The sequence below is a fragment of the Bacillus coahuilensis m4-4 genome (assembly GCF_000171615.1).
Taxonomy (GTDB): domain Bacteria; phylum Bacillota; class Bacilli; order Bacillales; family Bacillaceae_K; genus Bacillus_T; species Bacillus_T coahuilensis.
In genome coordinates, this window is the sequence record NZ_ABFU01000037.3 from 1 (window position 1) to 57,671 (window position 57,671).

Annotated in this window: 57 protein-coding genes, 17 pseudogenes and 1 riboswitch (1 of these 75 running past the window's edge); of the genes and pseudogenes, 63 read left to right on the plus strand and 11 right to left on the minus strand. The window is 35.6% G+C overall.

Features of this window, described 5'->3' with window-relative positions; genetic code table 11:
• Positions 1 to 162: 162 nt before the first annotated feature.
• Together M44_RS28950 and M44_RS21920 are read right to left on the minus strand one after the other, a co-directional pair.
• Positions 163 to 294 (minus strand): hypothetical protein, encoded by a 132-nt coding sequence (locus M44_RS28950; protein WP_010172952.1) that lies wholly within the window; start codon positions 292 to 294, stop codon positions 163 to 165.
• A gap of 55 nt (positions 295 to 349) precedes the next feature.
• A pseudogene (locus M44_RS21920) lies at positions 350 to 1,238 on the minus strand (hydroxymethylglutaryl-CoA lyase).
• Between the two features lie 146 nt (positions 1,239 to 1,384).
• Between M44_RS21920 and M44_RS21925 the strand changes: the two are divergent.
• The 6 genes and pseudogenes from M44_RS21925 to M44_RS29420 all read left to right on the plus strand — a co-directional run bounded on the left by M44_RS21925 (position 1,385) and on the right by M44_RS29420 (position 5,831).
• Positions 1,385 to 2,567 (plus strand): annotated as a pseudogene (locus tag M44_RS21925) (acetyl-CoA C-acetyltransferase).
• Between the two features lie 13 nt (positions 2,568 to 2,580).
• Positions 2,581 to 3,281, plus strand: a pseudogene (locus M44_RS21930) (CoA transferase subunit A).
• Between the two features lie 13 nt (positions 3,282 to 3,294).
• Positions 3,295 to 3,943: pseudogene (locus M44_RS21935) on the plus strand (3-oxoacid CoA-transferase subunit B).
• 55 nt (positions 3,944 to 3,998) lie between these two features.
• The gene (locus M44_RS09335) at positions 3,999 to 4,220 is read left to right on the plus strand and encodes a YqkE family protein (RefSeq protein WP_010172961.1); all 222 of its coding nucleotides are present in this window, start codon (positions 3,999 to 4,001) and stop codon (positions 4,218 to 4,220) included.
• Positions 4,221 to 4,432: 212 nt separating this feature from the next.
• Positions 4,433 to 5,366 (plus strand): annotated as a pseudogene (locus M44_RS21940) (GNAT family N-acetyltransferase).
• 360 nt (positions 5,367 to 5,726) lie between these two features.
• Positions 5,727 to 5,831, plus strand: coding sequence for a hypothetical protein (locus M44_RS29420; RefSeq protein WP_337444079.1), 105 nt, complete (start codon positions 5,727 to 5,729; stop codon positions 5,829 to 5,831).
• A 44-nt stretch (positions 5,832 to 5,875) separates the two neighbouring features.
• Here the strand turns inward: M44_RS29420 and M44_RS09350 are convergent, their stop codons facing one another.
• Complete coding sequence (locus tag M44_RS09350; protein ID WP_010172966.1) at positions 5,876 to 6,799, minus strand: aldo/keto reductase; 924 nt, start codon at positions 6,797 to 6,799, stop codon at positions 5,876 to 5,878.
• Between the two features lie 163 nt (positions 6,800 to 6,962).
• On the opposite strand from M44_RS09350, the gene M44_RS09355 reads away from it, so the two are divergent.
• Positions 6,963 to 7,508 carry an NUDIX hydrolase gene (locus M44_RS09355; protein WP_010172968.1) on the plus strand — a complete coding sequence of 182 codons (546 nt, stop codon included), beginning with the start codon at positions 6,963 to 6,965 and terminating at the stop codon, positions 7,506 to 7,508.
• Positions 7,509 to 7,541: 33 nt separating this feature from the next.
• Here M44_RS09355 and M44_RS09360 read toward each other — a convergent pair whose 3' ends face one another.
• Complete coding sequence (locus M44_RS09360; protein ID WP_010172969.1) at positions 7,542 to 8,111, minus strand: GNAT family N-acetyltransferase; 570 nt, start codon at positions 8,109 to 8,111, stop codon at positions 7,542 to 7,544.
• Between the two features lie 183 nt (positions 8,112 to 8,294).
• Between M44_RS09360 and spoIIM the strand changes: the two genes are divergently transcribed.
• The 16 genes and pseudogenes from spoIIM to M44_RS09445 all read left to right on the plus strand — a co-directional run bounded on the left by spoIIM (position 8,295) and on the right by M44_RS09445 (position 21,398).
• Positions 8,295 to 8,897 carry a stage II sporulation protein M gene (spoIIM, locus tag M44_RS09365; protein ID WP_010172970.1) on the plus strand — a complete coding sequence of 201 codons (603 nt, stop codon included), beginning with the start codon at positions 8,295 to 8,297 and terminating at the stop codon, positions 8,895 to 8,897.
• A gap of 112 nt (positions 8,898 to 9,009) precedes the next feature.
• Complete coding sequence (gene fur / locus M44_RS09370; protein ID WP_010172971.1) at positions 9,010 to 9,465, plus strand: ferric iron uptake transcriptional regulator; 456 nt, start codon at positions 9,010 to 9,012, stop codon at positions 9,463 to 9,465.
• A 249-nt stretch (positions 9,466 to 9,714) separates the two neighbouring features.
• Positions 9,715 to 9,909 carry a YqzK family protein gene (locus M44_RS09375; RefSeq protein WP_010172972.1) on the plus strand — a complete coding sequence of 65 codons (195 nt, stop codon included), beginning with the start codon at positions 9,715 to 9,717 and terminating at the stop codon, positions 9,907 to 9,909.
• Positions 9,910 to 9,911: 2 nt separating this feature from the next.
• Entirely contained in the window at positions 9,912 to 10,805 is an 894-nt protein-coding gene (xerD, locus tag M44_RS09380) for a site-specific tyrosine recombinase XerD (RefSeq protein ID WP_010172974.1), read from the plus strand.
• Positions 10,806 to 11,014: 209 nt separating this feature from the next.
• Positions 11,015 to 12,199, plus strand: a complete 1,185-nt coding sequence (gene deoB, locus M44_RS09385; RefSeq protein ID WP_010172976.1) for a phosphopentomutase — start codon at positions 11,015 to 11,017, stop codon at positions 12,197 to 12,199.
• Between the two features lie 13 nt (positions 12,200 to 12,212).
• The gene (locus M44_RS09390) at positions 12,213 to 13,028 is read left to right on the plus strand and encodes a purine-nucleoside phosphorylase (protein ID WP_010172978.1); all 816 of its coding nucleotides are present in this window, start codon (positions 12,213 to 12,215) and stop codon (positions 13,026 to 13,028) included.
• A gap of 17 nt (positions 13,029 to 13,045) precedes the next feature.
• Positions 13,046 to 14,354, plus strand: a pseudogene (locus M44_RS21950) (pyrimidine-nucleoside phosphorylase).
• Between the two features lie 169 nt (positions 14,355 to 14,523).
• A pseudogene (locus M44_RS21955) lies at positions 14,524 to 15,691 on the plus strand (D-alanyl-D-alanine carboxypeptidase family protein).
• Between the two features lie 111 nt (positions 15,692 to 15,802).
• The gene (gene spoIIAA, locus M44_RS09405; protein WP_010172983.1) at positions 15,803 to 16,168 is read left to right on the plus strand and encodes an anti-sigma F factor antagonist; all 366 of its coding nucleotides are present in this window, start codon (positions 15,803 to 15,805) and stop codon (positions 16,166 to 16,168) included.
• Complete coding sequence (spoIIAB, locus tag M44_RS09410) at positions 16,165 to 16,605, plus strand: anti-sigma F factor (protein WP_010172984.1); 441 nt, start codon at positions 16,165 to 16,167, stop codon at positions 16,603 to 16,605. The genes spoIIAA and spoIIAB overlap by 4 nt, the downstream gene beginning before the upstream one ends.
• Positions 16,606 to 16,619: 14 nt before the next feature.
• A complete protein-coding gene (gene sigF / locus M44_RS21960) occupies positions 16,620 to 17,354 on the plus strand; it encodes an RNA polymerase sporulation sigma factor SigF (protein ID WP_010172985.1) in 735 nt (244 codons plus the stop codon).
• A gap of 239 nt (positions 17,355 to 17,593) precedes the next feature.
• Positions 17,594 to 18,220 (plus strand): stage V sporulation protein AA, encoded by a 627-nt coding sequence (locus tag M44_RS09420; RefSeq protein ID WP_010172986.1) that lies wholly within the window; start codon positions 17,594 to 17,596, stop codon positions 18,218 to 18,220.
• Positions 18,201 to 18,623: a stage V sporulation protein AB gene (locus tag M44_RS09425; RefSeq protein WP_010172987.1), complete on the plus strand. Its 423-nt coding sequence runs from the start codon at positions 18,201 to 18,203 to the stop codon at positions 18,621 to 18,623. Before M44_RS09420 ends, M44_RS09425 begins: the two co-directional genes overlap by 20 nt.
• Positions 18,624 to 18,636: 13 nt before the next feature.
• Positions 18,637 to 19,204: pseudogene (gene spoVAEA / locus M44_RS21965) on the plus strand (stage V sporulation protein SpoVABEA).
• Positions 19,201 to 20,678, plus strand: a pseudogene (locus M44_RS21970) (spore germination protein). The pseudogenes spoVAEA and M44_RS21970 overlap by 4 nt, the downstream one beginning before the upstream one ends.
• 357 nt (positions 20,679 to 21,035) lie before the next feature.
• Entirely contained in the window at positions 21,036 to 21,398 is a 363-nt protein-coding gene (locus M44_RS09445) for a GNAT family N-acetyltransferase (protein ID WP_010172994.1), read from the plus strand.
• A gap of 2 nt (positions 21,399 to 21,400) precedes the next feature.
• Here the strand turns inward: M44_RS09445 and M44_RS09450 are convergent, their stop codons facing one another.
• Positions 21,401 to 21,925: a DUF309 domain-containing protein gene (locus M44_RS09450; protein WP_010172996.1), complete on the minus strand. Its 525-nt coding sequence runs from the start codon at positions 21,923 to 21,925 to the stop codon at positions 21,401 to 21,403.
• Positions 21,926 to 22,049: 124 nt separating this feature from the next.
• Between M44_RS09450 and M44_RS21975 the strand changes: the two are divergent.
• The 17 genes and pseudogenes from M44_RS21975 (at position 22,050) to M44_RS09540 (ending at position 38,453) form a co-directional block, all read left to right on the plus strand.
• A pseudogene (locus M44_RS21975) lies at positions 22,050 to 22,788 on the plus strand (segregation/condensation protein A).
• An 11-nt stretch (positions 22,789 to 22,799) separates the two neighbouring features.
• Positions 22,800 to 23,409 (plus strand): annotated as a pseudogene (gene scpB, locus M44_RS09460) (SMC-Scp complex subunit ScpB).
• Between the two features lie 135 nt (positions 23,410 to 23,544).
• Positions 23,545 to 24,045, plus strand: coding sequence for a DUF3907 family protein (locus M44_RS09465; protein ID WP_010173000.1), 501 nt, complete (start codon positions 23,545 to 23,547; stop codon positions 24,043 to 24,045).
• Between the two features lie 63 nt (positions 24,046 to 24,108).
• The gene (locus tag M44_RS09470; RefSeq protein WP_010173002.1) at positions 24,109 to 24,978 is read left to right on the plus strand and encodes a superoxide dismutase; all 870 of its coding nucleotides are present in this window, start codon (positions 24,109 to 24,111) and stop codon (positions 24,976 to 24,978) included.
• 272 nt (positions 24,979 to 25,250) lie between these two features.
• Entirely contained in the window at positions 25,251 to 26,207 is a 957-nt protein-coding gene (locus M44_RS21980) for a D-alanyl-D-alanine carboxypeptidase family protein (RefSeq protein ID WP_010173003.1), read from the plus strand.
• A gap of 184 nt (positions 26,208 to 26,391) precedes the next feature.
• Positions 26,392 to 26,979 (plus strand): nucleoside recognition domain-containing protein, encoded by a 588-nt coding sequence (locus tag M44_RS09480; protein WP_029326822.1) that lies wholly within the window; start codon positions 26,392 to 26,394, stop codon positions 26,977 to 26,979.
• A complete protein-coding gene (locus tag M44_RS09485) occupies positions 26,980 to 27,510 on the plus strand; it encodes a spore maturation protein (RefSeq protein WP_010173010.1) in 531 nt (176 codons plus the stop codon).
• A 146-nt stretch (positions 27,511 to 27,656) separates the two neighbouring features.
• Positions 27,657 to 28,386, plus strand: a pseudogene (locus M44_RS21985) (pseudouridine synthase).
• Between the two features lie 155 nt (positions 28,387 to 28,541).
• Entirely contained in the window at positions 28,542 to 29,078 is a 537-nt protein-coding gene (gene resA, locus M44_RS09495) for a thiol-disulfide oxidoreductase ResA (protein WP_040365389.1), read from the plus strand.
• A 15-nt stretch (positions 29,079 to 29,093) separates the two neighbouring features.
• Positions 29,094 to 30,714: pseudogene (gene resB, locus M44_RS21990) on the plus strand (cytochrome c biogenesis protein ResB).
• A 12-nt stretch (positions 30,715 to 30,726) separates the two neighbouring features.
• Positions 30,727 to 31,910 (plus strand): annotated as a pseudogene (gene ccsB / locus M44_RS09510) (c-type cytochrome biogenesis protein CcsB).
• 160 nt (positions 31,911 to 32,070) lie between these two features.
• Positions 32,071 to 32,790: a response regulator transcription factor gene (locus tag M44_RS09515; protein WP_010173025.1), complete on the plus strand. Its 720-nt coding sequence runs from the start codon at positions 32,071 to 32,073 to the stop codon at positions 32,788 to 32,790.
• Positions 32,787 to 34,551 (plus strand): annotated as a pseudogene (locus M44_RS21995) (ATP-binding protein). The gene M44_RS09515 and the pseudogene M44_RS21995 overlap by 4 nt, the downstream one beginning before the upstream one ends.
• A 230-nt stretch (positions 34,552 to 34,781) precedes the next feature.
• Positions 34,782 to 35,324 (plus strand): RNA polymerase sigma factor SigX, encoded by a 543-nt coding sequence (gene sigX, locus M44_RS09525; RefSeq protein ID WP_010173027.1) that lies wholly within the window; start codon positions 34,782 to 34,784, stop codon positions 35,322 to 35,324.
• Positions 35,308 to 36,387, plus strand: coding sequence for a hypothetical protein (locus tag M44_RS09530; protein ID WP_010173029.1), 1,080 nt, complete (start codon positions 35,308 to 35,310; stop codon positions 36,385 to 36,387). Before sigX ends, M44_RS09530 begins: the two co-directional genes overlap by 17 nt.
• A gap of 266 nt (positions 36,388 to 36,653) precedes the next feature.
• On the plus strand, positions 36,654 to 37,460 hold the full coding sequence (locus M44_RS28955) for a peptidoglycan DD-metalloendopeptidase family protein (RefSeq protein ID WP_010173031.1): 807 nt from the start codon (positions 36,654 to 36,656) through the stop codon (positions 37,458 to 37,460).
• A 67-nt stretch (positions 37,461 to 37,527) separates the two neighbouring features.
• A riboswitch (FMN riboswitch) is annotated at positions 37,528 to 37,659 on the plus strand.
• A 215-nt stretch (positions 37,660 to 37,874) separates the two neighbouring features.
• Positions 37,875 to 38,453: an ECF transporter S component gene (locus tag M44_RS09540; RefSeq protein ID WP_010173033.1), complete on the plus strand. Its 579-nt coding sequence runs from the start codon at positions 37,875 to 37,877 to the stop codon at positions 38,451 to 38,453.
• A 64-nt stretch (positions 38,454 to 38,517) separates the two neighbouring features.
• Here the strand turns inward: M44_RS09540 and M44_RS09545 are convergent, their stop codons facing one another.
• Complete coding sequence (locus M44_RS09545) at positions 38,518 to 38,766, minus strand: ferredoxin (RefSeq protein ID WP_010173035.1); 249 nt, start codon at positions 38,764 to 38,766, stop codon at positions 38,518 to 38,520.
• A gap of 287 nt (positions 38,767 to 39,053) precedes the next feature.
• Here M44_RS09545 and M44_RS09550 point away from each other — a divergent pair, with 287 nt between their 5' ends.
• From M44_RS09550 to M44_RS22025, 9 genes are all read left to right on the plus strand, one after another.
• Complete coding sequence (locus M44_RS09550; protein WP_010173036.1) at positions 39,054 to 40,121, plus strand: YpbB family protein; 1,068 nt, start codon at positions 39,054 to 39,056, stop codon at positions 40,119 to 40,121.
• The gene (locus M44_RS09555; protein WP_010173038.1) at positions 40,121 to 41,581 is read left to right on the plus strand and encodes a RecQ family ATP-dependent DNA helicase; all 1,461 of its coding nucleotides are present in this window, start codon (positions 40,121 to 40,123) and stop codon (positions 41,579 to 41,581) included. The genes M44_RS09550 and M44_RS09555 overlap by 1 nt, the downstream gene beginning before the upstream one ends.
• Before the next feature lie 127 nt (positions 41,582 to 41,708).
• A complete protein-coding gene (locus tag M44_RS22005; protein WP_010173042.1) occupies positions 41,709 to 42,143 on the plus strand; it encodes a CPBP family intramembrane glutamic endopeptidase in 435 nt (144 codons plus the stop codon).
• Between the two features lies 1 nt (position 42,144).
• On the plus strand, positions 42,145 to 42,420 hold the full coding sequence (locus M44_RS09565; RefSeq protein WP_010173044.1) for a hypothetical protein: 276 nt from the start codon (positions 42,145 to 42,147) through the stop codon (positions 42,418 to 42,420).
• Between the two features lie 189 nt (positions 42,421 to 42,609).
• A complete protein-coding gene (locus M44_RS28150) occupies positions 42,610 to 42,861 on the plus strand; it encodes a hypothetical protein (RefSeq protein ID WP_010173046.1) in 252 nt (83 codons plus the stop codon).
• Entirely contained in the window at positions 42,843 to 43,136 is a 294-nt protein-coding gene (locus M44_RS28155) for a phosphatase PAP2 family protein (RefSeq protein ID WP_010173048.1), read from the plus strand. Before M44_RS28150 ends, M44_RS28155 begins: the two co-directional genes overlap by 19 nt.
• 16 nt (positions 43,137 to 43,152) lie before the next feature.
• Positions 43,153 to 43,629, plus strand: a complete 477-nt coding sequence (locus M44_RS29425) for a glycosyltransferase (RefSeq protein WP_237705254.1) — start codon at positions 43,153 to 43,155, stop codon at positions 43,627 to 43,629.
• Positions 43,630 to 43,875: 246 nt separating this feature from the next.
• Complete coding sequence (locus M44_RS29430) at positions 43,876 to 44,304, plus strand: glycosyltransferase (RefSeq protein ID WP_337444080.1); 429 nt, start codon at positions 43,876 to 43,878, stop codon at positions 44,302 to 44,304.
• A 219-nt stretch (positions 44,305 to 44,523) separates the two neighbouring features.
• Positions 44,524 to 44,889: a DUF2663 family protein gene (locus M44_RS22025; RefSeq protein ID WP_010173052.1), complete on the plus strand. Its 366-nt coding sequence runs from the start codon at positions 44,524 to 44,526 to the stop codon at positions 44,887 to 44,889.
• A 7-nt stretch (positions 44,890 to 44,896) separates the two neighbouring features.
• Here M44_RS22025 and M44_RS09585 read toward each other — a convergent pair whose 3' ends face one another.
• The 3 genes from M44_RS09585 to M44_RS09595 are packed head-to-tail and all read right to left on the minus strand — an operon-like array spanning position 44,897 to position 45,969.
• Positions 44,897 to 45,466, minus strand: a complete 570-nt coding sequence (locus M44_RS09585) for a manganese catalase family protein (protein ID WP_010173054.1) — start codon at positions 45,464 to 45,466, stop codon at positions 44,897 to 44,899.
• Positions 45,467 to 45,484: 18 nt separating this feature from the next.
• Positions 45,485 to 45,745: a spore coat protein CotJB gene (locus M44_RS09590; RefSeq protein WP_010173055.1), complete on the minus strand. Its 261-nt coding sequence runs from the start codon at positions 45,743 to 45,745 to the stop codon at positions 45,485 to 45,487.
• Positions 45,746 to 45,747: 2 nt separating this feature from the next.
• The gene (locus M44_RS09595) at positions 45,748 to 45,969 is read right to left on the minus strand and encodes a spore coat associated protein CotJA (RefSeq protein WP_010173056.1); all 222 of its coding nucleotides are present in this window, start codon (positions 45,967 to 45,969) and stop codon (positions 45,748 to 45,750) included.
• A gap of 171 nt (positions 45,970 to 46,140) precedes the next feature.
• On the opposite strand from M44_RS09595, the gene M44_RS09600 reads away from it, so the two are divergent.
• The 5 genes and pseudogenes from M44_RS09600 to M44_RS09620 all read left to right on the plus strand — a co-directional run bounded on the left by M44_RS09600 (position 46,141) and on the right by M44_RS09620 (position 49,951).
• Complete coding sequence (locus tag M44_RS09600) at positions 46,141 to 46,779, plus strand: CBS domain-containing protein (RefSeq protein WP_029326824.1); 639 nt, start codon at positions 46,141 to 46,143, stop codon at positions 46,777 to 46,779.
• 50 nt (positions 46,780 to 46,829) lie between these two features.
• On the plus strand, positions 46,830 to 47,183 hold the full coding sequence (locus M44_RS09605) for a hypothetical protein (protein ID WP_010173058.1): 354 nt from the start codon (positions 46,830 to 46,832) through the stop codon (positions 47,181 to 47,183).
• A gap of 100 nt (positions 47,184 to 47,283) precedes the next feature.
• Positions 47,284 to 48,199, plus strand: a pseudogene (locus M44_RS22030) (MerR family transcriptional regulator).
• 67 nt (positions 48,200 to 48,266) lie between these two features.
• On the plus strand, positions 48,267 to 48,839 hold the full coding sequence (locus M44_RS09615; RefSeq protein ID WP_010173061.1) for an adaptor protein MecA: 573 nt from the start codon (positions 48,267 to 48,269) through the stop codon (positions 48,837 to 48,839).
• Positions 48,840 to 48,982: 143 nt separating this feature from the next.
• The gene (locus M44_RS09620) at positions 48,983 to 49,951 is read left to right on the plus strand and encodes a YpdA family putative bacillithiol disulfide reductase (RefSeq protein ID WP_010173062.1); all 969 of its coding nucleotides are present in this window, start codon (positions 48,983 to 48,985) and stop codon (positions 49,949 to 49,951) included.
• A 206-nt stretch (positions 49,952 to 50,157) separates the two neighbouring features.
• Here the strand turns inward: M44_RS09620 and M44_RS29435 are convergent, their stop codons facing one another.
• Both M44_RS29435 and M44_RS29440 read right to left on the minus strand, forming a co-directional pair.
• The gene (locus tag M44_RS29435; RefSeq protein WP_010173063.1) at positions 50,158 to 50,481 is read right to left on the minus strand and encodes an asparaginase/glutaminase; all 324 of its coding nucleotides are present in this window, start codon (positions 50,479 to 50,481) and stop codon (positions 50,158 to 50,160) included.
• A 50-nt stretch (positions 50,482 to 50,531) separates the two neighbouring features.
• On the minus strand, positions 50,532 to 51,128 hold the full coding sequence (locus M44_RS29440; RefSeq protein ID WP_010173064.1) for an asparaginase domain-containing protein: 597 nt from the start codon (positions 51,126 to 51,128) through the stop codon (positions 50,532 to 50,534).
• Positions 51,129 to 51,219: 91 nt separating this feature from the next.
• Here M44_RS29440 and prsW point away from each other — a divergent pair, with 91 nt between their 5' ends.
• From prsW to rpsA, 9 genes and pseudogenes are all read left to right on the plus strand, one after another.
• Complete coding sequence (gene prsW, locus M44_RS09630) at positions 51,220 to 51,900, plus strand: glutamic-type intramembrane protease PrsW (RefSeq protein ID WP_010173065.1); 681 nt, start codon at positions 51,220 to 51,222, stop codon at positions 51,898 to 51,900.
• A gap of 110 nt (positions 51,901 to 52,010) precedes the next feature.
• The gene (gene sleB / locus M44_RS09635) at positions 52,011 to 52,970 is read left to right on the plus strand and encodes a spore cortex-lytic enzyme (protein WP_010173066.1); all 960 of its coding nucleotides are present in this window, start codon (positions 52,011 to 52,013) and stop codon (positions 52,968 to 52,970) included.
• A gap of 14 nt (positions 52,971 to 52,984) precedes the next feature.
• Positions 52,985 to 54,334 carry a germination protein YpeB gene (gene ypeB / locus M44_RS09640; RefSeq protein WP_010173067.1) on the plus strand — a complete coding sequence of 450 codons (1,350 nt, stop codon included), beginning with the start codon at positions 52,985 to 52,987 and terminating at the stop codon, positions 54,332 to 54,334.
• A 165-nt stretch (positions 54,335 to 54,499) separates the two neighbouring features.
• Complete coding sequence (locus M44_RS26955; protein ID WP_010173068.1) at positions 54,500 to 54,646, plus strand: flagellar brake domain-containing protein; 147 nt, start codon at positions 54,500 to 54,502, stop codon at positions 54,644 to 54,646.
• 69 nt (positions 54,647 to 54,715) lie between these two features.
• Positions 54,716 to 55,150: a flagellar brake protein gene (locus tag M44_RS22040; protein WP_010173069.1), complete on the plus strand. Its 435-nt coding sequence runs from the start codon at positions 54,716 to 54,718 to the stop codon at positions 55,148 to 55,150.
• A gap of 54 nt (positions 55,151 to 55,204) precedes the next feature.
• Positions 55,205 to 55,351, plus strand: a complete 147-nt coding sequence (locus M44_RS27335) for a DUF5359 family protein (protein WP_010173070.1) — start codon at positions 55,205 to 55,207, stop codon at positions 55,349 to 55,351.
• 150 nt (positions 55,352 to 55,501) lie between these two features.
• The gene (gene cmk / locus M44_RS09655) at positions 55,502 to 56,176 is read left to right on the plus strand and encodes a (d)CMP kinase (RefSeq protein WP_010173071.1); all 675 of its coding nucleotides are present in this window, start codon (positions 55,502 to 55,504) and stop codon (positions 56,174 to 56,176) included.
• A 61-nt stretch (positions 56,177 to 56,237) separates the two neighbouring features.
• The gene (locus M44_RS09660; protein ID WP_010173072.1) at positions 56,238 to 56,759 is read left to right on the plus strand and encodes a lysophospholipid acyltransferase family protein; all 522 of its coding nucleotides are present in this window, start codon (positions 56,238 to 56,240) and stop codon (positions 56,757 to 56,759) included.
• A 125-nt stretch (positions 56,760 to 56,884) separates the two neighbouring features.
• Positions 56,885 to 57,671: pseudogene (gene rpsA, locus M44_RS22045) on the plus strand (30S ribosomal protein S1); it runs 349 nt beyond the window's last position.

Consider the following 57,671-nt stretch of genomic DNA (forward strand, 5'->3'; position numbering starts at 1 on the left):
TTTTATGAGGAGGCTCACCTCCGCCCCGGAGAATGGAGTACTTTCGCNGAAATCAACCGGGCTTATTTATTGATGATCATTTGTAGAAAAAGAAGAGGGGTGTTCCAAAAAGATTATACTTTTTGGGACACCCTCTTTRYCCCATCTTAAATACGGTGTAGACTATTGCTTGCTATTTTGACCTTTAGTTGGGTGAACGGCTGTTTCTAAGTCTTCTGCCGCCATCACTTGCTTTGATGTATCACTTGATGGTTTGCCAGCTTGACTATAGCCCTTTTCACGCTTCTTATCCATATGTGTCACTTCCTTTCGAACGAGTCACTGTTAGGATAATCAACCAGGAGAAAAATTATGCTTCAACTGTATAGTAGCCGCTTGTAATCGTGTTGGAGAGATGAGGAGCAATCAATTGAATCGTTTGTTTTAGCTTCGGTAAGTTAACCCCCGTACGGATCCCCATCCGTTCAAGCATAAATACTACATCCTCAGTAGCGACATTTCCCGTAGCTCCTTTTGCAAAGGGACAGCCACCAATCCCTCCAGCAGAAGCATCAAATCGGTTAATCCCAGCTTGTAGACAGGCAAAGATATTGCTGAGAGCCATTTTTCGAGTGTCATGAAAATGCGCCGATAGTAATATGTTTTCGGTGCTATCCTGAATTTCAGAAAATAGGCGGTAGCTCTCTTTAGGTGTTGCCATGCCAATGGTATCAGCAACGCTAAGCTCATCTACCCCAAATTGTTCAAATTGCTTGCACAATTGGACGGTTCTTTCGGGATGGATTTTTCCTTCATAAGGACAGTAAAAGCTAGTAGAAATACATGCCCGAACAAATACACCTTCATTTTTTAACGTCCTAATTAGAGGTTCTAACTCTTTCATACTTTCACTAGTCGTCTTATTAATGTTTCTTTTGTTAAATGAATCGCTTACCCCAACAAAGACAGCTAGCTTTTTACAATTCATCTCTAACGCGGTTTCGATTCCTTTTTTATTGGGAGCAAGAAAAATCGTTCCTTGAATCCCTGCATAATAATGCGCTAATTCTTTTGAATCCTCCATTTGAGGAACCCATTTAGGAGAAACAAATGAAGAAATTTCTATGTCATGTAATCCTGATTCCATTAGACCATCAATAAATTGTCTTTTCATTTTAGTGGAAATCACGTTTTTTTCTATTTTGTAATCCATCACGAGGTCCCACCTCAATAATCTTTACTGACTCTGGTAAATTCATTTCGTAATCCTCCCGACTTTGGTCATATCATTATTTTAGAGGGTATAATAGTTAGAAATCAATGAATAGTTTAATAATTCAAACAGGAAATTAAAGCGCTTACACAGAATAGGTATAGTATGTAGTGAAAATAAGGGGGATACATAATGAGAGATGTGGTCATTGTCAGTGCAGTTAGAACGGCTATCGGTAATTTTAACGGTGCGTTAAAAGGAGTTTCAGCTCCCGAATTAGGGAGTATTGTGATTCAAGATGCTTTAAAAAAAGCGGGGTTAGATGGTAATCAAGTAGATGAAGTGATCATGGGAAATGTTCTTCAAAGCGGATTAGGTCAAAATCCAGCCAGGCAGGCAAGTATAGGTGCTGGAATTCCTGATACCGTATCTTGCTTAACTATCAACAAAGTATGTGGGTCTGGATTAAAAGCAGTTCATCTTGCTACACAAGCCATACAAGCTGGAGATGCAAATGTGGTCGTTGCAGGGGGAATGGAAAATATGAGTCAGGCCCCTTACTTGATCAAGAATGCACGTGAAGGGTTCAAAATGGGTGACCAAAAAATGATTGATAGTATGGTTCATGATGATCCCTGTGTGCCTTTAACGATTACCATATGGGAATCACCGCAGAAAACCTTTGTGAAAAATATGGGATCACCAGAATAGAACAAGATGAGTTTTCTTCCCATAGTCAGTGGAAAGCCATTGAAGCGATGGAGACGGGACGCTTTAGAGATGAAATTGTTCCGGTAGAATTAAAAAGCAGAAAGGGAGACACTATTCTTTTCACTGAAGATGAATTCCCACGTAAAGGCACCACAACAGAAAAGTTATCGGGCTTACGTCCAGCATTTAAAAAGGATGGCAGCGTAACAGCGGGGAATGCCTCTGGTATTAATGACGGTGCAGCGGCGGTTATTGTGATGAGTAAAGAAAAAGCAGATGAGCTTGGAATAAAACCTTTAGTTACGATAAAAGGAAATAGTAGTGCCGGAGTCGACCCAAGCATCATGGGGATAGGTCCTGTAGAAGCTGTGAAAAAAGCACTAAAAAAAGCAATGATTGAACTCCGTGATATAGAACTGATTGAAGCGAATGAAGCATTTGCCGCCCAATCACTTGCTGTACAAAAAGAATTAGACTTTCACGCAGATATAGTAAATGTTAACGGTGGAGCTATTGCTTTAGGTCATCCAATCGGTGCTAGTGGAGCGCGTATATTAGTCACCCTCATTCATGAAATGAGAAAGCGGGGAGCAGAAAATGGCCTAGCAACGTTATGTATTGGCGGGGGCAAGGGGTAGCAACTGTAGTGGAATTAGTCAAATAAAGGAGGGATAAGCATGAAAAGTATCTATACGGATGTAAAAGAGATTGTGTCAGACATTCAGGATGGTAGCACGTTAATGGTGGGGGTTTGGGTTATGTGGTATTCCAGAGCATTGTATACTCGCTTTAGTCGAATCAGGTGTGAAGGACTTAACGATAATAAGTAATAACTGTGGAGTAGATGATTGGGGGTTAGGTTTATTATTAAAGGGGCGTCAAATAAAAGAAAATGATTGGTTCATATGTTGGCGAGAATAGAGAATTTGAACGACAGGTTTTATCTGGAGAATTAGAAGTAGAGCTTGTACCACAGGGTACCTTAGCTGAAAAAATCAGAGCAGGAGGTGCGGGAATTCCTGCCTTTTATACTCCAGCAGGTGTAGGTACTCCCATTGCTGAAGGGAAAGAAGTACGTTCATTCCACGGGAAAGACTATGTATTAGAAGAGGCCTTTGTTGCAGATTTTAGTATTGTACGTGCTGAGAAAGGAGATACATTTGGTAACTTAATTTATAACAAGACTGCTAGAAACTTTAATCCAATGATGGCGGCTGCAGGCAAAATTACCATAGCAGAAGTGGAAGAATTGCTTGAGCCTGGTCAATTGAACCCAAATGAAATTCATACGCCAAGTGTGTACGTTCAAAGGTTAATTCAAGCGAAACAAGAAAAGAGAATTGAACGTGTTACGGTACGAAAGGGGGGAGTTCAATGAATAAAACAAAGAAATTCGAGAGAAAATTGCACGACGTGCAGAACGTGAAATTCAAAATGGAGATTATGTTAACTTAGGCATAGGTATGCCAACACTAGTGGCCAATTTTATTAATGAGAATAAGCAAGTCGTTCTACAGTCAGAAAATGGTCTTCTTGGAATTGGGCCATATCCTACGGAATCCGAAGTAGACGCTGATTTAATTAATGCAGGAAAAGAAACGGTTACGGCTATCTCGGGCTCTGCATATTTTGATAGTGCAGAGTCATTTGGTATGATACGCGGTGGCCATATTGACATTGCTATTTTAGGCGGAATGGAAGTATCTCAATCAGGAGATTTAGCGAACTGGATGATTCCTGGAAAGATGATTAAAGGGATGGGGGGGAGCTATGGATTTAGTGCACGGTGCTAAGAAAATCATTGTCATTATGGATCATTGTAATAAAAACGGATCAGGTAAGATAAAGAAACAGTGTGAATTGCCTTTAACCGGAAAAGGAGTAGTTCAACGGGTTATAACAGAGCGAGCTGTGATTGATATAACAGAAAAAGGCTTAGTATTAGTGGAAGTGGCTAAAGGGTATACAGCACAAGATGTAGTAGATTGCACAGATGCTGATTTATTTGTTTCAAAGGATCTCCTAAATGATAGTTATTGAGAATGTACGTAAAGCGTAGTAGAATGGTAGAAAAATCTAAAGAGGTAAGTGCTTTATGAAAAAGAAAAAAGATACTCAACCGACTCTAGCTGATAGTTTAAATAGCCAACTACTCGATCAATTAAAGCAGACTAAAAAGGATCTTCAAGTAGAAGAAGAAAAAAAGCGAGTAGCTGAACAAAAGCGTAAAGAGCTAGAACGTATGGAACGAGAGAAAAACAAAAGCTTTGAAGAACTTCTTAACGAAAGTTCACATAATTGGAAGGATTATAAATAAGTATGTATTTATCCATTCTGATGGATGCTCATATTATTGTCAGTTTTCAACTCACACAAAAAGTCTCATTCTTATCGAATGGGTATTTTTTTCTTATTTGGTGAATTTAATTTAATAATATTGACTTAGATTCTTATTAAATAAAAAATAATTTGTAAAGATTCCCTTTATTTGAAACAATGAGAAAGAGAGAGTGGAAAAGGGGAAGGATAATGACTACGATAACACTACAAAAAGCAAAACATGAAGATGTTTCAGTATTAACAAGTAAAATGAAAGAAACGTTTGACCATGAAGCTGAACGTTGGCTTGATAACACACCTGGAGTAATTGATGACAATATTCAACCTCCTGGTTATTCAGATGAAGAAATGACCCTATATATGATTAATCATCTTCATTACTATAAAATTTTGCTAGAAAACAGACTGGTTGGAGGAATTGTTGTAACGATTTCAGGTTCTTCATGCGGAAGAATTGATCGGATATTTATTGAACCAAATTCCCAGGGAAAGGGAATAGGTTCAAAGGTCATTCATTTAGTAGAAGAATTGTATCCTACAGTATATACATGGGATTTAGAAACGTCTAGTAGACAACTTTCAAATCATTATTTTTATGAAAAACTTGGGTATATCCTAGTGTTTAAATCAGACGAAGAATATTGCTATATAAAAAAGAAGAAAAGGAAAAATAAATATTCTATCATCCAAAGTGAAAAAGATTTATCTAACATACAATATGAGCAAAACCAAATGCATCATTCTGAATTTTACCAAACGAATCTTGAAAATAGTTCCTTCTCCAATAGCAATTTAATGAAGTCCCATTTTAGTAACTGTAATTTAAGCTCATCTACGTTTCAAAATATTAACCTACGTAACAACCTTTTGGCTGATTTAAATATGTCCTGTAGTGTGATCAATCATGTCAACTTAAGTGGAGTTCAGTTCACAAACTGTGTGCTAGGGAAAGAAATAAATCCGTTGAGGTTCAACAAAACGAATTTGTCAGGAACGACTTTCGAAAAATAGTGACTTAAGTAATGCATTGATTGAAAATTGTGATGTGAAGGGCATGAAGATTAATGGCATTTCAATTGAAGAATTAGTAGAAGATTATAGAAAGGATAATAAGAGTCTATAACTATTTCAGTATTGAAAAGTATGAAGCACAGTATACAAGATGTTCACAAAAGCTGTTCTAAAGAGCTACAAAGAATAAGGAGACCACTATTTTAAAAATCGGTAGGGGGGTTCTTTCGGTTGATTAAAGATGAGATCGGAGTAATTTTTATTCCCGTAAGTGATATAGAAAGGTCCAGGGATTGGTATTCAGTGTTAGTAGGAAAGCCTCAAGGAGGGGAGATACTGTTTGGGCATTTATATGTATTACCTCTAAAAGGGACGAATATTGTATTGGATAGTAAAATTTATTCAAAAAAATGCTATCTATCAGATTCCAGCATTCCATTTTAATACAGATGATATAGAAGAAGCATTTAAAGTGTGTGAAAAATTAGGAGTAGAATTAATCTCTCCTATACTTAACGATCATTATTTTAATTGTAAGGATCCTGATGGCAATCAGTTTATGATATGTCAATGTTAACTGAAAAATAGACGATTCTTAAAAGTAAATCGTCTCTTCCATTCTTATTCTCTATGTTCTTGATAGATACTCTGTTTAGTGATTCCCTTTAATAGATCAACCTCTTCCTTTGTTAAAGGGTCTTTGTTTACTGCGGCAATGTTTTCTGTTACTTGAAGAACGGAGCTAGCACCAGGTATAACAGAAGCAACTGCTGAATGAGATAGGTTATACTGGAGAGCAAGTTCATTCATATTCCGTGTGGAATGAAAACGATCCTGAATAGACAAAAGAACGCTTTTTAGTTCTTCATAGGTATAATCTAAATAGCCTTGATCAAGAATCTTGTTGGTTGCTTTATTTAACATACTATTTGTTAATAAGCCTTTTGCGACAGGTCCTCTAGTGATTACGCTAATAGTATGATCTTCTAATATCGGAAAAATTTCTTCTGGTCTACGGTCAAGAAGACTATATTGCATCATATTTGACTGTATTGTAGACTTTTCGGCATATTGTTTAATTACATTTAGTCGAATAGAAGAGATTCCATACTCCTTTATATATCCTTCATCCTTTAACTCCTCAAATGCCTCAATAGATTCTTCTATATTATCTTGTATCGTTCCCCCGTGAAGTTGGTAAAGGTCAATATAATCGGTTTTCAAGCGATGTAGACTTTGTTTTACGCTTTCTTTAATATGTTCTTTTGATGGGTCCCAGGTCCAACATGTTTTCTCATGATTCCAGCGATTGCCAACCTTTGTGGCAATGACAATTTGATCACGATAAGGTTGAAGTATTTTTCCAAGGATTTCTTCATTTTGACCAAAGTCATATAAATCTGCCGTGTCAAAGTAGGTGATACCGCCTTCTAGTGCAGCTTCAACAATCTCTCTTGCCTTTGTTTCATCCGTACCTAATGACATACATCCAAGCCCTAATTTGCTGACCATGATACTAGATGAACCAATTTGTCGTTTCTCCATACATGACGCTCCTTTATTGAACAGTATGTACATAGTTTACCCTGTCTAGAAAGTTGATTTCAAAGAAGTTGTTTTAAGGTCAAGATATTTGTTCTAATTCTAGTGAGGAAGTATGCTAGTATAAAAATGAGTGCTCTACTCTATAGTTGATGGAGGAAAGAATATGAAAAAGAATGAAGAAGTTACAATTCAGTCAGAAACGATATTTAATGGTCGCGTCATCTCTCTTGAATTGCATGATGTAAAACTACCGAATGGACGGGAATCAAAAAGAGAGATTATTAAACATCCCGGTGCCGTTGCAATTATTCCATTCAAGGAGGACGGAAAAATTGTCATGGTCGAGCAATATCGAAAGGCCATGGAAAGGAATCTACTTGAAATACCAGCTGGAAAGCTTGAAAAAGGAGAAGCACCAGAAGTAACAGCAAGAAGAGAGCTTGAAGAGGAAACGGGATATGGCTGTGAAAAACTGAAGCATATCATCAGCTTTTATACATCACCAGGATTTGCAGATGAGCTTGTTCATGTTTATGAAGCGACAGGATTATATGAAATAGAAGATCACTTAGAATTAGACGAAGACGAATTTGTTGAATTGGTTGAAGTGACTCTAGAGGAAGCAGAAGAATACATAAGAACTCAAAGAATATTTGATGCAAAAACAGCTTTTGCGGTCCAATATGCTAGGCTAAAAGAATATAAATAAAGTAAGAAAGGACTTCAAAAGAGAGTCCTTTTCTTACTTTATATCAGAGGGAAGAAAGCTATACACATAAGTATCTCGTAGCTCGCCACCCATGGTTTTATCGTCATTTCTAAGAACCGCTTCTAATTTATATCCTAGGCGTTCAGGAATAGCTTTAGAAGCACTATTCTTTGCATCACATCGTATTTCAATTCTATTGACACCCATCTTTTTTAGGGCGAATTGGGTTAATAACTGAACTGCTTCAGTCATATACCCATTGCCGCTATAGTATGTATCAATCCAATACCCAATCTCTACTTTAGGGACGCTCCAGTTCATTCTATGAAATCCTGTAGATCCAATAAAAGCATGATCCTCTTTCTTGTATATATGCATTCTCATATCTTCACGTCTAATAAATTCTCCATATGACAATCGGATGTTTTCTTCTACTTCCTCTAGTGTCTGAGGCTTATGAGCCCATGGCATCCAAGCTTTTAGTTCTTGCATAGAACGCTCGATGGCCTTATGAACATCCTTCCCATCGCCAGGCTTGCATGGACGAATATATATTCGTTCACCTACAATTTTCTCGGGGAAATCTAGTAAAATAGCATTCATCTCTGCCACCTCCAGTTTTAGGTAGTATAGTCTGAATTTAACTATAAATCAATAGATTCTGATAACATATTCCATTCATATCCTAACCACCTCTATCATATAGTGAATTAACTAGAATTTTAGGAGGATCCCTTGTCATGTCTAAAAATATCTCCGCAGCAAAAAATCCAGTAATCGAACATATTGAATCATATTCTTCTATCTTATTTTTTTGTTATGACATTATTTTTAATGGGAGTCGTATTTGGTGCAATCGTTGTAAACTCTCTTTCCTTTACACAAAAAGAAGATTTATACTTTTATCTTGGTCAATTTTTTGAACAAGTGTCGAATGATAACGTCGCTAGTTCATCAGAGTTGTTTAAGCAAAGTTTCTTCCATAATATAAAATATGTCGGATTCATTTGGATTCTTGGTATTTCTATTATTGGCCTCCCATTAATTTTTGTGTTACTTTTCATGAAAGGAATGGTCGTAGGGTTTTCAGTAGGATTTCTTGTAAACCGAATGGGGTGGGAAGGCTTTTTATTATCGTTTGTGTCTGTTTTACCCCAAAACCTTATCATCATACCTGTTTTTATCTTTATAGCCGTTCTTTCCGTGGGTACCTCACTACAATTAATTAGAAAGATATTTATGAAATCTGTTTCAAATAGTCACATGACGCCGATATTCACTAGATATATTGCTGCTTTTATCATGGCAGTAGTTGTATTGTCCCTAGCAGCAGCAGTAGAGGCGTATTTGTCCCCATCACTAATGAAATATATAATAAATACCTTATAACAATAATTATTAATAAATAATATATATCATTTTCAGTTTGTAATTATTTTATTTTGACTCTCCCTCCCTTTTTGATATAATAATGGAGATAGTGTGTTGGGGGGGACGATGAATGGAAAGTCGCATCGATCGTATAAAAAAATTACTGCATTCTGCTAGCTATAAATTAACACCTCAGCGTGAATCGACTGTAAGAGTGTTATTAGAAAATGAAAAAGATCACTTGAGCGCAGAAGATGTCTACCTCCTAGTAAAAGAGAAATCACCAGAGATTGGGCTTGCAACAGTGTATCGTACACTGGAGTTACTAACGGAGTTGAAAATAGTAGATAAAATTAATTTCGGTGATGGAGTATCAAGATATGACCTTAGACAAGAAGGTGCCGCTCATTTCCATCATCATTTAGTTTGCTTAGAATGTGGAGCAGTAGATGAAATCCAAGAAGATTTATTAGTAGATGTTGAAAAAATTGTAGAAAAAGATTGGAATTTTAAAGTTAAGGATCATCGATTAACCTTTCACGGAATCTGTCATAGATGTCATGATGGTATAGATGATCAGGAATAACACAGAAGAAAGTTTCTATGGTAGCCCCTTCTTATCGAAGGGGTTTTTTATATAGATAGCCCTGTATAACTTGTTTCATTCTATATAATCGATTAATAAATTGTATTAGACACGTAGAAAATTTCAAGCATATAAATCAGGTTGTCCAATCTATATGTATAAAATCTAAATAAACCGTCATACATTGTAGTATAAAGGATGAACGGAGGTAGAAGCTTGAAACACTCTACTCTATCTATATGGAGAACAATGAAGGTATTTATTTTATTTACAGGCTCTACAATTCTCTTTTACTATGGTATTATGTGGGTTAATAACGAATATCAACAATATAATCGTTACGATGAGCCCAAATCTGGTGCTGTTAAAGTATTTCAACCATTAAACGGTGTGGAGGAAGGATGGTATCATCGGTTAATACTGTTTTATAGAGATGGGGAATAGCTATGGAACATCAAGTGAAGGATTTTTTACACTTTCTACAAATAGAAAGAGGATTATCTTCCAATACACTTGTCTCTTATGAAAGAGATTTAAAAAGCTACTGTAATCATTTGAAAAATACAGAACAAATTGAAGATTTAAATCATGTGGTAAGAGGAAATATAATTGAATTTTTGGCTTTTTTAAAGGACCAAGGTAAATCCTCTAAAACGATTGCACGACATATTGCTTCTATCAGATCATTTCACCAATTTCTTTTGCGTGAAAAAATCACTGATCATGATCCAACTGTACATATTGATACTCCTAAAGCTGAAAGGTCCTTACCCAAAGTATTGAGCTTAGATGAGGTAGAGACATTATTAGACTCTCCTAATCTGCAAAAGCCAAGTGGGATAAGGGACAAAGCCATGCTAGAAATTCTGTATGCAACAGGAATTCGTGTAAGTGAATTAATTGAACTCAATTTAGAAGATGTTCATTTAACAATGGGATTTGTCCGATGTATCGGAAAAGGAAACAAAGAACGAATTATTCCTTTAGGGAATCATGCCATCACCATTCTAAAAGAATACTTAGAAAAAGCACGTCCTAAGCTTAGATCAAGTAAATATAGAACAGATGCGTTATTTTTAAATCATCATGGAAATCGTTTAACAAGGCAAGGGTTTTGGAAGATACTAAAAGGACTTGCTACCAAAGCAAATATCCAAAAAGAGCTTACTCCGCATACATTAAGGCATTCTTTTGCCACTCATCTATTGGAAAATGGAGCAGATTTACGGGCAGTCCAAGAGATGCTAGGTCATGCAGACATATCAACAACGCAGATTTATACCCATGTAACGAAAACTAGACTGAAGGAAGTTTATTCTAAATTTCATCCAAGGGCATAAAAACTCTACCGTATTAAGGTAGAGTTTTTATATATCTGTTATTAAATCGACAAATTTGAAAGCGGTTTAATCTTTACGAAATTCATTTGGTAGATTACAATGAACATAAGTTGTCAGACTTCTGACGTATTCAATCTAAATGGATTTGATTAGAGACGCACATTAAGGGTAAATTAAGGACATCAAATTGATGAAAGAGGAGGAATAAAATGAAAGACTATACATATAAGCGAGTGCACCTAATTGTAATGGATTCTGTTGGAATCGGCGAGGCTCCAGATGCTGAAAAGTTTAATGACAAAGGTTCTCATACCTTATGCCATATTGCGGAGCATATGAATGGATTAAAGATGCCCCATCTAGAAAAATTAGGGCTATCCAACATAGAGGAAATTAAAGGAATCCAAATACAAGATACTCCATTAGCGTACTATACCAAAATGGAAGAAGCGTCTGTTGGAAAAGATACGATGACGGGCCACTGGGAAATAATGGGGTTGAATATTGATACTCCTTTTAAAGTATATCCAGAAGGCTTTCCACAAGAATTATTAGATGAGTTAGAAGAAAAAACAGGAAGAAAGATTATTGGAAACAAACCAGCTAGTGGTACAGCAATTTTAGATGAGTTAGGACCTGAACATATGGAAACTGGCGCTATGATCGTATATACATCTGCTGATCCAGTGTTACAAATTGCAGCTCATGAAGAAGTTATACCTCTTGAAGAACTGTATAAAATTTGTGAAATCGCCCGCGAAATCACGAATAAAGAAGAATATTTAGTTGGAAGAGTAATCGCTCGTCCGTTTATTGGAGAACCAGGGAATTTTAAAAGAACTTCGAACCGTCATGATTATGCTTTAACTCCTTATGACCGTACTGTGATGAATGAACTGAAGGACGGCGGATTAGATGTTTTGGCAATTGGAAAAATTTCTGATATTTATAACGGAGAAGGGGTAACAGAGTCTATTCGTACAGTATCGAACATGGACGGAATGGATAAGCTTGCAGATGTAATGGAACGTGATTTTACAGGCTTAAGCTTTGTAAATCTTGTTGATTTTGATGCGCTTTTTGGTCACCGTCGCGATCCGCAAGGTTACGGGGAAGCATTAGAAGAGTTTGATGCTAGACTTCCAGAAGTCTTAGAAAAACTATCAGAAGATGATTTACTAATTATTACAGCAGACCATGGGAATGATCCAATCCACCAAGGGACCGATCATACACGTGAATATGTTCCATTGCTAGTGTATTCTAAGAGATTTACCAATCCTTCAGAATTACCAATTCGAAAAACATTTGCTGATATAGGTGCAACGATTGCAGATAACTTCAATGTTAAGCTACCGGCATTTGGAACTAGTTTCTTAAACGAGTTAAAGTGAGGAGAATGAAGAAATGTTATATGAAAAAATTCAAGAAGCCACTTCATTTTTAAAAGGTAAATATAACGAAACAATTGAAATAGGTATGATTCTAGGATCAGGACTTGGTGTGCTTGCAGATGAGATTGAAGAGGCCGTTACCGTACCATACGAAGAGATTCCCAATTTCCCATTATCCACGGTTGAAGGTCATGCGGGCCAGTTAGTATTTGGTACTCTTTCGGGTAAACGTGTTGTAGCCATGCAAGGACGATTTCATTATTACGAAGGCTATTCATTTGAAGAAGTGACATTTCCAGTAAGAGTAATGAAGTCTTTAGGGGTAGAAACCATCATTGTAACGAACGCAGCTGGTGGGGTAAATGAGGAGTTTGAACCTGGGGATTTAATGATCATTACGGACCATATTAATAATATGGGAGGAAATCCTTTACTTGGCCCTAACGATTCAAGACTTGGTGTTCGTTTTCAAGACATGTCTGATGCTTACAATAAGGAATTGCAATTCCTTGCTAAAGAATCTGCAAGAAAATTAGGGATCACGGTAAGAGAAGGTGTGTATGTAGGGAATACTGGTCCAATTTATGAAACACCTGCTGAGGTTCGATTAGCAAGAACATTGGGCGGAGATGCGGTTGGAATGTCAACTGTACCGGAAGTAATTGTAGCAAGACACAGCGGTCTAAAGGTGTTAGGTATTTCTTGTATCTCTAATATGGCGGCTGGTATATTAGACCAACCTTTATCACACGATGAAGTGATTGAAACAACAGAAAAAGTTCGTTCAAACTTTTTAACATATGTAAAAGAAATCGTGAAATCAATCTAAAAAAAGTGGTGAATATAATGAGAATGGTAGATCTTATAGAAAAGAAACGTGATGGTCACGCTTTAACAACTGAAGAAATTCAACATATCATTAAAGAATATACAAATGGTCAGATTCCTGATTATCAAATGAGTGCATTAACCATGGCCATTTTCTTCAAAGGAATGGATCAAAGAGAACGTGCCGATCTTACAATGGCAATGGTAGAGTCAGGTGACCAAATTGATTTATCTGCTATTGATGGAATTAAAGTAGATAAGCATTCAACGGGTGGTGTTGGAGATACAACAACCCTTGTATTAGGTCCGTTAGTAGCAGCAGTTGGTGTGCCTGTAGCAAAGATGAGCGGTCGTGGACTTGGACATACCGGTGGTACAATCGATAAATTAGAAGCGGTTAAAGGCTTCCACGTTGAAATCGAAAACGATGAATTTATCCGTTTAGTTAATGAGAATAAAGTAGCCGTTATTGGTCAAAGTGGAAACTTAACTCCTGCAGATAAAAGTCTTTATGCCCTTAGAGATGTTACAGCTACGGTGAATAGCATACCATTGATTGCTTCTTCTATTATGAGTAAAAAAATTGCTGCAGGTGCTGATGCTATTGTATTAGACGTGAAAACAGGAGCAGGGGCATTCATGAAAGACTTGAATGATTCTGAAGAATTAGCTAGAGCAATGGTTAGTATTGGTAATAATGTTGGTAGAAATACAATGGCGGTTATTTCTGATATGAGCCAGCCTCTTGGGTACATGATTGGTAATGCTTTAGAGGTAAAAGAAGCGATTGATACTCTAAAAGGAGAAGGTCCAGAAGATTTAACAGAACTCTGTTTAACACTAGGTAGCTTCATGGTGGTTCTGGCTAAAAAAGCATCTACTCCACAAGAGGCTCGAGAAATGCTGAAAAAAGCTATGGAAGATGGATCTGCTTTAGAAACTTTTAAATTATTTCTATCTTCTCAANGGCGGAGACGCGAGCGTTGTGGATCATCCAGAAAATCTTCCACAAGCTGCATACAAATTTGATCTTCCTGCAAAAGAAGCAGGGTATGTTTCAGAAATTATCGCTGACGAAGTGGGAACGGCTGCAATGTGGCTAGGAGCAGGACGAGCAACCAAGGATTCAGTCATTGACCTAGCTGTCGGTCTTGAACTAAAGAAGAAGATTGGTGAACGTGTTGAAGAGGGTGAATCCCTTGTGACCATCTATGCAAACCAAGAGGATGTAGAAGAAGTGAAGGCAAAATTATATGAAAGCATCCTATTATCGAAAGATAAAGTAGAGGCTCCACCACTAATCTATAAAGAAATAACTGAAGGATAAATAAAAAAAGACTGATCKYKACGGAATCAGCTTTTTTTATTTCAATTTTTCATTCATGTGATGGAAAAATAAATTTATCTGTTAATCCCTAGGTAGTTTTTGTTATTTTTTTCCTCTTCAATGGAAAGAATGGGTCTAGAACTTGTTCATAAAAATAGGAGGCTACTATATGAAACGTATAATGACTTTAATGTTAGGTTTTTTACTGCTGTTTGCATCTATTAATGGAGTAGTAATGGCAGAAGAAAGTAAAACAGAAATCACTAAAAAATGCTCAATCTGCTGTTTTAATCGAAAGAGATACAGGAACAATTCTCTATGATAAAAATAGTCATGAAAAACTTCCACCTGCATCTATGACGAAAATAATGACGATGATTTTAATCATGGAAGCGATTGAGAAGGGACAAATTAACTGGGAAGATAAAGTGAGAACAAGTGAATATGCAGCAAGTATGGGTGGGTCTCAAATTTTTCTTGAGCCTGGTGAAGAAATGACCGTAGAAGAAATGCTAAAGGGAATAGCAATAGGGTCAGCGAACGACGCATCCGTTGCTATGGCAGAGTTCATTGCAGGTAGTGAAGAAGCATTTGTTGAAATGATGAATAACAAGGTAGAAGAACTTAAATTAAAGGATACAGTTTTTCAAAATCCAACAGGTTTACCAGCTGATAACCATTTTAGTTCAGCTTACGATATGGCCATGATGGCAAAGGAATTATTGAAATACGAAAAGATTACTCAATTCACAGGTACATACGAAGACTATCTGCGAGAAAATACAGATGAAAAGTTTTGGCTTGTCAATACAAATAAATTGGTTCGTTTTTATGATGGCGTGGATGGATTAAAAACTGGATATACAAGTGAAGCGAAGTATTGCTTAACAGCAACAGCCAAAGTAGGGAATATGAGGGTGGTTGCGGTAGTATTTGGCGAACCTACACCGAAAGAACGAAATGCAGAAGTTTCTAAAATGCTAGATTACGCTTTTAGTCAATTTATGACGCATCCAATGTACGAAAAGGGAAAAGAAATTTCTGAAGCAAAAGTATCTAAAGGAAAAGAAAATACAGTCATCGGAATGACAAATGAATCTATCTCTCTTCTAACAAAAAAGGGAGAAAAGTTAGAGGGTATTGAGGAAAAAATAGTAATGAATAAGGAATTGAAAGCCCCGATAAAAAAAGGCGATGATATTGGAACGATAACCATTCAAAAAGATGGAAAGATACTAGCTGAGAGTACATTGGTCGCAAAAAATGACGTAATTGAAGCAAATTGGTGGGTTCTATACAAGCGTGCACTAGGAATGTTTTCGAAATCTGGTGATTAACATCGAACAAAAGGAAAAGTTAGCGAATTGCTTCTAGTTTTGTCATGTAGAAGGATTTGATGAAATCTATGGAGAATGACTCTTTATAGCAAAATAAAGGAGGCATCTATAATGAGTCTTTCCATAGATATGGAAATTAGAGAATTCGGTTATATTGTAATGGTTATCCGTCTACAGGGTGAGCTTGACCATCATGCAGCTGAAGAGTTACGTGAAAAAGCATCCAATATGATTCAAGATTATCAAGTAAAGCATATTGTTCTTAACCTGAAGCAATTAAGCTTTATGGATAGTTCTGGGTTAGGTGTAATCTTAGGTAGATATAAAGAAATTAAACAACACAACGGAGAGATGGTTGTTTGTGAGGTCTCCCCTGCTGTTAAACGAATTTTTGAGCTTTCTGGCTTATTTAAAATTGTTCACTTAGAAGCAACCGAAGAAGAAGCGTTAAACAGATTGGGGGCTTTTGTAAAATGAGAAACGAAATGAATTTACAATTTAGTGCTTTAAGTCAAAACGAATCATTTGCACGTGTAACAGTTGCAGCCTTTATTGCTCAATTGGATCCAACCGTAGATGAGATGACAGAAATTAAAACGGTAGTTTCAGAAGCGGTCACAAACTCTATCATTCATGGATATGGAGAAGATCCTACGGGTATTGTATACATTCATTTAGTTCTAGACGGTGAAAGAATTATTCTTGAAATTGAAGATAAAGGAATGGGAATTAAAAACATTGAAGAAGCAAAGCAGCCTCTTTTTACTACAAAACCTGAAATGGAACGTTCTGGTATGGGCTTTACCATTATGGAAAATTTTATGGATGAAATGGAAATTGAATCGCACCCTGGAGCAGGCACCAAAGTTAGATTAATTAAGCATCTGGCGAAGAGTAAAGCTTTTGCCAATTAATAAGGAGTCGTGCTATGGATGTGGAGGTTAAGAAAGATCAGCAGCAAGGGTACTTAAAAGACGAAGAAATAAAACAACTTATTAAACGTAGTCAAGACGGAGACGTTGACGCAAGAGATATGATTGTGAATCGAAACATGCGGCTTGTTTGGTCAGTGGTTCAACGTTTTTTAAATAGAGGTTACGAACCGGATGATCTTTTTCAAATTGGCTCTATTGGATTGCTAAAATCAGTTGATAAATTTGATTTATCCTATGATGTTAAATTTTCAACCTATGCAGTACCAATGATTATTGGTGAAATCCAAAGATTTATTCGAGATGATGGTACTGTAAAGGTTAGTCGTTCATTAAAAGAAACAGGGAACAAAATTAGAAGGGCAAAAGAAGAATTAAGTAAAACGTTAAATAGAGTTCCTACCATTTCAGAGCTGGCGGATTTTCTCGAAATCACTCCTGAAGAAGTTGTTTTAGCACAAGAAGCCAGTAGAACGCCTTCGTCTATTCATGAAACGGTTTATGAAAATGACGGGGACCCTATTACGTTATTAGATCAAATTGCAGACCAAAATGACCAAAAGTGGTTTGATAAAATAGCCTTAAAAGAAGCGATACGAGAGTTAGACGAACGGGAGCGACTCATCGTGTTTTTAAGGTATTACAAGGACCAAACTCAGTCCGAAGTGGCTGACCGACTCGGAATATCCCAGGTACAAGTATCACGATTAAGAAAAAAAAATACTTATTGAATATGAAAGATAGGATGGACCTACAATAGAAAACGTGACGTGCAAAAATGAACGAATACAGTTCATWTTTTTTTTTTTTTTKKAAATGAAATCATTAGATGATTTCTACTATTTATCAGCCGTTGTTTGGATCAAATAACGTAGGTAGCTGAGCTTTTGGTTATAATTCCCTTCAATACAACTAGGGCTAGTCAACCATACTAGTTGTAAGTAACGAATGAAGACAGGAAGTGAACGTGATGCAACAATCCGTGTATATCCGTTTACGACATAAAGTTCAGGCACATCCGAACTCCCAATTATTATTAAAAGATATCGCCCAAATAATTGCCCCATTATCTGTACAAGAAGCCTTAGCACACTTACTTATTCATGAAGTAAAACCAAATGACCAGACAATCATTATCGTAGATGTTATGAAAGTGATAAAGAGAGTTCAAGAGATATTTACAGTAGATGTTCAAATAGTTGGGGCATCTCAAGTGATTATAGAGGTTGTATATCATAAGAAAAAAGTATCGATCCCCTTTTTCTTACTTGTATGGAGTTTATTATTTGTAGGCGCAGCACTAGCTATTATGAATTTTCATGAAGATGTGAGTATGCAACAGGTGCATCAAAAGTTGTATAAAGTTTTGACAGGAAATGAAATAGATAAACCTTTATTATTTCAAATTCCTTATTCTATTGGATTAGGCGCAGGTATGATTCTATTTTTTAACCATTTATTTAAGAAACGTATTAACGAAGAACCTAGTCCACTAGAAGTAGAAATGTTCAATTATCAATTAGACCTTGATAATTATGTAAGCATGAACGAGAACAAAGAAAGTAGAAAGAACTTACATGACCATTCAAGCCATTAGTATTATGTTAGTCGGATTAGCTGGAGGTTTAGCGGTAGGTTCTGGATTTGTCGCTTTCTTAACGGTCCTTGGTGTAATCCCTAGATTGACTCAGCTAACTAAAACCATGAAATTTATACAAGCCTATGAATGGGCAGTAATCAGTGGTGCATTAATGGGTGGTGTGTTTAGTTTATTAGAACCATCGTTTTCCTTTCATCCCTTTTTGTTAGTGTTGTTAGGGCTGTTATCTGGTACTTTTATTGGAATGTTAGCTGCTGCTTTAACCGAAGTGTTGAATGTTTTACCTATTCTTGCAAAAAGAGTTGGAATAGACGAAAAAATTGTCATATTGTTAATGGCTATCGTATTAGGAAAAGTGTTAGGTTCTTTGTTTCACTGGATTTATTTTGTAGACCTGTAATGAAGGAGGAGAAATGATGGAGAAAGTTCCTGTCATACTCGTAACAGATGGGGATCACTATGCATTTAAAGCTGTTCATACGGTTGCAATTGAAATAAACGCTGAATGCATTACAGCTACCAAAGGTAATCCTTCGATTCTTACAGGAGAACAGATAGTAAGGCTTATAAAAAAAGACAAGTAAAACTCCGGTTTTTGTCATGTTTGATGATAGTGGATATATAGGAGAAGGCCCAGGAGAAACGGCACTAAGGTACGTAGCTACTCATAAGGAAATCTATGTATTAGGTGTGATTGCGGTTGCTGCTAAAACAAAGCAAGCAGAGTGGACAAGAGTACATGTAAGTATTGATCGAGAAGGTAATCTTACCGAGTACGGTGTTGATAAATATGGTATTCCCGACACAGAAATCGGTCGTATTAATGGTGATACGGTTTATTGTATAGATGAGTTAGATATTCCTGTTGTTGTTGGTGTTGGTGATATAGGCAAGATGGGCTTAAAAGATCATTTTTCTAATGGATCCCCAGTTACAAAATTAGCAGTTGAACTTATTCTTGAAAGGAGCGGGTATCAGTGAGTGACGATTTAAGCGTAAAGGAACCCATTCCAGAAAGTGTTAAAAAATTAGACGAATTTTTTGAAAAGCGTATTGGGTTAGGTAAAAGTTTTGATTTAGGTGTTAGGAAATTAAAAATTCTACATAAAGACGTTCATTTCTATTATGTAAATGGACTATGCGATACAAGTTTTGTTATTGAATTATTAGAAGAATTAGTAGAAATTAATGACAATGAAAAGCTATCGTCAAGACTAAAGGAAATAGTAGAAAACAGGCTAGTGCATCAATCTGTCACAACGGTCAAAACCGTAGACGAAGTAGTGGACCAAGTATTATCAGGGCTTTTAGCCGTCGTAGTCGATGGTTCTAAAGAAGCGTTTATAGTAGATGTAAGAAGTTATCCAGGTAGAACACCATCTGAGCCTGATACGGAGAAGGTTGTGCGAGGATCGCGTGATGGGTACGTAGAAAATATTATAGTAAACACTGCGTTAACTAGAAGAAGAATCCGAGATGAACGACTTCGTTTTGAAATCTTAAAAGTAGGAGAACGTTCGAAAACGGATATTGCCATTGGATATATTGAAGATGTGGCCAATGAAGATTTAGTACAGGTCATAAAAAAGGAAATAGAAAACATTAAAATTGACGGCTTAACGATGGCTGACAAAACAATCGAAGAATTTTTAGTAAAGCAAGGCTATAATCCATATCCACTTGTTAGATATACAGAGCGTGCAGATGTTGCCGCTACTCATTTATTAGAAGGACATGTATTGATTTATGTAGACACCTCTCCAAGTGTAATTATTACACCTACTACCTATTTCCATCATGTCCAACACGCAGAGGAATATCGTCAGTCGCCAGCTGTTGGAACGTTTGTAAGATGGGTAAGGTTTTTAGGAATTGTTGCATCGTTGTTTTTGCTGCCTCTTTGGTTCACATTTGTATTAGATCCTTCACTATTACCTGACCCAATAAGTTTTATCGGTCCGAATGAAAAGACCAATATACCAATTATCCTTCAATTGTTCATAGCAGATATAGGAATTGAGTTCTTACGTATTGCCGCTATTCATACACCAACACCCCTTTCAACAGCTATGGGCTTAATTGCGGCAGCTTTAATTGGACAAATTGCAATAGATGTAGGATTGTTCGTGCCAGAGGTTATTTTGTATATTGCAGTTGCCGCAATTGGTACATTTGCCACACCAAGTTATGAGCTAAGTGTAGCAAATAAAATAAGTCGTCTTATATTATTAACTTTAGTTGCTTTATTTGGAGTTCCAGGCTTAGTTATCGGATCTACTGTATTTTTACTATTTTTAGTTAACATAAGGTCGTTAAGTACACCATATCTATGGCCGTTCATTCCTTTTAACCCAAGTGCCTTTTTGCAAATTTTGGTTCGTAAGTCTGTCCCGGGGTTCCAAAAATACGACCGAGTATTGTTCAAACGAAAAATARACATAAACAGCCAAGCTAATGACTCCTATTCTTTGTACATTTTTACTAGTCCATGTATACTATATGAAAGACACCTGACAACACATCCTGGTTGTCAGGTTTTTTGTAGAGGTGAGAATGATGAAAGAAAAATATGTATGGCTAATACTCCTACTAGTAATTTCAACTATGTGGGGATTTGTGTATTGGTTCTTTATTGCTTAGTCATAAAGTTCATAAGCTTCATCAGTCCATCAAAGGTAGCGCTTTCGTGGAATACTATTGAATCTTTTGATAGATTTTAGTAATATAGATAACGATTATGAACCATCATTTATTGTTGAATTATATCAAAGATACATCTTTATAACTTGAAAGATGTAATAAAGGAGTAATTATGCTTATACGTTATAAAAAAGCATTTGAAAAGATTGCTATGGGTTTGCTTTCTTTTATGCCTACGGAAAAGGATATAAAACAACTTCAACAAACCATGAAGAATTATGAAGATGATCAATCATGGAGATTGTACTTGTGGAAGCAAGAAGAAGATATTATTGGTCTCGCAGGAGTAGTCGTCAAGGAAGATAAAATTGAAATACAACATATATGTGTAAACCCTTCGTACCGTCATGAAGGCATTGGAACTAAGATTGTTAGGGCATTAAATGAGTTATACGTTGACTCCACCATTTTGCCAAATGAATACACAGCAGGATTTTTAGAACAATGTGATTTAGAAGATAGCGAAGAGGCATAGTTTCATCTAGCCTCTTCTTTTTTTTTCTTTGCCTCATCTCTAGTTTTAATGACATCTGAACGATCTCTTAATCGGTGCCGTTCCACAATTTCACTATTCTCTAAGTCGCTGATAGTATTGAAGCGTTGCCCTTTTTCTGTGCAAATAGCTTGACACTGGATTACTAGAGCTTCATCAATTAACGGAATAGCAATTGAATTATAAGACTGCTGTCTTTGAATTTGAGATAAATTTTCATTCAATAATTTTTCAAGCTCAACTTCATCAATACCTAAATCCTTTATTTTGTCTTTATTCTTTAAAAATATTTTGATAGAATTTGATAGCATTCTTTCTGCTCCAATAAAGTTGTTTCTTCTAAAATGATATTGACTAACTGCTAGTTGTATAAACGCTACCCAAATGGAATGCTTATTACCTTTATCATTTTCCTTCCAATATTCTTCTAGAATTTCATGGCATTCGAAATAATCTCGGTCGCTGTGAAAATGAATGAGATATTCTATATATTCTCCAGGGTATATCAATCAAAAACACCTCCTGAGCAATACTAATAGTGTATCATAAATGAACATCTAATAAAATTTTGTTGGAGTTCTAACAACTATCTACTATACTAGAAATGAATTTACAGAACGATTGGTGATAAAAATGGAATACAATGTAAAAACGGAAGCGTTTGAAGGTCCTTTAGATTTGCTCCTTCATTTAATAAATAGATTAGAAGTAGATATTTATGACATACCTATGTCCCAAATTACCGAGCAATATCTTCATTTTGTTCATGCTATGCAGGAGCTCGAACTGGATGTAGCAAGTGAATATTTGGTGATGGCTGCAACACTCCTTGCAATTAAAAGTAAAATGCTGTTACCAAAGCATGAGGAAGAGCTTGAAGAAGATGTAGAAATGCTTGAAGAAGACCCTCGTGATGAATTGGTCGAAAAGTTGATCGAATATAGAAAATACAAAGAGGCAGCTCAAGAATTAAAACAAAAAGAAGAAGAGCGTGTATTAATGTACACAAAACCTCCATCCGACTTAAGTCAATTTACAGAGCGGGATATGGAACAATCTTTACAAACATTAGATGTTAATATTTATGATATGCTAGGTGCATTTCATAAGCTATTAAGGCGTAAAAAATTAACAAAAACCTCTCTCTACTCGCATTACAAGACAAGAAATTCCAATTGAAAGAAGAATGGATGAAGTAAAACATCAATTAGCTAAGATGGGAAGGTCATCAAGTTTTATTCAACTATTTGAGTATGAAACAAGAGATCAGTTGGTGGTTACGTTTTTAGCCATATTGGAATTAATGAAACGAAATGAAATTCAGGTTATACAGGAAAGTAATTTTACAGATATAGAACTACGGTTGGTTTAGGAGGAAAAATCATGTCAATTATCAATTGGAAAGGCATCTTAGAGAGCCTCCTTTTTGCAGCTGGTGATGAAGGTTTATCATTAAAGCAAATATGTAATGTTTTGGAGATTGAATTATTTCAAGCAGAAGAAATTCTCCATCAGTTACAAGAAGAATATGATCAAGAATATAGGGGAATTACACTTGTTCAAATTGCTGGTACATTCCAATTAGCAACTAAAAAAGAGCATGCAGAATATTTAAAGAAATTAGTTGAATCTCCTTCAAATAGTTCTCTTTCTCAAGCTGGCTTAGAAACTTTAGCGATTGTTGCTTATAAGCAACCTATTACACGAGCTGAAATAGAAGAAATTAGAGGTGTAAAAACCGAAAGGCCTATCCAAACTCTGGTTTCTAAGGGATTGATTCGAGAAGTGGGACGAGCAGAAGGAACTGGAAGAGCTATTCTTTACGGTACAACAAGGGAGTTCCTTGACTACTTTGGATTGAAGGATTTAAAAGAGTTGCCGCCTTTATCTGAAAGCCTCTCTGATGAAGATGAAATGCAAGATGCAGACTTTATTTTTTGAAAAGTTTCAAGAAACCTTTGAGACTACTCCAGCAAACAAGATAGACGAATAACTTTTCTTTCGTTAAAATGGAATAAGGGAAGCTCCATCTGCTATACATTAAGCAGAAGCTTTTCTTTTTGATTTTAATAGTCAGAATAGTTAACTAATATAAATTGACACTGAGTGTCTAACAGGGGGATGAATTATGAGTAATGTCATTGTTCAAACACAACTTGAAGATGTAAAAGAGTATCTAGAAAATCTAGTAAATGAAATTGAGGATGTTCTAAACTATCATACTATCGATTCTTTCTCCCAAGAAATAGAAGAGAATAAAGAGTTTAATAAAGAATTATTTTCTTCTTTGAGAAGATTAGTTGTCTATTGTCAGGATAATTTGGAATCGTGCAGCATGTTACTTCATTCAAAACCTTTTAATAAAATTGCTGCTGAAAGAACATTATACAAAATTTATCACCAGTGTATTCAAGAATTCTTTTCACCAAAGAAAGACTTATGGTATGAAGATAGCAGATCTGCTTATACTGGAAAAAATGCAATAGTGTTTAGACAAAAGGTACCTAAAGCCGTCGAAAATATTTTTGCTTCACTTGAAACACCTAGTCAACGGATGCGTGAAGAGTTAGAATACTATGAAACGGATTATCGTACAAAGATGCTTCAAATCAATGCAATGAAAGAATAAATTGGCATGTTTTAAATAGATCCACCATAAGATGAAGTGCTAGTAAACTTTTGGAGGGTCTAGATGAGAACATATCAATCCTATATATCTGAAATTATAGTCTGGTTAGAGGAGCTTACTGAATGGTCCGAATCTGTTGGCTTAGATCGAAATGATCAAATAAAGAAAGTACTAGAAAGGGCTCATTCTTTAAACAATACTCAAGTACCTAGTACAAAAGAGATGAATACCTTACAATTGGATGTTTTACAGTTGCATGACTTGATATCTGGTACACATAAAAGATATCAGTCACAAATTGAAGAGATTGTGGAGGTTGGTGAACACAAACTCCCCCCACTTCCGTACGATTATGATGCACTAGAACCTTATATTTCTAAGGAAATTATGAGACTTCATCATCAAAAACATCACCAATCGTATGTGAATGGTCTAAATAAGGCAGAAAAAAAGCTGCAGGAAGCTAGGATTACAGGCGATTTCTCGTTAATAAAGCACTGGGAGCGTGAACTGGCTTTTCATGGCTCCGGCCACTATTTGCACACCATATTTTGGGGAATATTAAGTCCAAGTGGTGGTGGTAGACCTAAAGGCGATTTATTAGCGGCAATTGATTCATCTTTCGGTAGTTTTCAAGCGTTTAAAAAACACTTTACAGAAGCAGCGAATGCTGTGGAGGGAGTGGGCTGGGCTATTCTAGTTTGGTCACCTAGAACAAGAAGGCTAGAAATTTTACAGTCAGAACGACATATGCTTCTTGCACAATGGGATACAATCCCGTTGTTAGCTATTGATGTATGGGAGCATGCCTATTATCTTCAATATAAAAATGCTAGAAGTGAATATGTTAATGCTATCTGGAATATTATTAATTGGGATGAAGTAGATTCGAGATTTCAAAAAGCAAAACGTTTAAAATGGATGCCATATTAGCCCTAAATAGATAACATCTTAAAAAATGGAGCATAGAGATATGCTTCTTTTTTTATTTGTCTTGGTAAATCATTTTGTTGATAAAAAGCGAGTGGAAGCTTTGTGAACTTACCCAAACAGAGGAGTCCATTGGAGGTAACTGGGCGGAATTGTTCATAGAAGCTATTATTTGAAGCGTAAAGATTAAATTAGAATCTTCTTCTTATTCATAAATGAGCACTGTGAGCATAAAATTGTACAAACTGTCTTATTTAAAAGGAGTCGAAGCATTTATGAATGATAGAAAATGGATGGCATACCTCCTAACGGTCTTCTTGTTAGGATCTGTTTGCTTTCGACCATTGGATGTACAAGCAGCTCCAGGTGTTTCTGCGCATAGTGCCATTTTAATGGACCAAGAAACTGGAAGAGTATTATATGAAAAAAACGCTGAGCAACAGATGAAAATAGCGAGCATCACCAAAATTATGACGGCGATTGTTGCTATTGAGTCTGATGACTTACAAGATACTGTAACAGTTAGTAGTAACGCAGCTGGAACGGAAGGTTCCTCTTTGTATTTAGTAGCAGGACAAAAGATGAAATTAGAAGATTTATTATATGGACTTATGCTACGATCAGGAAACGATTCAGCTGTTGCGATTGCGGAGCATGTTGGTGGGAGTTTAGAAGGTTTTGTGTATTTAATGAATCAAAAAGCAGAAGAGATTGGAATGGAAAATACAAATTTTGATAACCCTCATGGTCTAGATGATTCAGATACTCATTTATCGACCTCTTATGATATGGCTTTGTTAATGAAATACAGTATGAACAATGAAACTTTTCAAGAAATTTCATCAACTGAAGTACATAAAGCTCCTAATCCAAATGGAGATTGGGACTATTCATGGCATAACAAAAACCGATTACTAACGCAATTATATGAGTATTGCACAGGAGGAAAAACAGGCTATACGAAGCTTGCTAAAAGAACCTTAGTTACAACAGCAGAAAAAGACGGGGAAAAGCTAATTGCCGTAACATTAAATGGACCTGATGATTGGAATGATCATATTTCCATGTATGAATATGGTTTTGATCAATTTGATTATTATGTACTTGCCAAAAAAGGGTCACTGTCAGAAATTAAAGACTCCTATTATAAAGGAAAAGTCTATATTAAGCATGAGATCAAATATTCAATCAAAGAATTGGAAAAGAAAAGATTAGAATCCATTACCAAATGAATAAGCCAACAGAAAAGTTGCAAACGAATCCACCAGAAATCGTKGGGAGAGCCATAGTAGAAATTGATAAGAAGGAATTATTTTCGGTTCCCCATTTATTTTGAAACTYCCTCTGTAAAAGAAGATGAMCCTTGGTGRAAAATTTGRAAAAAACTATTTTTTATTACAATTGGAGTCTCATCAAATGGTTAATCTAMTATGGGTAGGGTTGACCATTATAGGCATAATATTTGCCATGATAAACGGGAAAATGAGCGAAGTGAATGAAGCAATCTTTTCATCTGCTAATGAGGCCGTAACGATTGTTATTGGTTTAGTCAGTGTCCTTGTATTCTGGCTCGGTATTATGAGGATTGCTCAAGATGCAGGATTATTAGAAAAGCTATCTGCTTTATTTAGACCTTTTGTTCAACGATTATTTCCTGAAGTCCCTCATTCTCATCCTGCGATGGGGTATATACTCTCTAATATGGTTGCTAACATGTTTGGGCTAGGGAATGCAGCCACACCATTAGGAATAAAGGCAATGGAGGAGCTTAAGAAATTAAATCATAATAAGCAAGAAGCGAGTCGATCCATGATAACATTCTTGGCTATTAACACGAGTAGTTTAACGATACTCCCAACTACTGTGATTGCCATTCGGATGAACTATCACTCTGCTTCTCCTACTGAAATTGTAGGACCTACTTTATTAGCTACACTCGTTTCTACAATTGGTGCTATCTTAATTGACCGATACTTTTACTACCGAAGAAGGGAGTTGAAGTAAATGGCAATCATTTCGACTATATCTCTATGGATGATTCCATGCATCATTGGGTTTGTACTTCTTTACGGAACATGGAAAAGAGTACCAACTTACGAAAGCTTTGTTGAAGGCGGCAAAGAAGGTATAGGTATAGCGATTTCCATCATTCCTTATTTAATAGGGATGCTTGTAGCAATCACTGTGTTCCGTGCTTCTGGTGCTTTAGAATTCTTTATTGATTTCCTTCGTCCTCTATTCGTTGCGATTGGTCTTCCTCCTGAGATTGTTCCACTTGGCATCATTCGACCGATATCAGGGACCGCTTCGCTTGGTATGGTAAGTGATTTAATTGCCACTCATGGACCAGATTCCTTTATTGGTATCTTAGCGTCCACTATCCAAGGGAGTACAGACACAACCTTATACGTGTTAACCGTATATTTTGGAGCGGTTGGAATTAAAAAGATGGGAGATGCATTAAAAGTAGGATTACTTGCCGATTTACTAGGATTCATTGCTTCTGTTCTTATTGTAACGTGGCTATTTGCTTAAAATATATAGTTGGTAACTAGACTTTCCTAAGGTGAAAGTCTTTTTTAGTTTCTATGGAAAAGTTTTCATTGAAAAGTTTTGGATTTGTGTCATAATTCATTGCAGACTATAATGTTAAGTAGGAATAAAGAAATGGACGTGAAAGTATGGAAAGACTACAGAAAGTAATTGCCCATTCAGGGATTGCATCTAGAAGAAAATCAGAAGAACTTATTGTCGAAGGTAAAGTGAAAGTAAATGGAGTTATCGTTAAGGAGCTAGGAACAAAAGTAGGTCCCAATGATACAGTTGAAGTTGAAGGAGTAAAAGTAGAAAGAGAAGAAAAGGTCTACTTTTTATTATATAAGCCTAGAGGTGTTATTTCAGCCGTTCGTGATGATAAAGACAGAAAAGTTGTAACGGACTTCTTTCCTCATATTCAAGAGCGCATCTATCCTGWWGGTCGATTMGWTTACYGCAKACTRTCCTGGATTGTTAGTTATGACAAACGACGGGGAATTTTCAAACTTATTAACACACCCTAAATATGAAATTGACAAAACATATATTGCGAAAATAAAAGGGATTCCGACTAGACAAGAATTAACAAAGTTACAAAGAGGAATAAAGCTTGAGGATGGAATGACAGCACCTGCAAAAGTGAAATTTATCAGTGCAGATCGTTCAAAAAATACATGTATTGTTGAACTAACGATTCATGAAGGTAGAAATCGACAAGTCCGTAGAATGTTTGAAGCACTAGGATTCCCTGTGATGAAACTAAGAAGAGAACGCTTTGGTACGTTAACACTAAAAGGATTAAATGCAGGAGAAGCGAGGGAGTTAACCCCACATGAAGTGAAGCAATTACGAACTCTAGCTCAAACTGGACAATAATTTGTCACATTGTATTCAAAATCCAAACCGATTTAATAGGATATGACGTGATATAATACAATCGGTACTCTATGGATAAAAAGGGACATTCATTGTCCCTTTCCTTATGAATAACAATAAGACCTATAGGAATGCTTTCAAAGATGGAGGGGTAAATGTTGGACAAGAAGAAAAAAAGACTCATCATGAGATCCGTCATTTTACTAATTTTATTAGGCGCAATTGTTTATGCGTTATATGCCAATTACGCTAAAGATAATAAGGGGACGGTTGAAGTTGGAGAGAAAGCACCAGATTTTGTGCTTGAAGACTTGAACGGTACAACTCATAAGCTTTCTGATTATGAAGGCAAAGGTGTATTTTTGAATTTCTGGGGGACGTATTGTAAGCCGTGTGAAGAAGAAATGCCATACATGGATAACCAATATGCAACATTTAAAGATCAAGGGGTACAAATTTTAGCTGTCAACGTCGGGGAATCTGATTTTGTTGTAGAAAAATTTGTAATTAAGTATGATCTGAAGTTTCCAGTTTTGAATGATAAAGACAAAGATGTGCAAAGAGAATATGATGTATTTAATTTACCTGTTACATTTCTTATTGATTCAAACGGCATCGTAACAGATATTCTTTCTGGTTCCTTAACAGAAGAAATGATTAAAGCTCATATGGAATCTATTCAACCACAGTAGGCGGGAGAGTTAGTTATGAAAAAAATTCAATGTGAATGTGGTCACGTAAATCCAGAGGGCACAGAACTATGTCAAAGTTGTGGAAGACCACTTACGAATGAAACTCAATCTACTAAGCTCTTAGATATGAGATATGAAGGTTCTGCAAGAAGGTCAAAAACATACAATAAATCTCTAGTGGATAAGATATGGAATTTCTTTTCATCCGTCAAGGTGGGAATATGGTTTATCATTTTAACGCTTATTGCATCAGCAATCGGTACCATCTTTCCTCAAGAAATGTACGTTCCAGTTACCTCTCCATTACAAGTAGAAGAATATTATCAGGAGGAATACGGTACGGCTGGACTTATTTATTACCGATTAGGATTAAATAATCTTTATTCTTCTTGGTGGTACATTCTTCTTGTAGCAGGATTAGCTGTGTCAATTATTGTAGCTAGTATTGATCGTTTCTTCCCTTTGTATCGTTCATTAAAGAACCAACGGGTCGTGCGTCACGAAAGTTTCATGTCTAAGCAACGACTCTATTCAGAATCAGAAGATATCCAATTGGATACAAACGACCTTGAAGAGAAGATGAAGAAAAAAGGATACAAAGTGAGACAAGATGAAAAAGGGAACCTTCTTGCTGAAAAAGGGCGCTTTGCAAGATGGGGACCGTACGTAAACCATATTGGTCTTATTATCTTCTTGTTTGGTGGCCTTCTGAGACTTGTACCTGGAATGTATATTGATGAAAAGCTATGGATTCGAGACGGAGAAACCCTTCCTATACCTGGAACAGATAGAGAGTATTACTTAGAAAGTAAACGATTTATTATGGAAGTGTATGATGAAGATGATGATGAAGTGTTTGAAGAGGCTTTGAACCGAGTTGGTTCAGTCGCAAAGAACTTCCAGACAGACGTTGTTCTATATAAACAGCCTACTGGTTTACTACCAGGTGAAAAGGGTGAACTAGAGTTTATCAAAGAAGAAGACATCCAGGTTAATGAACCGTTGAAATTTGATGGCTTTGCCTTGTATCAAACATCATATCAGTTAGATGAATTTAAAGCGATGTCATTTACTTTAGATTCAAAAGACGGGGACAATCGTTTTGGTCCGTTTAAGGTTGATTTATTTAATCCAGACGATGAGTATAAACTAGATACTAATGTGAAAGTGGAATTAATGGGATATTACCCAGACTTCTCAGAGTTTGCTGAAAACGGTGAGCCTCAATCTAAATCATCGTTGCCTCTTAATCCAGCATTCTTATTTAAAATGTACACACCAGAACATCCCGAAGGTGAAGTTAGTTTTGTAGGAATTCAGCAAAATCTTGAACCATTAGGTGAAAATGATTATAAGTTATCCTTTGCTGGATTAGAGACTCAAAATGTTTCGATTTTAACAGTAAGAAAAGATTTAACTCTTTGGGTTCTAGCTTTAGGTGGATTCATCTTTATGGTTGGCGTAGCACAAGGCGCCTATTGGAATCATCGTAGAATATGGATTCAACAAAAGAACAATAAGGTCTTACTAGCTGCCCATGTAAATAAAAAATTGGCATAGTGTAAAAAAAGATTTAGAATATATCTTGGAGAATAGTAAGCTTAATATGCCTATAGATCAAAGTGAGATAAAGTAGGAGGGGAAATGAGTGGACTTAGTTACGATTAGTAGCTCATTATTATATATTGCTTTTGTACTGTATTTACTTGGTACTGCCTTTTTCTTTGGCAGTATTCGTCAAAAATCAATTGATTCAGAAAAAGTATTAATCGCTGGGGAAAACTAGGAGTTATTTCAAGTATAGTAGGTTTTGTCTCACAGCTGGGCTATTTTATCACAAGATGGATTGCGGCAGGACATGCACCAGTTAGTAATTTATTTGAATTTACAACGTTTTTTGGCATGATGCTAGTTGGAGCGTTTATCATTATCTTCTTTATGTATCGTTCAACTGTTGTCGGCTTATTTGCACTTCCAGTAGCAGTGCTAGTAATTGCCTATGCTAGTATGTTTCCAAGGGAAATTAGTCCGTTAATACCTGCACTTAAAAGTCACTGGCTATACATTCATGTTACAACAGCTGCAGCAGGGGAAGCGATTTTAGCCATTAGTTTTGTTACAGGGCTTATCTTCCTAATTAAGAGTATTGATCAAAGTATGCGCTCCATGAAAACTTTTTGGTTAGAGACCATTCTGTTTTCATTAGTTGTTGTAATCGGGTATATTGTTGCCGTAACTGGATTTTCATTAGCAGGGTATGAGGCTTCTTTTGATTATACAAGCAAAGAGGGGACTGAAGCCGTAGCTGATTATAGAGTACCGGCAATCGTTGGTCCTTATGAAGGAATATTAACAACTGAGGGTGCAATGAAACCTTTATTCTCTACTCCAGATTACGTGAGTGCGATTAAACTGAATACAGTGATTTGGTCCTTTATTGTAGGTACCATCCTTTATATTCTAATTCGGTTAATCACTAGACGCAGAATAGGTGCGCTGCTTCAGCCTATAGTGAAAAATATTAATTTAGATTTGATGGATGAAATCGGCTACCGTTCTGTTTTAATTGGGTTCCCAGTGTTCGCACTAGGTGCATTAGTGTTTGCGATGATTTGGGCTCAAGTAGCATGGACTAGATTTTGGGGTTGGGACCCTAAGGAAGTATGGGCTCTTATAACTTTCTTATTCTATGCGGCCTTCTTGCATTTTAGATTAAATAGAGGCTGGCATGGTGAAAAATCTGCATGGCTTGCTGTAATAGGCTTTGTCATCATCATGTTCAACTTATTAGCGGTTAATTTAATCATCGCTGGTTTGCATTCGTACGCATGATTCTAACATTTGCATAGTGGAAATCATCTTTTTTACCGCCTCCACTTTTAGTGGAGGTCTTTTTTTTACTATACTTTAAGTATAGCCATACTCTCTGGTAGAATTTGAATTGAGTTCAACAATTTTAATAGATAGAGTTAGGCAAGTAGGAGGTTTAATTATGGATAAAGAGATAAGAATTTTAGTAGTGGATGACGAAGATCGCATAAGAAGATTATTACGAATGTATCTTGAACGAGAAAATTACTTAATAGACGAAGCTTCCGATGGGAACGAAGCTTTAGAATTAGCTTTAGAAAATAGTTACGATTGCATTTTATTAGATATTATGATGCCTGAAAAAGATGGAATTGAAGTGTGTCAAGCAATCAGAGAAAAAAAAGCAACCCCTGTTATTATGTTGACGGCAAAAGGTGAAGAATCTAATCGAGTGCAAGGGTTTGAAGTTGGGACAGATGATTATATTGTCAAACCTTTTAGTCCAAGAGAGGTCGTTTTACGAGTAAAAGCATTGCTCAGAAGAACATCTACTCAATCGTCTTATATACCTGCTGAAGCCACATCGAAAGATTTATTAGTCTTCCCACATTTAACGATTGACCATGATGCTCATAAAGTACTAGCGGATGATATGGAAGTGAACTTAACTCCAAAGGAATATGAATTGCTACACTTTTTAGCTAAATCCCCTGAAAAGGTATTTGATCGTGAGCAACTATTGAAAGAAGTATGGCATTATGAATTTTTTGGAGATTTAAGAACCGTTGATACACATGTTAAAAGACTCCGAGAAAAATTGAACAAGGTATCTGAGCAATCTGCGAAAATGATTGTGACTGTTTGGGGAGTTGGATATAAGTTTGAGGTTGGAAGTGAATGAGACTTTGGCGAAGTGTAGTAGGAAAGCTATGGATGACCATCCTATTACTAGTTTCTTTTGTGTTATTTATTTTAACGATTCTTTTATTACAGTTCTTTCAGAACTACTTCATTCAACAAGTTGAAAACAACTTATTAAATACAGGACAAAAAATATCGAGAATTCTAGAAGAACATGAATCTCTCTCGTTGGGACTTGAGATCTCTAGAGAAATATTAGATGAAGAAACTAATTTAGTCATTGTCATTAATCCTAATGAAGTGTATTACGATACAGAAATAACGGAACAAGACTTTTATTTAAAAGATAAAATACTTAATGATCGCAAATTGAACAAAGCTCTGAGTGCCAATGAAGTGATAACAAAGGAAATGCTCTTAGATACGGAATATCAAGATAGTGTGTTTACTGTAGGAGTTCCTTTTTCTCTGTCAGATGAACGTACTGGTGCAGTATATATCTATCAATCCCTACAAGTGATGAAGCAAACGACTGAGCAGACAACCAAGCTAATATTCCTTGCGGCATTTATTGCTATTGTACTTACAACTATTTTTGCCTTCTTCTTGTCGACAAGAATCACTTCTCCTTTACGAAAAATGAGAGAAGCTGCCTTTGAAGTGACAAAAGGGAGATTTGAAACCAAAGTTCCTATTTTAACTCATGATGAAATTGGTGAGCTTGCCACAGCTTTTAACCAGATGGGAAGACAATTGAAGTATCAATTAAATGCATTAAATCAAGAAAAAGAGCAGCTTTCTTCTATTTTAAGTTCAATGGCCGATGGAGTGATAACCTTCAATAGAGATGGGACCATTTTTAATTACAAACCCTCCAGCTGAACGTTTCCTTCAGTATTGGTATTATGAACAGGATGCAGAAGAAGCACTTCCACCAACTGTTTATGAATTATTAAATCAAGTGATGACGCTTGAAAGTGAGCAAATTGGTGAATTAAGCTTGCAAGGAAGAAGTTTCGTTATTATTATTTCTCCACTTTATAATCTAAAATCGGTTCGGGGAGCTGTAGCTGTAGTTCGTGATATGACAGAAGAAAGACGTCTTGATAAATTGCGTAAAGACTTTATAGCAAATGTATCACATGAGCTTAGAACGCCAATTAGTATGCTTCAAGGATATTCTGAAGCAATAGTAGATGATGTGGCAGAAACACCTGAAGAAAAAAAAGAGATTGCTAAAATTATTTATGATGAGTCCTTACGCATGGGTAGATTAGTAAATGATCTATTAGACCTTGCTAGAATGGAAGCTGGTCATGTGACCATTCGTCGTGAAGAGGTTGAAATTATTCCGTTTATTGAACGAATTGTAACGAAATTCAATGGTGTAGCCAAGGAAAAAGGTATATCTTTAGGAGTGAAAATTTCAGAAGATGTGAATAGAGACAGTTGGTTACAAGTAGATGGAGATAAACTTGAGCAAGTATTCACAAATTTAATTGATAATGCGATTAGGCATACTCCTGCTCATGGTCATGTAAGTGTTACAATTGAATCTCTTGTATCATCCTATTTATTTACTGTTAGTGATACTGGGTCTGGTATACCAGAAGAGGATTTGCCATTTATTTTCGAAAGATTTTACAAAGCAGATAAAGCAAGAACAAGAGGTAGGTCTGGTACTGGACTGGGCTTAGCGATTGCGAAAAATATTGTAGATGCACATGAAGGTCAAATATCAGTTCAAAGTAAATATGATCATGGTACCAAATTTTTAGTAAACATACCTAAAATTAAATAAGAAATGTTGTCGATTCGACAAGGAGTATAAGGATAAGTGTCTTATTTTCTTGTTTCATACGAAACAATTTAACACCTCTTCGATTCTATTGTAGTTAGAATAGAGGTGTTTTTTTTGTGTTTCCTCCAATCTTTAATCTGCTTTGTCTTGGAGTATGATATGTTAAAAGTATCATAAGGATGTAACTTTTTTTATTAGAGAATACGACAGATATGTAAGGGGGAAATGGAATGAACTCTGTGTTTCATGATTTGTATGATCACTATCATCAGGATCTGTTTAAGTTTTTAATCTACTTAACAAGAGATCGAGATTTAGCAGAGGATCTTGTTCAAGAAGTTTATGTGCGAGTCTTAAAGTCATACGATCGCTTTAAAGGGAACAGTAGTGAAAAAACTTGGTTATTCTCCATTGCGAAAAATGTAGCAGTCGACCATTTTAGAAAGCAAAAAACGTTAAAAAGAAGGATTTTAGAACGATTTGAACATACCTCAGAAGATATTCTTGACCCTTCTAAGCTACCAGAAGAAATTATTCTTCAATCAGAAGAGATAAGGAGAGTATTTGCCTGTTTATCTCTTTGTACACTTGATCAGCAAATGGTCATCATTACAAGATATATACAAGAATTTTCAATCGATGAGACAGCACATATTCTTGGGTGGACGAAAAGTAAGGTGAAAACTACTCAACATCGGGCATTAAACGTATTAAGGGAAAAATTAAAAAATGATGAAACAAAGGAGGCTTTGTTTTATGAAGGAAACAAATGAAGAAAAGCAACTGACCAAACTACTAAAGCAAATGCCTGATATAGAGGATCGAAGATCGAAGGAAGATATTTATAGAAAAATCATGACAAAGGAAGCCACTACCTATTATCGGTATAATTGGTCTCGCCCAATCATTGGCATCATCTCATTATTCCTTCTTACAATTGTTACGTATAACCTATTAGCTGCCAATGATTCTGAAGTAGAGTACAGCCAGGAAGATACAGTAGAGTCGAAACAATTTACTGAATCCAGTGAGAGATCGTTGCCTTTAGTTGACGAAAGTGAAAAATTGAATAAAGATGCATCTGCTGAAAATTCAATTCTTCTGGAAGAAGAATCTTCAAAAGACGGGGAAAAAGCATATGATATCGCTAACCGTATGGACTTTATTCAACTTGGTTCGTTAACTGAAAACGGGGATGTAATTCCGATTACTGTTCCTATTATGAGAGAAGAAACAACATCAATAAATGCGATGGTCGAAGCTGCTAAACAAAGTAACTTATTATTGAATGAGAATCAGTTGACAGTTCTTCCCCTTACAGGAGAATTTTCGGAAATTGATGAAACAACTTTGCTTTATACTATGGGTGAAGATGAGAATTGGAATGTCGGGACAGCTGGTGAGTCAGCGTTTATTCGTTTGCTTGAACAAACATTTGAGCAGTCAGAGTATAGAGAAATAAGATTAGAAAATCATGATGGCACTACCCCAGAATTTTCTCACACTGGGCACCTACCTTCCATTCTTATGAAAGACCAAAGGCTTGCTTATTATAGCTATCCAATATCTGATAAATTTTACCTCATCCCTTCGTTTCAATCATTTGATACGATAGATCAAGCTTTTCAATCTATGAAAGAGAAACAAAACGATTTAATGCTTCCAACTATCCCATCTACCTTTGAATTCACTTTAAATTCTAATGGTGAGACATTAACGATTACATCACAAGAGTCTTTTTCAATAGCTTTCCTAGAAGTAAGTGAAGGAAAACGGATGATGGAAAGTATTTTAAATACAGCAAGGCAGTTTGGGTATTCAGAAGTCATTTTTTAAATATCGCTGAAAATGAGTGGGGAGGTTACAATCTATTGCACCCCATTCCGGTCCCTAAAGGTCCGAATATTATCGGTCAAATGGATGAATAATTGCGAGTACAATGCTAAGAGCATTGTTACTTTTTTTCTTTCAAGTACATACATATTTCATGTTTGGGCACAATGTATACGGTCGCGAAGTTAATAAAAACCAAGGAAAAAGTTCTATTCTTCATCTACTAGTCATAGATTATTTCTGAAAGAACTCTAAAGGAGGGAAATCATTTGAATTTCTATTCTAAATTGGTGCTCGCTTTATTGATTTTCATCAGCCTTCTAACATGTTTAGAAAGTGGACAAGCTTTTGGGAATGAAGAAGCGATACACATAGATACAAAAGACTGGATTTTTCCTACATCGGGAAAAATAAGCGACGAGTTTGGTACAAGGGGCGGAGAACATAGAGGGATTGATATTTCTGGATCATATGGAGAAAGTGTTCGAACTGTAGAAGAAGGGGAGGTTACTAAATCCTATTATTCTTCTTCCTATGGTCATGTCATCTTTGTTTCTCATCCAAGCGGTTATGAAACAGTCTATGCTCATTTAAGCAATCGACTAGTCAAAGAGGGTGCAAAAGTACAAAAAGGACAAGTTATTGGGCAAATGGGTAGTACAGGTAGGTCTAGTGGAACCCATTTACATTTTGAAATTCACGTTGGGACGTGGGAATATAATAATGACACGACATCTATCGATCCGTATATTGTCTTTGGAAAAGGAGAGGTAGGTCATGAGGTTCTGGCAAATTTACACACTCCATACCTAAGTGATTCAGTACATACTCACATCGAACAACAAACACAAAGTGAAGTTCATCATATTGTAAAAGATGGTGACACATTATGGGATATTGCAATTCAATATGAAATAGAGGTAAAAGACATTATGGACGTTAACGAATTGTCGGATTCTCTAATTGTTGTAGGTCAAGAGCTTACGATTCCAAAGCCTTTAACATCTGCCCATTTAAAATCTATTGGGTTTATAGAAGTACTTTCAACTTTAGGAATTGAAGTGAATGGTGTATAGATTAAGAAAAACAAATTTCTTCCCATCTTAAATCTTATTCTGTATAATGGTGATAAAAATAAATATGGTTCATCTTCAGGGCGGGGTGAAATTCCCCACCGGCGGTATTGAGTGACAGAACTCTCAGCCCGCGAGCCTTAGGGCATGATTTGGTGAGATTCCAAAGCCGACAGTATAGTCTGGATGGGAGAAGATGCAAAGTAACTTTTCATAAAATAAGCTTATTTTTATTGTTTATTTAACATGCTTAAAAGTGATACTTAACATAAGTCTAACTCCTGCCCATTTTTTGTATGGAACAAATTCTGTTTCATTTTGCAACAAATGGTGGAGTTAGACTTTTTTGTATGTACTTTAGCTATGAGCGTTACTTTTCTTCTGGTTGATGGAACCGTCAAGAGGAGAGAATGTACAATGAAAAAAATGAATACTAGAATGACCGTGTCGGTGGGGATGTTAAGTTCTATTGCGTATTTGTTAATGTTAATTAATTTTCCGCTACCTATTTTCCCTGCTTTTTTACTAGTTGATTTTAGTGATGTTCCTGCTTTATTAGGAACATTATTGTTTGGCCCTCTAGCAGGAATCTTAATTGAATTAATCAAAAATATATTAGATTATTTATTTACCGGAAGCGAAACGGGTGTTCCTATTGGGCATTTGGCTAACTTCTTAGCAGGAGTATTCATTATTTTACCATTTCACTATGTTGTGAAGAAATTCCAAAGTAAAAATGGTGTCTTAGTGGGTCTTTTATTAGGAGTATTGGTTATGGCTGTGTTGATGAGTATACTCAATTACTTTGTATTCTTACCGGCTTATTCATATTTTTTAAATTATGAACCAATGGCAAGTTCCGAAATGAGAAAATATATTGTCGCCACTATCTTACCGTTTAACGCGATAAAAGGTCTCATTATTAGTGGCGTGTTTATACTTTTATATGCTCCATTAAAAACATGGATTGAAAGGCAAAGATTAGTGAAAATTTAATCATGCTCATTTGCCTTTATTGAACGCATAAAAAAAGAACAAGGAGTACTCCTTGTTCTTTTTTCTATTCAAACTTTAACGCGTCTCCATCAAACGGTTCATCTGCAATTTTTATGGAGTCCGTCGGACAACCTTCAAATGCATCAATCATATCTTCTTCTAATACATCTGGAACTTCAGCAGTCCCTGCATTATCATCAAGAGTTACAAAAGCAATACCTTCATCATCATAATCATAGATGTCTGGAGCTGCTGCACCGCATGCACCGCATGCAATACAAGTATCTTTATCAACAATTGTATATTTTGGCATAAATACCCCTCCTAATCCCAACAATAGTTCAGCTTATTTCTCTAAAGAAATATAGTCTCAATAATCATTCTAATGAAGTCTTTAGAACATTTCAATATAAATATGCTGATCCTGAGAATGTAAGCACTTTCAGTAGCTAAAAACTACATTTTGCACTTAAAATGGAAGAAAATGAGATAGTTTTTAATCCCTTACCATTTCAATGCTTATTATTAACTTCCCCTTAAAATCAAAAATCAAAACCAGAGTATATCAAGTAAGTTCGTGGTAAAATGGGGGAAAGATTGTTGAAGGAGATCGTGATGAACTATTTAGAACTGATTCTTTTACACTGTTTTGCTAAAGTTAATGGGGAGAGAACAGCTTATAGTGTTTTACATTTATTAAATGGGAAACGGTCTAGTCAAACGATTCAAGATGCGTATTTATTCTCATTAAAAGATTATTTTCATACACTTCCGATGCTTAATCGGGATGTATTTAATCAATCTCTTTCTAAGTTAAAGGATAATGGTTGTATTAAATTAGATGAACAAGCTATTGTTAGGATAACAAATTTAGGATCCAGTCTGTTAGAGGAGCATTCGTTGTTGACACCACTGCCTTCTATTCTTCCGGGATGGGATGACCATAAAACGGTGGAGCATTTTTGGAAAAGGTTTAACCTTCTTACTCAATTAGTATCCAACCTTGCATATGGGGAACATAAATTTGTACCAGTTGTTAAAGATCCTATTGTTCAAAGTTGGACAAAAAGCTTTTTATTTCATTATTCTATACCTGTTCAGAAACTTACAGGAGAACTATACAAAGAAATTATCGATATATTGGAAAAGGAAGAATTTCCAGTAGATCCTTCAATCATAACTATCCGCTTATCAGGATATCAAGTTGCGGGGAAAACAACCCAACAATCTAGTCAATTATTAGGAATGGATTCCGTAATGTATTGGTATAGATTTTTAGAAGGCATTACCTATATAGTAAAATTGATAAAGGATAATCAGAGAGAGTTTCCTCATTTATCTTTTCTAGTTGCTGATTTGATGTCTGACTTTACATTAACGGAATCGACTACAAAAACATATGAATTAGTGAAAAGAGGACTATCACTGAAGGAGATTTCTTCAGCTAGAAAGTTACGACTTAGTACAATTGAAGACCATGTCATTGAGATTGCATTAAATGATTCATCATTTTCTATTGATCACTATATTCCAGAGGAAGATGCCAGGTCGGTTTGGAACAAGGCAAGAGCAACCTCGACTAAAAAGTTAAAACCTATAAAAGAATCTTTCACTCACTTAACTTATTTTCAAATTCGCTTAGCTTTAGCTAAAGGAGCTTTGAATTAATGAGCATAATAGAAATATTAAAACAAAAGTTTGGCTACGATACATTTCGTGTCGGACAAGAAGACGTCATTTTATCTGTATTAAAAGGTCAAGATACAGTAGCTCTTCTACCAACGGGGACAGGAAAGTCTCTTTGTTATCAATTACCCTCCTATATGATGGAAGGTACGACCTTAATTGTTTCTCCTCTTCTTTCCTTAATGCAAGATCAAGTAGAACAGATGAAGGTAAGGGGTGAAAAGAGTGTCTTAGCCCTCAATTCATTTTTAACAGCGGATGAAAGAAAATTAGCGTTTAAAAGGTTACATACTGTAAAGTTTTTGTTTGTGTCTCCTGAAATACTTCAGAATGATTATATCCTTAGAAGGATTAAACAATTATCTATTTCTCTTTTTGTGATCGATGAGGCACATTGCATCTCTCAATGGGGACCGGACTTTAGGCCAGATTACATGTTACTTGGTGATATAAAAAACCAATTAAATAATCCAACAACTTTAGCATTAACTGCAACGGCGACAATGTCTATTAGAGAAGACATTATCAACCAATTGAACTTAGTTCATCCTAATGAACTTATTTATTCAGTAGATCGTCCTAACATTGCCATTAATATTATTCACGTAGAAGATTATAAAGAGAAAGTGGAACAATTAATTTCACTTGTAAATCAATTAAATGGTCCAGGAATTGTTTATTTTTCTAGTCGAAAATTAACTGAAGAAATATCAGAACGATTAAATAGAAATGAACATTTGAACGTAGCATTTTATCACGGGGAGATGGATCAAGAACAAAGAACGTTGATTCAGCAGCAATTTATCTACAATGAATTAGATGTTATCTGTGCAACGAGTGCTTTTGGTATGGGGATTAACAAAGAAAATGTTCGATTTGTCATTCATTTTCACATGCCAAGCACTGTTGAGGCGTATCTTCAAGAGATTGGTAGAGCTGGTCGCGATGGTAAGCAAAGTATAAGCATCTTACTTTCAAGCGACTACGATGAGAGTTTACCTTTAAATATGATAGAAAACGAACTGCCATCACAAATTCAAATTGAACGATTCTTCCAATGGAACAGTCGTGTTTCAATGTCACAGGAAGAATACGCAGGATTAAACAATGTACAGTTTAGAATGTTGAGTCATTATGATACCTTTTTAGGGAACAAGGATAGTAAGGAAAAAATTTATATTATTTCTCAAAGGATAGAAGAAAGGAAAAATAAGAAAATACATCAGCTCTTTAGTATGATTAGATGGAAGAATTCAGTAGAATGTCGTAGAGAGGGCTTGCTGCGTTATTTTGATGAACAATTAAAAAGTAAGCCACTTGTGTGCTGTGATCGTTGTGGAATAAATGAAAATGATTTTTATAAATCAAATGATTTAAGAAGTTCGAATAAGAATGACAGCTGGAAAGATCGCTTAGACTATTTATATCGTCAAGGGAAATAAAACATGAATAATATTCAACAGTTAACAGAAAAGCAATTAAACGTCGCATTATATTCTACGCAACTTTTATTACTGGTATTGTGCTTTGCCTTAGTCTTTTTTATTAGATATATCCCTTTTAACGATTATGGAAAATAGTTCTATTTCAATCGGAATGGTATGGGCTTCAATCAGTGTTGGGTTGGTAATTGTAGTTGTTGATATCATTGGTATGATTCGGTATCCGACTATCTATGATGATGGCGGTATTAATCAAACTTTATTTGCTACAAAGTCGTACCTACACATTTTTGTCCTAACACTATTCATAGCAATTTCTGAAGAGTTATTCTTTAGAGGAGTTTTACAATCCTATTTTGGATTGATTCCAGTTAGTTTATTTTTTGCACTTATTCATTTTCGTTATCTAAAGAATTGGTATCTAGTATTAAATGTATTAATAGTAAGTTTCTTGTTAGGTTATTCATATGAATTAACGGAAAGTTTATTTGTCCCCATTACCATACACTTTGTTATTGATTTTCTATTAGCTTGTTGGATTAGATTGAAGGGAAGGAAATAAAATGATGGAAAATCACCGTAGAATTTCAGATGACCCTATTCAAAAGGGAAGCTCTCTTCCGCCTAGAAGTATTAAGCATGGCCACAAGAAAAAGAATGATCCAAAAGAAGCTGAAAAAGATCCAAAGGACACATCCTCTGATAAGCTCATGATTAACGGACTATTAATCGTGTTCATTTTATTACCTGCTGCGTTTTACTTTGGATATTCTTACATTCAAGACACGAACATTCAAAAGCAAGTCGAAATAAACGGTACAATTAAAGTGGAAGAATAAGTTCAGATTCAATAAAAGTTAAACAAAGATACCTTACATCCCAATGTGAGGTATCTTTGTTAACAGAAAATTTTTATAATAATTATTAAGAGTAACAGTTCTTTAATGATAATTTACATATCTTTTGTACTTTTCTAACAATCTTCCAGTAAAATAGGTCCTAGAAGACACTGGAAAGGGGTTCCTTACATGGACCGTATGAAGGATTGGATTATTAAACAAGATCAACAATGGTTTTATGTTTGTAATACACGACCGAAAAGTTTAATAAAATTTAGTAATTGGATCACACATTTGGGTGGTGCGACTTTTACCATATCTTTTGTCTTGACCATGCTTTTCCTAAGTTTGTACTTTCCATCTTTCCATCTTCCTGCAACCATAGCAGCTGGTTCTCTTACAATGAGTCATATCATTGTGGTGTGTGTGAAAAAATTGTAAGAAGAATAAGACCTTATTTATTTCTTCCTGATGCAACAGTTCACGGTCATCCATTTCAAGACCATTCATTCCCATCTGGCCATACGACAGCAATTTTCTCCATAACAGTACCATTTATGGTGGTAGAACCTTTATTGTTATTATTTTTACTGCCAATTTCTATGATGGTTGCTCTTTCAAGAGTTGTGCTTGGAGTACACTATCCAACTGATACTGCAGTTGGAGCATTAATCGGTACTTTAAGCTCATTTGTAGTTGCTATGTTACTAGTTTAATTGGGAGGGACAAGTGATGAGAGTTGCTATTTTTACAGACACCTACTATCCACAAGTAAATGGTGTAGCTAGAACGTTAAAAAGGCTGACTGAACAAATGAGTAAGAGAGGGTATGAATACGAGGTGTTCGCTCCTGAAATAGATAACAGCCCTTTGTATCCGAACGTTCATCAATTTACAAGTATCCCCTTTTTATTTTATCCTGAATGTCGAACTGCCTTTGCGAATCCTAAGACGATTGAAAAAAGGCTAAAAGAATTTAAACCAGATTTAATCCACATTACAACTCCATTAACGCTAGGCCTGTATGGGCTTCATGCAGCGAAAAAATTAAAGATTCCAGTTGTTGGATCATACCATACACATTTTGATTTATATCTAGATTATTACAAAATGTCTTGGATCTCTCCACTACTATGGAAATACATGAAATGGTTTCATGCTCCTTTTGAAAAATATTTGTACCTTCACAAGAAACAAAACTTCACCTAGAAACTCAAGGCTTTACAGATTTATCCATTTGGAGTAGAGGAGTTAACTGCGAAATTTTCACTCCCGATAAGAGAGAGGAAGGCAGACTTCACCTAAAGGATAAGTACTCTATTTCATCTGAAAATATAGCATTATATGTAGGGCGTTTAGCACCTGAGAAAGATCTAAATACATTAATTTACAGTATTAAAACACTTCTGTAAAGACAAAGGAAGACTTGCATTGGATTATCGTCGGAGACGGACCTTGTATGGAAGAACTAAAAGGAGAATTAGAAGAAGAAAAGTTTTGTTTACAGGTTATCTTAGTGGAAATGAGATTGCTATGATGTATGCGGCTGCTGATGTTTTCCTATTCCCATCCGCTACTGAAACTTTTGGGAATGTTGTGCTTGAAAGCTTATCATCAGGTGTACCATGTATTGTATCCAATCAGGGCGGAGTTAAGGACATTGTTACACATGAAATCAATGGATTGAAGTGTGAAGCAGGCAATGGTGAACAGTTTGTAAATGCATTAGAGTACATTATTAATAACCCTTCTGTTAAGCATGAAATGGCAAAACGAGCGAGGCTATACGCTCTCGAGCAATCCTGGGATTGTATTTTTGATCGATTATTTTCAGAATATGAAGAAATTATTTTTTATCATCACCAGATTCTTAAACACGCATAATGAAAAAGGGTGTCCCACTATTATTGGGGCACCCTCTTATGTTCAAAAATAACCATGTTAGCTAAAAAATTCTAACATATTCCACCTAGACAGGCTCATATAGTGTAGAAGATAAGGAGGTGGAAGTGTTGAAAACCAATGTAGAGGAACTTGCTCCGTACGCTGATCAAACAACACTTCAATTATTGAATTTTGTTATTGATAAAAAGAGAAAATTCGATGAAGCTAAAAAAAAGACAGCTTGAACTAGTACTGGCTTGGTTTTGTTTAACAATACTCTATACTGTTTACGTAGTTAAAACCCTTCTTCTGCCATATAGATATTCTTTTCTTGATTTATTTAATCAACTTATGACCAATCAGTTATCAACGTTTGGATTATTAGCCATTTTATTCTGTTTGTTTGCTTTTAAATTATTAAAAGAACAAAAAGAAAAAAAGGAAAAAGAGTATCATGATTTGAGAAAAGAGATTGTTGATAGAAGTAAAGATTTATGGAAAGAGCAACGGTGGAATGATCGGCATATTGTATTTGAACATATAGAAAAAAATTATGATATTAACCTCTATCATGAAAGTAAGTAACGATTGGTTAGTAGTATATTTTTGTACCTTTTTCATCTTTTAGTATTTCAACGGCTTCTCTAAACCGTTGAGAATGAATAATTTCTCTTTCTCTTAAGAACCGCAGTCCATCGTTTAGATCAGGATCATCGCTCATGTTAATAATCCATTGATACGTTGCACGAGCTTTTTCTTCAGCTGCAATATCTTCATACAAGTCAGCGATAGGATCTCCTTTCGCTTGAATATAAGTGGCGGACCAAGGAGCACCCGCTGAATTATGGTAAAACAGAGCGGAGTCATGACTAGCATAATGTGCATCTAATCCTGCCTCTTTCATTTGTTCTGGTGTGGCATCTTTCGTTAATTTGTAAATCATCGTAGCGATCATTTCCAAATGAGCAAATTCTTCAGTACCGATATCTGTGAGAAGCCCAATGACTTTATCCGGAAGGGTATAACGTTGATTTAAATAACGAAGAGCAGCTGCTAATTCACCATCTGCACCGCCATACTGCTCTACAAGAAACTTTGCCAGTGTTGGATTACAAGTACTTACTTTAACAGGGTACTGTAACTTCTTTTCATATACCCACAAAAGATATCATTCCTTTCCTTAAACTTGCCACGGCCACGGAGAGGACTTCCATTCCCAAGGTTGCTTCGTATAAGAGTATCCAAAATTAGTTAGAGGGCCATAGTTTTTTTCAAATTGTTCTTTTAGCTTGTGTCTTTCCTTCACATAATGGTTATATTGCTTGATGGATTCTATATCATTAGGGTGAGTATCTAAATACAAAGTGAGCTCTAATATAACAAAATCAACTTCTTGTAGTTGTTGAAGATGTACATAATAACTAGAAGGTACAGTTTTCAATTTTATTCCTCCTTCTTTTTTTCATATGGATTGTAATAAGGGTCATAAAATTTTTTCCATAGTGTACCGGCTGCTAGTGCTTCTTTTGGATTAAATTGATCTAAATAATAAGGCTGATAACCTATATATAACTGTGGAGGAGTGGAATAAACTTTTTTGCCAATGGGAGGGCAGGGATCGAATGGACTTCTGTATGGGATATAGTTTTTATAAAAGGAATTCACTTCTTTTCCTCCTAACTATTGGAATGGTTCATATATATGAGATATTTCCATAATAAATGAAAATTAGCTCAAAGTTTTTTAGAATTCCCATACAAAAAGAAGGAAATCTGTCAATAATGTCGAATAATATTAAGTAGTAGACTAGAATATGAGAAGGTGTAGGTGAAGGTCATGTTTGTGAAAAGTATAATGATTCCCTTCCATAAGGTATTTCATGTAAAAACGGAAGATACAGTCCGTCAAGCATTGGAAGTATTAGAGGAGCAAGGAATTGATGGCATCCCTGTGGTCAATTCTAAACAAGAATATCAAGGGATGGTTACACGATTCGAAGTATACAAAAAATATTATAAAAGCGATCTATCAAGAGAAGATTTTCTTGATCAGACCAAAGTGAGTGAAGTGTCCACTAGAAAAGATCGATTTATAGATGGCGAAGAAGTATTTGAGAATACATTATTAGAATTGAAGGATTTTCCAATCATTGCTGTCATAGATGATGAGAATAAGATGCTTGGAATAGTATCACGATATGATGTGATGAATGAATTCCAAAGTGCTTTTGGGATGCAACAAAAAGGGATTCGTATTGCATTTACTTCAGTTGAAACGGAAGGGCGCATCTCTCGGCTTGCAGAAATCATTAAACAACATCATGAAAGTGTTATCTCATTAGTAACATTTGACGATACAGATAAAGTACAACGTAGAATTGTTTTAAAGATTGAGAAGCGAGACAATATTGATCGTTTCATTCAAAGGCTTGAAAAAGCAGGTTTTAGAATTTTAGATATTAAAGCAGACGAATAATTATCATGAATTAAAATCCCTTCTCATACGTATGTATAGGAGGGATTTTGATGTGGAAATATGTAAAGATGTTACTGACCTACTGTAGTATTTACTTATTTATGCGTTGGTCACCTCCAATTACATCATGGGAGTTTAATAATGTTATGGTGACGTTAATGCTACACAGTATAGATTTTATGGCTAGTTGCTGCGCGTTAATTGCAGCTTTTTTATTACAATCTAGCCTGATCTCCTATGTATTGAAGAGTGGTACATATCTAACGGTAGAAACGATATTCTTCATAGTGTTAAATTTAGCGTTCATCAGCTTCTGTTTGTTTCAATCTGTTTGGCATACCATTATCGTCTTTGTTCTTTCTGTGTTCTATTACAGTATCGGAGAACTAGATCAATGGTCTTGAAGTTGTACAATTGCTAGTCACAGCCTATACAAAGTTTACACAAGACGTTCACTTGGTTATAATCTCAAGGGAAGGGTATTGTATGGACGGAGGCTGTATAATGAGAAAATCTGAAGGAAAATATAATATTAAGGCAATGGCACAAATGCTTGGAATACAGCCTGGTACGTTAAGGGCTTGGGAACGAAGATATCAAATGGTTGAACCTGTTCGAAATGATTCAGGGCATCGTTTATATACGGAAGAGCAATTAGAAAAATTGAAATGGCTTGTTGAAAAGGTAAACCAGGGATTTACGATCAGTCAGGCTGTGTCATTATTAGATAATCAAAAGTTTGTGGATTCATCTATTTTGGAGGAGGCACCAAGAAATAAGCCTCAAGAAATTTCTAATGAGTTAATGAACGCCTTGCTTTCTTTTGATGAAACGAAAGCGCATGAGTTAATTAATCAAGCTTTTGCCTTATACACAATGGATAAAGTGTTGATTGATGTATTAGGTAGCATACTCGTACAAATAGGAAACAAATGGGAGAATGGAGAAATTACGACAGCACATGAACATTTTGCAACGTCCATTTTACGTGCTAGAATAAGCACGATTATGCATTCATTTCCTCAAACTCTTTTTACCTAAAGTTGTAGCAGTGTGTGGACCAAATGAATGGCATGAATTGGGGTTATTAATTTTCACTCTCTTTTTGCGAAAAAAAGGCTTTGATGTTATCTATTTAGGCTCAAGTATTAAAGAAGGAGATATAGAAGTGGTTTTAGATACAGTAAAACCAAAATTATTATTTTTATCCGTCACGATATCTGAAAATGTGGAGTTGGCCTTACAGCTAACGGAGGATCTGTCAAACAAATATTCCACGCTTACAATTGGTTTAGGTGGATTTGCGATTGAGACAATGACTCGTGCTCATAAAGAAAAATACCAGTCTCACATTGTTGGTAGTAATCGAGAGCAGTGGGAAAGTTGGTTAATAAAAAAATTAAACATTCAAGCAAGTTAATAATTCACCTCATAATGTCTCTTACCATAGTATGTAGCATGTAGTATGGTAGGGGGCGTTTTTATTTATGAGGTTAGAACGCTTAGAAGATAATAAAATTAAATTTGACATAACGTATAAAGAGCTACAAGACAAAGGTGTAATGGAAAATGAAACATTAGGGACAACTAGAATGTGGCATGATTTCTTTGAAGAGCTCATGGAAACGGCTACGGTCGAACTAGGAGTCAGGTGGGAAGAATTTGTTTCCATCGAATTAATTTCACAAAACGATGAGGAAATTACATTAATTTTTACGGTAGAATCCTTTGGGGATGAAACATTCATGGACGAGTGGTTGCATGATCTTCCAAATGGACAGATTGATAACAAGAAAATATGGTGGCAATATGAAAATTTTGAAGACCTTCTTTCGTCCATTACTAGACTAACACATTCCTCCTCATCACTTTATGTGTACCAGAACATCTATTTCCTAGAATTAACGATAGATAGTCCATTAAGTAAAAAGATCATTCCTTTATTAGAGGAATTCGGTATCGAATCAAATGTCACAGAAAGTATGATGCTTGAATACGGAAAACTTCTTTGCGCGGAAAATGCCATTGAGACATTAACTAAATACTTTCATCGAGGATAGCACCTTTCAGTGATTGTTTGATTGAAACATTTAGAAAAATCTCCTATCATTAGTATAGTAGGTTAGATGTTTTACTAAACAAGATAAGTGTGCTATCTCTTTTTCAGAAGTAGCAAAGTGGAAGAAAGGATAGGTTCTACAAAATGAATAGACAAGAAGCCATCATTGTGGGCGGTGGACCATGTGGTTTAGCTGCTGCGATTTCTCTTAAAGAAGTTGGAATAAATCCATTAATTATTGAAAAAGGTAATATAGTGAATGCGATTTATCATTATCCAACTCATCAAACCTTTTTTAGTTCAAGTGAAAAACTTTCAATAGGAAATGTACCATTTATTATTGAAGAACGAAAGCCTAAACGTAATCAAGCTCTAGCTTACTACAGAGAAGTCGTAAAGCTGAAAGAGTTAATGATTAATCGTTTTGAAAAAGTAACCTCTATTGAAAAAGTAGGCGAAGATTTTCTTGTACAAACAACTAAAGATCATTATCAAACGAATCGGGTTATCATAGCCACTGGCTATTACGATTCCCCAAATCTTATGAATATCCCAGGAGAGAGTCTTCCTAAAGTGTTCCATTATTTCCATGAAGGACATCCTTTCTTTGATACGGATGTTGTCGTGATTGGAGGAAAAAATTCAGCTGTTGATGCAGCCCTCGAATTACATAAAGCGGGTGCTCGAGTAACCGTTATTTACCGAGGTGCAGAATATAGTAAGAGCATTAAGCCATGGATTCTGCCTGAATTTGAAGCTCTAGTAAGAAATGAAGAAGTAAAAATGGAATTCAACACAATTGTTTGTGAAATAACAGAAAATAGTGTGAGGTATGAAAAAGGTGGAGAATTTACAACCATTAAAAATGATTTTGTATTCGCTATGACGGGTTATCATCCAGATCACGCATTCCTAACAAAAATGGGTGTTCATATTGATGAGGTCAGTGGAAGACCTGAATTTGATCCAGAAACCATGGAAACCAATGTTCCCGGTATTTATATTGCTGGTGTTATAGCCGCAGGCAATAATGCAAATGAAATATTTATTGAAAACGGTCGCTTTCATGGAGGATTAATAGCACAATCTATACAAGTAAAGGCCTCAAAGTGAGGCCTTTACTCTTTTCTATGGCACTGTTAAAGAGTAATTGTAATTAATGTTGAATATCAGCAGTTTATTGGATAACAACGGAAAACACATCCTAGGGTTTGGTGGAAACCCCGCAGGCTTGCCGTGGACTTTGTAGGCTTCACCAACACCCCGCTGAATACCAAGTCATTTTGCAAAATTCAACAGTGTTATTACACAAAGATTTTTTATTGAAATGCTTCGTGTAAATATCGTATTTCTGAAGAAACTGATAATGCTAGAAGCAATTTGATTCGTGCCTTTTGGCCGTTTAATCCATTACAGAAAATCACGCCTTCTTCTTTTAATCTCTTTCCTCCGCCTTCATAATCATATACATCTTGGACAATACCATTAAAGCATCTGGACACTAAGACGATAGGTATTTGACTCTCTCTTAAGGACTGAATCCCTTGAATGGCGGAAGGTGGAAGATTTCCTTGACCTAGCCCCTCAATGACGACCCCATCATACTGTAGTTCTTTTAGACATAGGATTAAGTCGGAATCCATCCCAGTATAAGCCTTTAATAAAGCTACTTTATGATTTAAATGATAATCCTTTATAACAATAGATTTGTTAGGAGAATGATGAAAAATGATTTTCTTTTTTTTGTCACAAGACCAATTGGACCATGTTGTGGGCTCTGAAATGTTGCAACATTACTCGTATGGGTTTTTGTTACGTTTAGAGCACTATGTATTTCATCATTTAATACGACTAACACACCTTTATTTCTGGCTTGATCACATGTTGCTACGCGAATGGAGGTGATAAAGTTGTATAGTCCGTCAGACCCTATTTCATTACTAGATCTCATCGCCCCTGTTACCACGATGGGGATGGAAATATCTAACGTAGTATCTAGAAAATAGGCAGTTTCTTCTAATGTGTCTGTTCCATGCGTAATCACAACGCCATCAATAGAGTTCTTCTCCATTTCGGAAAGAATAAGAGTATGAATTATGTGCATTTTTTCTGGAGTCATATGTGGAGAAGGTACATGAAACAACTCAAAGGTTGTAAAATTAGCTAAATCAGAAATTTTAGCGTTTTTAGATAATTGATTTTCATTTCCAATCATAACAGACCCTGTGTCCATATCTTCATACATGGAAATGGTACCTCCAGTATGAATAATTAATAAATGTTTTTTCATATATTTTCCCCCTTAAATTCTTGTTGAGTCGTTTTCAATCTCTACATTCCATGATACGATGAAAGAAACAAAGAGAAAAGAGGATTAGTGAATGTTCATCCTTTTATCCGCTGGAATTGCTCCCGGTTTAGCATTTCTAAGCTATTTATATCTAAAAGATGACTATGACAAAGAGACAGCAAAAAATATATTTTTTGCATTCATTTACGGTGCCCTTGTAACGTTTCCTATTATGTTCATTCAATCTGTCTTAGCTTATGAAGGCTTCACCTTTAGTCCCTTGACTGATGCATTTATTTACTCAGCTTTGCTAGAAGAGTTTTTTAAATGGTTTATATTATTTTTCTTAATAGTCTCTATGATTAAGCTTCAGGATTCATACGATGGAATTGTAATGGGAGCAAGTGTTTCATTAGGCTTTGCTTCTGCTGAAAATTTTTTATATTTATTATCTAATGGGATAGAAACGGCTTTTGGTAGAGCACTTTTTCCTGTTTCTAGTCATGCTTTAATAGGGATTGTAATGGGTTATTATATAGGGAAATTTGCTAGTAAACAAACAAATCCTAAAGAAATACAATTCTTATTTCTATCTTTATTCATTCCCGTTTTCCTTCATGGTTCTTATGATTATCTTATTTTAACTCATCTGAAAGACTGGCCCTATTATGTTCTTCCTTTCATGTTTTTTCTATGGTGGTTTGCATTAAGAAAAGTGAAAAATGCTCATCAATTAATGACAGTAGAAACACTTAAGTCACCTTACAAATAAAGAGGTATAACGATCCTAGTGATCGTTATACCTCTTTATTTTCTTTAGAATAATTTCTACAAGTTTACAAACACTAGGGATAGGTAACTACAAGAGTTGGAGGTTTCAGGATGGTTATTAAAACAAATCGATTATTCATTCTATTTATCTTGTGTTTATTTGTACCAAACGGTCTTCAATCGAATAATCACCATGTTGCAGAGGCTTTTTCTAATCAAGTCGTCCAACATGGTGCTGTGGGTGAAGACGTTGTAGAATTACAAGCTAGACTACAATATATAGGATTCTATAACGGTAAAATTGATGGAGTATTTGGATGGGGTACATACTGGGCTGTAAGAAACTTTCAATATGAATTTGGAATGGAAGTGGATGGGTTTGTAGGTGAGGAAACAAAAAATAAGCTAGTAAAAGCAAGTAAGTATAATAAACAATTTGTTCAAGACCAAATTAACAGTGGAAAAAAATTCACTCATTACGGCGGGGTGGACTTAGAAAAACAAAAGCAGCCTTCTAAATCTTCACCAGAAAAACAAAAGACAGGTGAGGCCCAAGGAAAGCAGGAACAAACAGCACAACAGCCAGCGGAACAGCCAGCGGAACAGCCTAAGGAACAGCAAAAGGAACAACCAAAAGATCAACAGAATGAGCAAGCGGAAAACCAAGAAGAAGATACGAGCGGAAAGCCAACAAGCGTCAATACACCAAGCGGATTTTCTCAAAATGATATTCAATTAATGGCAAATGCAGTTTATGGAGAAGCTCGAGGAGAGCCATATGAGGGACAAGTTGCTGTAGCGGCGGTCATATTGAATCGTGTCGAGAGTCAATCTTTTCCTAATACAGTGTCAGGAGTAATATTTGAACCTGGTGCGTTTACAGCGGTGGCAGATGGGCAAATATGGCTTACACCGAACGAAAAGGCTAAAGAAGCTGTTATTGATGCGATGAACGGATGGGATCCATCTGAAAATGCTTTATATTATTTTAATCCTGTAACAGCAACAAGTGATTGGATATGGTCTAGACCGCAAATTAAGCAAGTTGGTAAACATATATTCTGTTATTAAGAAGGGATGATAGCATGATAAGAGGAATTTTAATTGGTGTGTTATCCCTAGGCGTTATTGGGACAGCATACTGGGGATACCAAGAGCACCAAGAGAAAAATGCCATTTTAATTAATGCAGAAAATAACTATCAAAGGGCATTTCATGACTTAACCTATGAAATAGATTTACTCAATGACAAGATAGGGACAACTCTTGCCATGAACTCGGATAAATCATTATCCCCTGCATTAGCTGAAGTTTGGAGAATAACTTCAGAAGCTCACAATGATGTGGGGCAATTACCTTTAACACTATTACCATTTAATAAGACAGAAGAATTTCTAGCGAAAATAGGCGACTTTAGTTATCGTACAGCTGTTAGAAATTTAAATGATAATCCGTTATCAGATGAAGAATTTGCTACATTAGAGACACTCTATGAACAAAGTGGAGAAATTCAGAATGAATTAAGAAATGTTCAGCATTTAGTGATTGAGAATAATCTTCGATGGATGGATGTAGAGTTAGCATTAGCTACAAATAAAGAACCCGTGGATAACACGATCATCGATGGATTTAAAACGGTTAGAAAAAATGTAGAAGGATATGAAGAAACAAATGTAAATAACACATCTTTCTTGACCATACAAAAGAAAATAAATAATCTAGAAAACTTAAAAGGAAATAAAATTACTGAAAATGAAGCAAAGAAAATTGCCAAAAAATATACTGGTGAAAATGATGTAAATAAAATGAGAGTAACGAAAAACGGTGACGGTGCAAAATATCCGTTTTACAGTGTGTCAATGATTTTAAATGACGGCGCGGAAGCAAGTATGGATATTACAGAAGTCGGAGGATATCCAATTTGGTACATTAATACAAGGGAAATAAAAGAACAGCAAATAAGTTTAAATGAAGGAATAGAAAATGCAAAGAAATTCCTGAAGGAAAGAGATTTTGAGAATTTAGAGTTATTTGAAAGTGCTCAGTTTGAAAATACAGGTGTCTTATCATTTGTTACCGTTATAGATGGTATTAGAATCTACCCAAATAGTATCAAAATGAAAGTGGCACTAGATAACGGACAGGTAATAGGTTTCACTGGAGATGACTATTTACGTAACAATAAAGAGAGAACAGTTGCAAAACCGGTTCTTTCAAAAGAAGAAGCAAAAGAGTACATTAATAAAAAAGTGGAAATTATGGAGGATCGTCTCGCTGTTATTGTCAATGACTTAAATGAAGAAGTTCTTTGCTTTGAATTCTTAGGTGTTCTTGGAAATGATACTTATCGTATCTTTATCAATAGTGAATCCGGAATTGAAGAAAAAGTAGAGAAACTTCAAAATGCAGAACCTATTTATAATGATGTTCTTTAAAAAAGAGATAGTATGAAGCTACCCAATAAATTTTGGGTAGCTTTTTGTCAATCGCACTATTCGTTTTTACATAAATTCAACAGAAGAAATATAGCCAATTGATTAAAATAATGCCATAATATAGGTAGAAAAGTCTGCAATCAATTGGTAGGGAAGTGTGTATTTGTGATAAAAGTAGGAACCTCATTAATGTTAGAAACAATCCATACTGAACCTTTAGAGCGATATAAATGCAAAGTAGTAGAAGTGGATGATGCAAAAATTTACATTGATTATCCCATACAGGTAGAGACAAATAAGACCGTTTTTTAATAGATGGAACACAACTAAAAGCAAGCTTTGTTCAAAATCAATCACCTTTCTTTTTTCAAACAGAGGTTCTTGGAAGAACAAAAAAAACCAATTCCAATGATATTTTTAAACGATCCAGGTACAGATGAATACGTTAAAGTTCAACGAAGACAATTTGTTAGAATAGATGCTTCAGTAGATGTATCTATCGAATTGACTGATACTTATTTTGTACCAACAATAACAGACGATATTAGCGCTGGAGGCTGTGCTGTTCTATTGCCTGCCGGTGTCGAGTTGCCCTCTGGTATGAATGTTTCCCTATATTTGGTACTACCAATGAATACTGGTGAGAGTCATTACCTTTCTCTAAAAGGAGAGATCATTCGCACTTTTAATAAGGAAGAACGAGCCATAACATCCATAGAATTTAGGGATTTAGATGAAGGAGCAAGACAAACCATTTTACGTTTTTGTTTTGATCGTCAACTAGCCTTAAGAAAAAAAGGACTTTTAGAAATTTGAATGAATTCATTGATGAAACTCATACTAATCATAAAAAGTATGGGAGGAAATAGTATGAAAAATTTTGAACGAATGTTAATTAAAATTGTCATTGTGCAATTTTTCCTATTACTATTTGTTCAATTTTTTTTGCTTCAACGGGATGAACTATCAACACTTCAAAAATTACGTATTATGAAGGTGTGTTTAATCACAACGTAAAGGAAGTTATAGAAGTTCAAGGCCATGAGTATGATGAGGGTAAGTAGGTTTCATTGCATCCTATAATGAACAGGATTCTAAATATATCAACAGGGCTATTTATGGTAGAATATATAAGTATTTTAATATTGAAAGATGTGGTGTCATATGATGGAAAAGAAAATAAGGATTGCAATAGACGGACCAGCTGCGGCCGGAAAAAGTACAGTGGCAAAAATTTTAGCAGAAAAATTACAATTTGTTTATGTAGATACAGGTGCGATGTATCGTGCGCTTACATATAAGGCTCAGCAAGATGGTCTATCGTTAGAAAATGATGAACAAGTTACAGAATTACTAAAATCAATCATGATTACATTAAGTCCACGGACAAATGGACAGTTGGTTCTACTTAACGACTTCGATGTAACGGAATTAATTAGAACCCCTGAAGTGACAAATTCAGTGTCGATTGTGGCTAAGCATGCTGGAGTTAGAAAAGAGATGGTAGAAAGACAACAGGAGCTTGCTAAAGAGGGCGGAGTCGTTATGGACGGCAGAGACATAGGCACTCACGTCATTCCAGATGCCGAAGTGAAGATCTTCTTGCTCGCAAGTGTCACGGAGCGTGCGCAAAGACGCCATGAAGAAAATTTAATTAAAGGATATTCTTCAGATTTAGAGAAATTAGTAGAAGAGATTGCGACTAGAGACAAACTCGATTCAGAACGTGAAATTTCTCCATTAAAAAAAGCAGAAGATGCGATTGAAATAGATACGACATCTTTAACTATTGAGGAAGTGGTGGAACGAATTTTACAAGTTGCAAAAGAGAGGATGGAATAGATGAATTTTTTATTCCTTTGCAAGGGGTGTAGTCAAAGTTGTACTATCTCCAATTTATCCAGTGAAAGTGATTGGACACGAGCATTTCCCGAAAACGGAAGGCGTTCTTCTTTGTAGTAACCATATTGATAATTTAGATCCTCCAATTGTAGGTATTACTGCACCAAGACCTGTATCATTTATGGCAAAAGAAGAATTGTTTAATGTTCCTATTTTAGGAAATGTCGTAAAAAGACTTAAAGCATTTCCCGTTAAAAGAGGTATGAGTGACCGAGAAGCATTAAGGGTGGGCTTAAAGCTATTAAAAAATGGTGAGGTTTTAGGTTTGTTTCCAGAGGGAACAAGAAGCAAAGATGGTAGTCTCGGTAAAGGTCTAGCTGGAGCAGGTTTCTTTGCATTAAGGTCAAATGCGGCAGTTGTTCCTTGTGCCATCATCGGTCCATATAAACCTTTTAAGAGGCTAACTGTTGTCTACGGTAAACCAATTGACATGGACTCTCTTAGAGAACAAAAAGCTTCCGCTGAAGATGCTACTGAAGTTATTATGAATAGCATCAAAGAGCTTATTGACCACCATTCCTGAATGTGTCTCGCTTGACAAATCTTTAGATTTATTAGAAGTTTATAGAAAGAATAAAAATAGTAAACAAGTGGCAATTATGCTCATTCAATATGATAAGCGTAGTCATGGATTAAGGAGGAGTACATATGTCTGAAGAAATGAACAATGTTGAAGTTTCAAGCTTTGAAGTTGGTGAAAAGGTGAAAGGAACTGTAACCAAGGTTGAAGAAAACAAGTACTTGTAGACGTTGAGGGTAGTAAGGTAGATGGTATTATTCCAATCAGTGAACTATCAAGTCTACATATTGAAAAAGCTTCTGACGCAGTCCAAGATGGTGATGTCTTAGAACTGATCGTCACAAAGGTTGAAGAAGAACTTTTAGTGTTATCTAAGCGTAAAGTAGATGCTGAAAAAGCATGGGAAGAGATGGAGCGCAGATATCAAGAAGGGGAAGTATTTGAAGCAGAGGTTAAAGACGTAGTGAAAGGCGGTTTAGTGGTAGACCTTGGAGTAAGAGGTTTCGTACCAGCTTCACTGGTAGAAGATTACTACGTAGAAGATTTCTCTGACTATAAAAATACATCATTAACATTTAAAATTGTTGAATTGGATCAAGAGAAAAATCGCTTAATCCTTTCTCATCGTGCCGTTGTAGAGTCAGAAAAAGAACAAAAGAAAAAGCAGCTTCTAGAGTCCCTAAAGCAAGATCAAGTGCTAGAAGGCACAGTCCAACGAATTACGGACTTTGGTGCATTCGTAGATATAGGTGGAGTTGATGGCCTTGTGCATATTTCTCAACTATCTCATGAACATGTTGAAAAACCTACTGATGTTGTGGCAGAAGGTCAAGCAGTGAAGGTTAAAGTCTTATCGGTTGACCGAGATAATGAGCGAATTTCTTTATCAATTAAAGAAACACTACCTGGACCTTG

Bases quoted from the DNA above. Each gene is read 5' to 3' on its own strand.
- ypeB (WP_010173067.1), top strand. From the start codon at position 52,985: ATGATAAGAGGAATTTTAATTGGTGTGTTATCCCTAGGCGTTATTGGG.
- resA (WP_040365389.1), top strand. From the start codon at position 28,542: ATGTTGGACAAGAAGAAAAAAAGACTCATCATGAGATCCGTCATTTTA.
- M44_RS09485 (WP_010173010.1), top strand. From the start codon at position 26,980: ATGGCAATCATTTCGACTATATCTCTATGGATGATTCCATGCATCATT.
- M44_RS09355 (WP_010172968.1), top strand. From the start codon at position 6,963: ATGAAAAAGAATGAAGAAGTTACAATTCAGTCAGAAACGATATTTAAT.
- M44_RS09445 (WP_010172994.1), top strand. From the start codon at position 21,036: ATGCTTATACGTTATAAAAAAGCATTTGAAAAGATTGCTATGGGTTTG.
- M44_RS09420 (WP_010172986.1), top strand. From the start codon at position 17,594: ATGCAACAATCCGTGTATATCCGTTTACGACATAAAGTTCAGGCACAT.
- spoIIAA (WP_010172983.1), top strand. From the start codon at position 15,803: ATGAGTCTTTCCATAGATATGGAAATTAGAGAATTCGGTTATATTGTA.
- M44_RS09515 (WP_010173025.1), top strand. From the start codon at position 32,071: ATGGATAAAGAGATAAGAATTTTAGTAGTGGATGACGAAGATCGCATA.
- M44_RS09540 (WP_010173033.1), top strand. From the start codon at position 37,875: ATGAAAAAAATGAATACTAGAATGACCGTGTCGGTGGGGATGTTAAGT.
- M44_RS22005 (WP_010173042.1), top strand. From the start codon at position 41,709: ATGGAAAATAGTTCTATTTCAATCGGAATGGTATGGGCTTCAATCAGT.
- M44_RS09335 (WP_010172961.1), top strand. From the start codon at position 3,999: ATGAAAAAGAAAAAAGATACTCAACCGACTCTAGCTGATAGTTTAAAT.
- M44_RS09465 (WP_010173000.1), top strand. From the start codon at position 23,545: ATGAGTAATGTCATTGTTCAAACACAACTTGAAGATGTAAAAGAGTAT.
- M44_RS09615 (WP_010173061.1), top strand. From the start codon at position 48,267: ATGAGGTTAGAACGCTTAGAAGATAATAAAATTAAATTTGACATAACG.
- sigF (WP_010172985.1), top strand. From the start codon at position 16,620: ATGGATGTGGAGGTTAAGAAAGATCAGCAGCAAGGGTACTTAAAAGAC.
- M44_RS28150 (WP_010173046.1), top strand. From the start codon at position 42,610: ATGGACCGTATGAAGGATTGGATTATTAAACAAGATCAACAATGGTTT.
- M44_RS09350 (WP_010172966.1), bottom strand. From the start codon at position 6,799: ATGGAGAAACGACAAATTGGTTCATCTAGTATCATGGTCAGCAAATTA.
- M44_RS29440 (WP_010173064.1), bottom strand. From the start codon at position 51,128: ATGAAAAAACATTTATTAATTATTCATACTGGAGGTACCATTTCCATG.
- deoB (WP_010172976.1), top strand. From the start codon at position 11,015: ATGAAAGACTATACATATAAGCGAGTGCACCTAATTGTAATGGATTCT.
- xerD (WP_010172974.1), top strand. From the start codon at position 9,912: ATGGAACATCAAGTGAAGGATTTTTTACACTTTCTACAAATAGAAAGA.
- sleB (WP_010173066.1), top strand. From the start codon at position 52,011: ATGGTTATTAAAACAAATCGATTATTCATTCTATTTATCTTGTGTTTA.
- spoIIAB (WP_010172984.1), top strand. From the start codon at position 16,165: ATGAGAAACGAAATGAATTTACAATTTAGTGCTTTAAGTCAAAACGAA.
- M44_RS29435 (WP_010173063.1), bottom strand. From the start codon at position 50,481: ATGGATTCCGACTTAATCCTATGTCTAAAAGAACTACAGTATGATGGG.
- M44_RS09375 (WP_010172972.1), top strand. From the start codon at position 9,715: ATGAAGGTATTTATTTTATTTACAGGCTCTACAATTCTCTTTTACTAT.
- M44_RS09545 (WP_010173035.1), bottom strand. From the start codon at position 38,766: ATGCCAAAATATACAATTGTTGATAAAGATACTTGTATTGCATGCGGT.
- M44_RS09555 (WP_010173038.1), top strand. From the start codon at position 40,121: ATGAGCATAATAGAAATATTAAAACAAAAGTTTGGCTACGATACATTT.
- M44_RS29425 (WP_237705254.1), top strand. From the start codon at position 43,153: ATGAGAGTTGCTATTTTTACAGACACCTACTATCCACAAGTAAATGGT.
- M44_RS09620 (WP_010173062.1), top strand. From the start codon at position 48,983: ATGAATAGACAAGAAGCCATCATTGTGGGCGGTGGACCATGTGGTTTA.
- M44_RS09605 (WP_010173058.1), top strand. From the start codon at position 46,830: ATGTGGAAATATGTAAAGATGTTACTGACCTACTGTAGTATTTACTTA.
- cmk (WP_010173071.1), top strand. From the start codon at position 55,502: ATGGAAAAGAAAATAAGGATTGCAATAGACGGACCAGCTGCGGCCGGA.
- sigX (WP_010173027.1), top strand. From the start codon at position 34,782: ATGAACTCTGTGTTTCATGATTTGTATGATCACTATCATCAGGATCTG.
- M44_RS27335 (WP_010173070.1), top strand. From the start codon at position 55,205: ATGAAAAATTTTGAACGAATGTTAATTAAAATTGTCATTGTGCAATTT.
- M44_RS21980 (WP_010173003.1), top strand. From the start codon at position 25,251: ATGAATGATAGAAAATGGATGGCATACCTCCTAACGGTCTTCTTGTTA.
- M44_RS09565 (WP_010173044.1), top strand. From the start codon at position 42,145: ATGATGGAAAATCACCGTAGAATTTCAGATGACCCTATTCAAAAGGGA.
- M44_RS09470 (WP_010173002.1), top strand. From the start codon at position 24,109: ATGAGAACATATCAATCCTATATATCTGAAATTATAGTCTGGTTAGAG.
- M44_RS28950 (WP_010172952.1), bottom strand. From the start codon at position 294: ATGGATAAGAAGCGTGAAAAGGGCTATAGTCAAGCTGGCAAACCATCA.
- fur (WP_010172971.1), top strand. From the start codon at position 9,010: ATGGAAAGTCGCATCGATCGTATAAAAAAATTACTGCATTCTGCTAGC.
- M44_RS09425 (WP_010172987.1), top strand. From the start codon at position 18,201: ATGACCATTCAAGCCATTAGTATTATGTTAGTCGGATTAGCTGGAGGT.
- M44_RS09600 (WP_029326824.1), top strand. From the start codon at position 46,141: ATGTTTGTGAAAAGTATAATGATTCCCTTCCATAAGGTATTTCATGTA.
- M44_RS09530 (WP_010173029.1), top strand. From the start codon at position 35,308: ATGAAGGAAACAAATGAAGAAAAGCAACTGACCAAACTACTAAAGCAA.
- M44_RS09390 (WP_010172978.1), top strand. From the start codon at position 12,213: ATGTTATATGAAAAAATTCAAGAAGCCACTTCATTTTTAAAAGGTAAA.
- M44_RS22025 (WP_010173052.1), top strand. From the start codon at position 44,524: ATGAAGCTAAAAAAAAGACAGCTTGAACTAGTACTGGCTTGGTTTTGT.
- prsW (WP_010173065.1), top strand. From the start codon at position 51,220: ATGTTCATCCTTTTATCCGCTGGAATTGCTCCCGGTTTAGCATTTCTA.
- M44_RS09360 (WP_010172969.1), bottom strand. From the start codon at position 8,111: ATGAATGCTATTTTACTAGATTTCCCCGAGAAAATTGTAGGTGAACGA.